The sequence below is a fragment of the Nesterenkonia cremea genome, assembly GCF_014642675.1.
GTDB classification, from domain to species: Bacteria; Actinomycetota; Actinomycetes; order Actinomycetales; family Micrococcaceae; genus Nesterenkonia; species Nesterenkonia cremea.
In genome coordinates, this window is record NZ_BMIS01000004.1 from 57,116 (window position 1) to 114,786 (window position 57,671).

A 57,671-nucleotide genomic window follows, 5' to 3' on the forward strand; every position below is an offset into this window, starting at 1 on the left:
GCCGCGGCCTCTTTCGATCATATCTATCTCCACGGGGAGCTCATGACCGAACTGGCGTCCGAAGTGGAAGGCCCAGGGGTCACACACGTTGCAGAGCTAGCGGAGCTTGAGTCCGTGCTGCGTGACGAGGTGCGGGCCGGTGACGTCGTCGGTTTCAAGGGGTCCCAGAGTACAGGCCTCCACCGCGTACTCTCGAGCCTCAGCGAGACTTGGAAGGGAACGGCATGACGACGACTGCGACAAAGCCTCGTGTGCTGGTGCTCTTCGGCGGGCAGTCCCCGGAGCATGCTGTCAGCTGCGTGACCGCGGCGGGCGTACTCCAAGCATTGGACGCTGAGAAGTACGAGGCAGTGCCGGTGGGAATCACGCGGGACGGCCAATGGACGGATCCAGTGATTGACCCGCGCACCTATACGTTCGCGGATGACACGTTTCCCGAAGTCCTTCCGAGGGATGAAAGTCTGCAGCTGGTCCGGCAGGACGGAGTAGGCGTCCTGATGGCGCTGGACTCTCATGGAAGTGGACACAACCTGGGCGCTGTTGACGTCGTCCTTCCGCTTCTTCATGGGCCGTTCGGAGAGGACGGGACGCTTCAGGGCATGCTCGAACTGCACGGCCTTCCGTATGTGGGGGCCGGTGTATTGGCGTCAGCTGCGGGCATGGATAAGCAGTTCATGAAGATCGCGTTCGAAGCTGCTGGGCTGCGCGTAGGACCTTATAGAACGATCATGGCGAGGCAATGGGAGAAGGACCCTGCGGCCTGTCGAAGAGAGATCCAGAGTCTTACGGTTCCGCTCTTTGTCAAACCCGCACGTGGAGGGTCATCTGTAGGCATCACCCGCGTAGATGACTGGTCACAGTTCGATGAGGCCGTGCGGACCGCACGGGAGTATGACCCGAAAGTCATTGTCGAGGAGGGAATCGACGGTCGCGAGATCGAATGCGCGGTCATCGGTGGGCTTGGCGGAGAGCGGGCGCGCGCCTCATACTGCGGCGAAATCGTCGTTAGCGGCGCGAGCAGTGCGCATCAATTCTACGATTTCGCCGCCAAGTACACCGACGGTGCTGCTGCCGAACTCTCGTGTCCGGCGGATCTTCCGGAACACGCCGCTGCCGCGATCAGGGAACAGGCGGTTCTCGGGTTCGAAGCTCTCGGAGTTGAAGGGCTGTGTCGTTCTGATTTCTTCTACTGTGAATCCGGTGAGATCTTCATCAACGAAGCGAACACCATGCCTGGCTTCACTCCGGTCAGTATGTACCCGCAGATGTGGAATGCCACCGGATTGCCGTATAGCGCGCTTATCGATGAATTGCTTCAGTTGGCCTTGGAACGGCCGACGGGACTGAGGTGAAGAATGAGTATGGTTGCTCTGAAGCAACTGCAGCGTGAGCTGCGGGCTGAGGCTGTGGATCCCTACATGGGGGAGGTCGGTGTCTCGGTATGGGACGTCTCAGAAGGGAGAGAGATCTTCTCGCATGAGGCGGACAAGTCACGGATGATGGCCTCGACTTCTAAGATCTTCACCATCGGCGCGGCGCTCGCCCACTTGGGGCCTGACTATCAGGCAGAGACGAGGCTTTGGTCTGACGGGGAGATCGATGATGAGGGAACTCTGCGCGGAGATCTGTATCTCGAAGGCGGGGGAGATCCGAGCCTGGGAAGCGCCAAGCACAGCGAGGTATTTCACTATGGCGTCGCCTCTACAGGCAACGACGTCGTTGATGCTGTACAGCGGGCGGGCGTCAAAGAAATCAGTGGGGCGGTGATCGGCGATGGGAGTCGGTTCGACGCTGATGCGCGACCAACGGGTCGCCTAGGCGGGCTGACGTACGGGCGGGGCAAGGGCGATGACGTCGCGCAGCATGCCGCCGAATCCATCACTTCAGTCTTACGCGAGGCAGGAATCGCCACGGCTGGGGAAGTCACATCGGGAATGGTCCCGCAGCACGCCGATCTTCTCGGAACGGTGCGTTCGCCTAAGCTGGGCGAGCTCATCCGACCGGCTGGGAAGAGGTCTGACAACTTCATTTCGGAGATGCTGGCCCGTCAATTGGCTGTTGAGGTGCGGGGAGAGAGGCCTGGTACGACGCGTACAGGGGCCGAAGTGGTGGCGCAGTATGCTCGCGATCGTGGCAGCGACATTCACCAGGTCGACGGCTCAGGTTTGGCCTTCCGTAACCAAGTCGCTCCCGTTTCAGCGGTTAACTTCTTGAGGGAGATGGTGAGCCAGCCCTTCGCGGCCGAATTCACGGATTCACTGGCGCTGATGGGTGTCGACGGAACCTTAGATGATCGGGGTCGGAACACGTCAGTGCACGGTGCGGTGAAGGCTAAGACAGGCACCCACCTGGTTCGGGGCAACACTGCCAAGGTGCGTGAGTTCCGGTGCAGCGCGCTGACGGGGATCTGCCCAGGGCCGCAGGGGCGTACCCTGCTGTTTTCGATCATGCAGGAGAATCCGAAGTCGCGGTACACGGCCCTTGCTGCGCAGGAACGCATGGTGCGGTCGATGATGGACTACGCCCAGAGCAGCTGATGGAAGCGAGCGGCGCGTTCCAAGGGTTCGCCCGTCTACTGGTAGGGAGCTGAATTTGGCATGACCCAGTCGGCAGAAGAGCTGGAAACGATGGGCGAGTATCGGCGAGCGTACCTCGTCTATATGTCCGAGGCAGAGGCCCTCGCGAAACCAGCCGCAGCGTACTTTCGAGCAGGCCTTCTAGCCGGTCGGCTGGAGAACACTATAGGGGCGGTACGTGCCTTTGAACTGGCCGTGTCGACACCCGGGGCAGTTCCGAATTACTGGTACTACTACGCCCGCTCTCTTCACCGGATCGAGGATCCCTATAGAGCGCGATATGCCTACCAGCAGTATGCCCAGCGGAGGACGAAGAAAGGCGGCCCGGTCTTTCATCACCATGGAGGCCTGTTGCCTTTCCGCAGGGGCGTCAGGTACGGGGCGGTCCGGCGCCCTGAGTACGCGCATTCCATGCTCCACGCTGCGGAATTGGCCAGGGTGCTCGGGGAGGATCGTATCCGGGTGGCCGAGTTTGGGGTTGCCTCGGGGCAGGGACTTCTGGCAGCGCAGGATCATGCACACGTCATCGAAGAGCTGACCGGTGTAGTCGTGGAACTGTGGGGATTCGACACCGGTGAAGGAATCCCGGAATCCGACGATCACCGCGACCTGCGCCACTATTTCGGGCCCGGAGATTACGCGATGCAGGATAAGGGTGCTCTTGAGGCACGCTTGGAGCGTGGTCAGCTCGTGCTGGGTGATGCTCAGGAGACCGTGTCGGCATGGATCGCAGAAGGCCCCCCGATCGGCGCCCTGCTCTTCGATATGGATCTCTACAGTTCGACACTGGGTGTGCTTAACCGCCTCGCCGCAGCAGAGGACCGGCATTTCCTGCCTCGTGTGTCTCTGGCGTTCGATGATATCGGCCCGAAGACTCCGGCTTTCCAGATCAAGGACTATAGTGACGTCACTGGTGAGGCGGCTGCTATCCGGGACTTCAATCAGGGGCATCGAGAAGTTCAGCTGGCGCCGGACAAGTGGTTCACGGCTTTGCCTGACCACGCTCCGTGGCACGATATGTGTTATCTCATGCACCGGTTTGAGCACCCATCCTATAAAACTCGAGTGCGCGGTTCCGCCAGTGACCACATGCGATTGCGGCTGGACGCCGAGACCGATGAAGACCCTGTTGAAGACCCGGAGACAGGCTCCCTGTGACAGCTGTTGCCCATGACGAAGCCATCATCGTCAGCTTCGCCGCCGGAGAGAAGTACTAATTCGGCGCCTCCGAGAGGGCGGATCCCGAGGACCTCAGCGACCTGGCGTGGGTGGCGTTGGATCTCTGCGACGCTTCGCTCACTGATCTGATGGGTTGGCAGGGAGTGGCCGTCGTCTTCGGGGTGGTCCTTGTGACCGCGCTGCTACTGTTCAGCCGACTGATGTGAAGGAGCAGAGCTCGGTTCCAGAGGTCGAATCGCGGCCACACCGGGAGCGTGGATCAGCGACCGGCTGGTCGCGTCCCCTCGGGTAGCATGTTGGTCGCCCGTCATTCCTGAAATCTGTGGAGGCATCTTGGCTGACCGCGTGGTGGCGTACGCCGCCGGAGATCACCGGATCGTATTCCCTGCTGCAGTGGCACTGCAGTCATTGGAAGACCACAACCCCGGTCAGTATCACCGAATCATCTGCTTCGACGGCTCAGACCTGACCGAAGAGCACCGGCGGATCATGGACCACCACGGTATCGAGTTCCTGGACGCACGCACCGTCCCGGACTTCACCCGGGTCAAGGAGATGCCGCTGATGCAGGAGGGCCGCTGGCCCGCCGAGGTCTTCCTGAATTGGGCGCTGCCCGAGCATCTGGCCACCCTGGGTTGGCGGTACTCGCTGAAGTTCGACTATGACGTCGTCTGCGTTGACGCCGTGGAGGCCGTGGGCAAGGCCATCGAGGCTGGCACTGCTGTGGCCTACCGCCGTCTGGGCCCGCGCTACCAGGCGCCTTCGGAAGAGATCGCTGCCGCCTTCGAGGACAAGACCGGACGCCCGTTTCCCACCAGCAACAAGATCAACGTGGGTGTGGCCTTCTTCGACAACCAGGCCATGCAGGAGGGGAGCTACTTCGACAACTTCCTGAAGGCCTACGGCGCCCTGATGGAGATCTCGCCGCAGATGAACGCCACTGAGCAGATCGCCCTGGCCGCCGTCTCGCATGATTTCGGAAAGAGTTTCCGTCCGTTGCCGGCTTCGATGAACCGCTTTGCCCGGCCCTTCAAGTCGAAGTTTGAGCCCGAGGCTGACATTCGGATCATCCACTACAACGGTAACCTCAAGCCGTGGAAGCCCATCGAGGACCGCCATTACAGGATGGCCAAACGCCACGCAGAGATTTCCCCGCTGCTGCTGCGCGAGATGTGGCTCCAACATGCCCAGCGTGTGCGGGGCTTCGAAGACTATACCGATGAGCGCCCCATCCAGCCCTTGGAACTGCTGAGCCTGGTCAAGACGCTCGAGAGCTCCGCAGAGAGTGAGGAAGATGACTGACCGCAGTCTGCTCGAACAGCTGAAAGCCTCGGCCCGGACCACTTCCAGCCTCATCGCCCTGGGCGTGGAACCGGAGATCGTCCGGACCAAGAACCTGCTGCGCCTCCCGTTCAAGATCCCTTCCGGCGAGGCCGTGGCCTACCTGAGCCCGACTGACGGCGGCATCGAGCTGGACATGCGCGCCAACCACAAAGCCGGACGCCAGGAGCTGCGCCGCGTCCTGTTGGGCTCGGCACGGCTGGTGGCAGCGCCCCGCGAGCACCACCTGCTCGCCCGCTTCGACGCAGACGCCCCGGCCCGCCGCATCATGAAGAGCACATCTTCCTGGATCCAGGCCGTCCAGCAGGAGACCGAGCAGCGTCACGAGCTCTACCAGGGCACGAGGCAGCTCGGGGGAGAGGACACCTTCGGCTTCTGGGCAGATGTCCGCGCCAATTTCGGCGATCAGATCGGCCCGTGGCTGGTCCAGGAGCTCACCGGTCGGCGCATGATCAACTCCCGCTACTCCAAGCGTGACCACGGCCGCATGACCGCCACCGTGGGATCGATCATCCATATGCTCCCCACCTCGGCCACCTCAGAGGCTGATATTTGGGGTGCTGGCCTGATGCGCAGACTCAGCGATGAGGAACGCGCCGGCCTGGAGAAGCTCAGTGAGGTCACTGTCCACGCCGTGCGGGGACCATTGACCCGTCAGCTTCTGCGGGAACAGCTGGGTTGGGATGTGCCTGAGGTCTACGGCGACCCGGCGCTGCTCTGCCCGAGGTTCTACACCCCGGATCCCGCACCCGAGGCTGAGGGCAAGATCGCCTTCGTTCCGCATTTCAAACACGTGGAACACCACTTCTCCACCGCCGCGGAGTTCCAGGAAGCCCTCGACGAAGACGTCCACCTGGTCGACGTCCACGAGGACCTGCGCACCGTGATCAGCCAGATCGCCTCCGCCCGGGTCTGTGTCTCCTCCTCCCTGCACGGGATCATCATCGCCCAGGCCTACGGCGTGCCCTGGGTGTGGCTCTACGCCCCGGACCGCAACATCGGTGGCGCCCGGTTCAAGTTCGACGACTTCTTCTCCACCCTGGCCGACGCCGACTCCGTGGTTTCCCATGAGGCTTCGGTAAAGGACTTCCTGCAGCTGCCCTTCGCCGAACTGGCCCAACAGGCTGTGCTGCCGGAGCTGGGCATCGACCTGGACGCTCTGCAAAACGCCTTCCCGATTCCGGCGGCGGAGAAGCCCGTCGCCCCGGTGAAGCCGCGTTTCCGCTGGAACCGCGTCTCCCTGGAGGAGCGGTTCATGGCCGATGTGCGAGCCTCTTACCGCCTGGCCCACTCCGCGGGCCGCCCTGGACGTGCTGGTCAGTCGCGCTGAGAATGGCGGCACGCTCGTCCTTCGAATAAATTCGGTACAGGATCCTCCTCGTGTGCCTGCGGCCGCGTCGGCAGTGGGCCGTGACATTTTGAGAGCATCAGCTCGCAGACCAGGAAGAGGGTCACTGTGCAATTCAGCTCCGCCTCTGTGGCCTCGATCAGCGGGGCGACGGTGCTCGTGCTGACCGGACGTGGGCGTGTCCTACCACCAAGTGGCTCCGGACGCGGAGCAGTAGCATCCGCTCCGGCCCAGTAGACTCTCCACGATGCTGAAACCACTCGCCCTCGGGGCGGAGGCCGGCCGCCGAGCCATGGGCCTCGCCTCCAAAGTTCCCGGAGCCGACCTCGCCGCAGCCCGCGCCGTGGTCGCCAGCGGCCGCCTCGTCCCCACCACCACGGAGTCCGCGCTGACCCCTGGTCGCGTCAGACTGCGCACCCTGCATGAGCACGCCGCCACCGTGCTCTTCGAGGCCAACCCCACCGGATCGGCCAAACTCCTGGAGCGCCTGGACCTGGAGACCATCGACGACGCCGGCTACCTGGAGCGGCTGGCCCAGCGCTTCCTGAAGGTCAAAGAGTATGAGGCCGCCCTGCAGATGCGGCTGCGCGCCAAGGAGGTGGAGCCGCAGAACCCGGTGCGCTGGGTGGCCCTGGCCCGCTCCTACCAGCGGGCGGCCAAGGGCGGAATGGTCCGCGACTCCGTCGGCGGGCTGGTCGAAGGACCGGTGGCCGAAGGTGAGAAGGCCCAAGAGGCTCTGCAGCGGGCCGCCGAGCTGGCCCCAGGGGACCCCGGCATCGGCTACCAGCTGGGCCGCTTCGACTTCGACCACGGACAGGTGGACGAGGGCCTGGACCGCCTCCAGGAAGTCACTGAGAAGCACCCGGCCTACCGCTGGCTGCTCGACTACGCCCACCGGGCCCGCCGCCCGCACGTGCTGCAGATGGAGCGCGCCCAGAGAGCCTACGAGCAGGCCCTGGCGCTGCGGCCCACCTCATCGGTGGCGTTGCGCGGAATCCTGGCCACCGGAACACGCGCCGCCCAGGACTGGGCCGGCATGTGGGAGAGCGCCGTGGTCTTCGAGGCAAGCAAGAAGCGCGGATACGCCCGGCGCCGGGAGCTCGCCGAACAGCTGACACCCCTGGTCACCGCTCCTGACGTCAGCGCAGAGGAGGCCGAGGTGGTCCTCGCTCTGCTCCAGGACGCCGAGAGCCGCGGCATCCGGCTGCGTTGGGTCACCACCTCGCTGATCAGCTATCGGCTGCAGTTCGCCGGGCAGCTGCGCGCCGGCTTCGCACTGCGCCGCAGCCTGGCCGAACGTTCCCTGAAGTGGTTGGGCAGCTCCTCCGGCGGCCACGCGGGGCACCGGCAGAAGCTGCTGGCCGCACTGAGCTACCTGGGCCGCACCCAGGAGGCTCTGGAGCTGATCGACCCGCTGCCCTGGCAGCCCAGCACCGAACGCGGCCGGCTGCGTCTGGAGAAGCTGCGCGCCGACACCCGCCTGCTCCACGGGGACGTCCAGCCCTACCTGGACTACTCCGCTCGGGTCCGGGAGGCCACCCCGCTGCCGGGCGAGGAGAAGATGGCCGAGCTGATCCGCGGAAAGCGCGTGGCCGTCGTCGGGCCGGCTGAGACCACCGATGAGCTCGGCGAGCTGATCGACTCCTACGACGTAGTGATCCGCACCCGCTTCCAGGCAGGGTTCGTGGCGGAGAACGCCCAACGGATCGGCAGGCGCACCGACATCACCTACTACGCCGGACGCGACCAGGGCCTGCTGGCGGCCGAGGGCGCCGTCGCCGCCGAGTCCGGTGACCTGCAGATGGTGGTGGCCCGTCCGCTGAGCATGGACTCAGTGCGCAGCCTGTTGGGCGGGGAGACCCCTGAGTGGCTGCGGGTGGGCCGCCACGACTTCGCCGTGTGCTTCCACGGTGCCCCCTTGGGCGTGCCGCGGATCATCTATGACGTGTTGCAGTTCGACCCCGCTGAGATCGGGTTGTTCCACGCCGACTTCTATGCCGGGGACCAGGCCTACTCCCAGGGGTACTGGGAGGCCCAGCACGTGGGCTTCGGGCCGCATTCGAAGATGAACGATGTCATCACCGCTCACGACCTCGACTTCGACTTCCAGCTGATGCAGGCCTTCGCCGCCACCGGACGGCTCACCGCCCACGGTGCCTCGGCCGAGGTGATGGCGCTGGAGAAGGACGAATACCTGCGCCGTGTGGAGGCTGCGCCGATCTTCCCGCGCCCGGATATGTCACAATAGCAGCATGTCTCCGCACCAGAACGATCCACAGGAGTTCCATGCTCAAGCAGTATGGAACATCGACGGGTTTGAGCTGCCCTCCTATGTGAATCAGGTCGTTCTGCATCCGGGTATCACGGGTAGTGACGGGGCGCAGGAAGGGGTTTATCTCCATCTGGGCCATGTGATGCCTCCGGCTTTTCCAACGGGACCGGATGGTCGTCCAGTTGAGGAAGTTCCCGTCGTGAACGTAGGATCTTTCTTCCTCACACCTCAGGCATTAGATAACTTGGCGCATGCTGCACAGGAAGCGGCTCAGAGGCTCCGGGCGGAGCAAGGGAGGAGGGAACGGTGACGATTCAAAGCACTGTTTTTTCGTTTTCGCTAGCCGCGGCGGGGGCCTTTGCTACTGAAGTCAGCGTTGACCAACAGGCTCTCTCGAGCGGCCAAGCAACGATTTCTGTTCAAGCAACGACGTTTAGAGACGTTCAGAGCAATCAGGGTGAACCAGTGGTTTACTACCGTGCGTCTGACTCTGCCTCTGACCTTGAGAGGCTAGAGCGGATAAATGACGAGGCGGTTAATTCTGCGCAGCATAAGGCTGCTGTGCAGGCGTTGCCTGCGGCATTTAGCTTCTGAGCAGGCTCGGGCGCGTGCAGAGACCTGAACAGCTCGAGTCTGAGTGGCGAGAAGGATCGTACGTTGACCGCTTCGCTCTTCAGTATTTCGAGTGCGCAGAGCAACCGTTTCGACGCTTGAAGAAGCGTTTACCTGGGCGAGGCGACGAGCTTCAGCGGTATGAAAGTGTGGCCAAGTCACTTGTGCAAGGTGCCATTCGAGACCTGCGGCCACCTTATAGACGTCCTAAGCAGATGTACGTGTTAGTGAGAGCAAGCGTTCTAACAGGAGTTCTCTACTACGCCCTGCGGGAAGCAGGTTCTGTTCTGCAGGTTACTCTTCACCTGATTGGGATCGATAGGAGTGCGCAACAGTGCGGACTCGGCCGCCGTTGCCTGGAGGAGTTCATGAGCAAGGTAAAGCAAGAGGCGCGTCTCAAGGCCGTTTCCCGTGTGGAAATCTCAACGGTAGTTAACCAGAAGAATTCCGCTTCCCAAGCCCTGCTGACCCGTTTCGGTTTCACACATACCGGAAGAGTGTCAGATCATCCTTACCTGGGTACCTGGGCCCTCGTGGGCGAGTCTGCGGCCTGAGCCCATGGCAGTGAGCCTCTACGGGCTGCGGTACAAGATCGCTGCCGCGGCAGTGCTCAAGGCCGCGGCCCGGCGCGGTGCACGCTTGCCCGGCGCCCGGGGCGCGGTGACGGCCGCAGCGCAGAAGCTCCAGCCTGAGGGCGAGGCCACCGGGTCCTACCGCGGGCTGGCCGCCGGTCTGCTGCGTGATGCGCTGCGCGGCGAGACCGGGGGAGAGGCGCTGACCTACGACGCCGTCGCCGGGCTGGTCCCTGCCGCGGTGACGGAGCGTCCGCCCCAGGTGGAGACGCTGCGCGCCGCCGCCGAGCGGACCGGGGCGGCGGCCGATCTCATCGCCCTGGGCGCGGCCTGCCGGAAGTCCTACATCGCAGACTTCGACGCCTCCGCGGAGGCCTATGAGCAGGCCTTCGCCGCGAACCCCAAAGACCTGCGGGCCGTCGAGGGAACGGTGGTCTCCGGGGCGCGCTCACACTTCGACTGGCCGCGCATCTGGGCGGTGGCCGGCACACTGAAGCCCTCCCGCGGCCCCCTAGCCGCCAGCGCCACCAGCGCCACAGGAGCCACCAGAGACGACAGCGCCGCCGGAGCTGCCAGACCCCCCGGAGCTGAGTTCTGGGATGCCGTGGATCCGTTGTTCGGCCCAGCCCCTGACGCCGCGGCGCTGCACCGTGCGCAGGAGGCGCTGAGCCGGCACGAGAAGCACATCGGCTCTCTGCATCAGCTGCTGATCGAGACCATCGCCGAACGCGTCCAGTTCCTCGGCGCCTTCGGCGCCGGCGCCCGGCTGCGCGGCCTGATGGCACAGAACCGGGTGCAGGAGCTGCGCAGGATCCCTCTGGAATCCGCACTGTGGCTCAAGCACCTGCTGGGCGCCTACGCCTGGCTGGAGCAGGACCGGGCCCTGCGGCGCACTGCCGCCCGGCCGCCGGTGGACACCTCAGACCCGGCCGTGGCCCGGCAGGTGGAGAAGCTGCGCGCCGATGTCGCACTCTTCGGAGGCGACCCCGAGCCGCTGCGCGTCCACGCGGCCCGACGGGCCGAGGAGGCCGCCGCCTGGGGCGCGGCCCTGCCCGCTGAGCAGCGCATGGCCGAGCTGGTGGCAGGCAGGCGCGTGGCCGTCGTCGGGCCCGCCGCCGGAGGCCAGGAGCTCGGAGATCAGGACCTCGGGGAGCTGATCGACTCCTATGACGTGGTCGTCCGCACCAACCTGCGCAGACCACTGGACCCCGAGCGCAGCGCCCAGATCGGCACGCGCACCGACATCTCCTACTATGCGGCGCTGGACCTGATCCGCGGCTACGACCAGATCGCCCAGACGGTGGAATCCGGGCAGGTGCAGCTGGCGGTGACCCGGCCGCACTGCCTGCCGGCCTTCGAGCACCCGCCGAGCTGGCTGCGGTTCGCACCCTTCGAGTTCGGGCTCCACTTCCGCGGAGCGCCGCTGGGGATCCAACGGATCCTCTATGACCTGCTGCAGCATGGGCCCGCCGAGATCGGGCTCTTCCACGCCGACTTCTATGCCGGGGAGGAGACCCTGGCCCCCGGCTACCGGGACGACGCCCTGCAGTTCGGCCCGCATTCCCAGGCCAACGATCCGGTGGTCATGCACGATCTCAGCTTCGAGTTCCGGTTCACCCAGCGCCTGGTCCGCGCCGGCCTGGTCACCCCGCACGGAACGGCCGCCGAGGTGCTGGGGCTCAGCGCGCAGCAGTACCTCCAGCGCCTGGAGGATCGCAGCCCGCTGTCCGGAAGCAGGCACGGATGAGCGCCTGGATGAAGCGGCCCGTCGGCGTCGTGCTCTCGGCCGGACTGCTGCTGGGTGTGCTGGGCGCCCCGCCTGCCGCCGCCTACTCCAGTCCGGACCAGGTGCCGGACCCCTTCCAGGACTACAGCGCCCAGGACTACGCCGACGCGCTCTGGAACCTGGAGACCACCACCGATGTGCGCACCCACGAGCGTGAGAGCCGCGGGGACTGCGACGTCCAGCGCTACACCGTGAACCACCCGCTGGGGCTGGAGCCCGAGCAGACCTACGTCCACGTGCTCAGCCCCGATGGGACCTGGTGCGACGGCTCCGACGGTGATGAGCTGCGCGAGGAGTTCGACGCCCGGGATGAGGAGGACGAGAACTTCCACCACGGGGTGCCCTACGAGAACACCGAACAGCGCGTTCCCTACTACGGCACCTGGGAGGACACGACTGGAAACGGCCATCACTCCCGGACCGAGATCCATGCCCGGGACCTGGGCAACAGCACCTTCACCGTCTCCGGCACCTACTGGGACCACTACAGCGGGCAGATGGTCGACGTCGGGGAGACCGAGACCCACGCCGAACACATGATCCCGGTGGGCCACACCTGGCCGGAGATGCAGCACCGCAGCCGTGAGGCCCGCGTGGCCTACTACAACGACCACATGAACCTCACCAGCACCATCGGCTGGATCAACCGGGAGAAGTCCGGGCACACGCCCTCCGAGTGGATGCCCTCCGCCGAGAGCGCCCACTGCGCCTATGCGATGACCTGGACCCACATCTCCAATAAGCATGAGGTCTCGCTGTTCCAGCGCGACGTGGACCACCTGCGCGACCAGCTCTGGGACTGCCTGCAGGACGAGCTCCCCGACGACGCCGAGACCCTCCCCGGGGACCGCAGCCCGGACCTGGACTGGCAGGAGCCGGCCCCGGCCGCCGGGGGAGAGATCACCGACGGCGACGGCGGCGGCCCCCGGTCCGGCCTCAGCGGCCTGGACCTCGCCGACGCGCTCTGGAACCTGGAGAACCAGGTGCCGGTGCGCAGCGTGGAGCGCGAAAGCCGCGGAGACTGCGACCTGCAGACCTATACGGTCAGCCCGCCGCGCAGGGGAGAGGAGACCACCTACGCCCGGGCGATCTCCGAAGACAACGACACCTGCGACGGCGAGGACGGGGACACGCTGCGCGAGGAGCTCGACGAACAGGCTGAGGGTGACGACTCCTTCTTCCACGGGAGCCCGCTGAGCGGTCAGCGCCGCGAACACTTCGGCTACTGGAGCACCCCTGAGGAGGGCGAGCCCAACACCCGGCACCGTGTCCTGGCCCGAGACCTGGACGAGGTCGTCTGGAACTCCACGGAGACCGGCGTGGTCAGCGGAGAATACACCGATCCCTACACCGGCCAGGAGGCTGAGCACAGCGGGGCCGGCACGCAGCTGGATCACATCCTTCCGGTGGAGCACGCCTGGATCGAGATGGAGCACCGGCCGCGCGAGGAGCGCGTGGGCTTCTACAACGACGTCCAGAACCTCCTGGCAGTCCCGGCCGAGACCCAGGAGGACCGGGGCGTGCAGGCCCCACGGGACTGGATGCCGGAGTATGAGGTCTTCCAGTGCCGCTACGCCGCAGCCTGGGTGCATGCTGCGGCCAGCCATGAGATCTCGCTGTTCGCCTCCGACGTCGAGGTGCTGCGCGAGAGTCTCTACACGTGTCTTCAGGAGGCAGCCTCTGGTGACGGCGAGGGTGAGGCCGGCGAGGATGGTGACGACGGCGCGCTGGAACCCAGCCGCCGCAGCGACCTCGACTGGCCCACCCACGCACCCCAGTGACCGCTGATCCCTTAGACTCATGGTCGTGATTCGAGTGATCTGCGTCAGGCATGGAGAGACCGAGTGGAACCGGGCGCACCGGCTCCAAGGACAGTCCGAGGTGGCTCTGGCCCCTTCAGGGATCGAGCAGGCGAGGGCCGCGGGACTCTACATCCGCAGCCAGAACCCTGCCGCCGGCTACGTCTCCCCGCTCAAGCGCACCCACGCCACCTTCGCCGCCTTCGAGCTGGGCTTCGCCCCGATCGAGCGCCCCGGGCTCATCGAGCAGAACCTGGGCGACTGGGAAGGCATGCAGACCGCCGATGCCAAGAGCGAGTACGCCGAGCTCTATAAGTCCTGGAAGAAGGGGGAGGGGACTCCGCCCCAGGGCGAGGATCCGGCCGCAGTGGTGGAGCGGATGCGCAGTACGTTCTTCGAGATCGTCCGCGGCGCCGCCGATCTGGAGCCCACACCCTCGGTGGACACCGACTACGACCTGCGCACTGTGGTCCTGGTCTCCCACGGCACCTCTACCAAGGCGCTGCTGGAGGGCCTGGGGCTGATCGATCGCTCCCATGTCATCTCTCTGACCGCAGCGGCGATCAGCGTGATCGATGTGCCGCTGCACGGCGGCCCGCTCTCCAGTTCGCTGCCCCAGGGCGGCGCGCAGATCGAGGGAGGGCCCGCGGCTGAGGCCGAGGTGATCCGGAGCATGACCGACCAGCAGATCGCTGACTACGCCAAACTGCGGATGTACAACCTCTCACCGGAGGTGCTGGCCGCGGCCCGCGGCTGAGCGCCTGCGCTCGCAGGCGCGGTCTCACTGCCGGTGGATGCGGGGCACCGCGGGGAACTGAGCGGTGCTGGGACCGGGGCCTTCGGCGTCGTCGGCCTACTGTTCCTCCTCCTCGCGGTACCCGATGGCCTCCCAGAGCAGATCCCGGCGGATCTGTGAGGTGGAGGTGCCTTCGGTGCGCGGGAGGTAGAGCACCTCGCAGTAGTCCTTGAGGTACTCGAACTTCTCCGAGCCCTCCCAGTCGCTGCCCATGACCACCGTGTCGATGCTGTACTTCTTCACATCCGCCAGCTTCTGCTCCCAGGTCACCTCGGGGATGACCAGATCCACGTAGCGGATGGACTCCAGCATGGTCTTGCGGGTCTCGTAGACGTGATAGCTGGACTTCTTGCCGGGCTTCTGCGCGTTGAAGCCGTCGGTGCTCAGCCCGACCACCAGATAGTCGCCCAGGGACTTGGCGCGCTTGAGCAGGCGGATATGCCCCCAGTGCAGGAGGTCGAAGGTGCCGTAGGTCAGGACCCGTTTCACAAGAGGCGAGTCTATCCGCCATTCACAACGGATTCATTCTGCTTTCTGAACAACGGCATAACGCGGAATCATCTAGGCTGGGTACGATGAGCACTCACGGCACCCCTGATGATCGTTTGGCCCAGATCGAGGCGTTGGCGCAGGACCCCGACGCCGACTGGGACACTCTGCACTTCATCGCGGAGAACTACCCGAGCCTGCGTCCGGCTGTGGCTGCCAACCCCGGCACCTACCCGGAGCTGCTTGAGGCGCTGGGGGCGATGAACGATCCAGAGATCGACGCCGCCCTGGCCAGCCGTGCCGCCGCATCCGCCGGCACTGCCGCGTCCGGTGCCGACACGAGTGCTGAGCCTTCCGAGGAGCAGACCGGTGAGCTGCCCCCTGTTGCGGAGGAGGAGACCGCCGTCCACGAAGGCATGGCCGCACAGGGTCCCGCCTTCCTGGAGCAGCGGCTGGACGCCCCGGAGCCTGACCAGGCTCTGGACTCTGACGAGGAGCAGACCCAGTACATCCCTGCGGTGACTGAGGAACCGGAGGAGGCCGCCGGGGCCCAGGCCGCCGCTGCGGCAGGTGCCGAGCCGGACAGCGCCGTGCAGCCGGAGTATCCCGCAGCTGCCGCTCCGGCCGCCGCCGCAGGCTATGCGGCTCAGGAGCAGGCCGCCTATGCCCAACAGGTCCAGGCCGCCTCGGTCCAGCCGCCCCGTGAGCGCGAATCCCGTGCCCCCAAAGTGCTGGCCGCCGTGCTGCTGCCGCTGGTAGGTCTGATCGCTGTGGCCGTGCTGATCTTCGCTCTGCTGGGCGACTCCGGCGACCAGATGGCCGAGGAGCCGGCCCCTGAGCAGGAGGAGCCCGCCCCGCAGCAGGAGGAGGCGCCCGACCAGGGTGAGCCGGCCGAGCAGGAGGAGGACGCCGCGGAGGACGAGGTGGATCTCGACGGGGCGCGCACCGAGCTGACGGCCCTGCCCGATGACTCCACCTGCCAGAACCCGGAGGAGGACGCAGCCGAGGTGGCCGCCTTCGTGGAGACGGCCTCAGACGCTGATGCCATGGAGCAGGAGGCCGGCATGCTGGAGGACCTCTTCGAGGACCTGCAGGACTCCTGCGACAACATCCACGCCGCCGCCGTCTATGAGGGCGTGCGCAGCGGGGGAGACGAGGACACCGCCGGCTCCTTCGAGGCTGTGGGCACCGACTGGTCCGACCAGATGATGAGCGCCGACGGCGCCCAGGAGATGGACGGGTTCATCACCCCGGACGAGAACAAGATCTGCCTCTTCGAAGACGGCTTGACCTGCACTGTGCTGGAGCAGGACGCCGGTGCGCCCGAGGGCTGCGAGGACGGCGCCACCTTCACCATGCAGGTGGACGGGGACACCCCGGGGCTGGACTGCGACAGCGAACTCAGCGCCGATGAGGACTACGAGACCCTCGCCCATGATGACACCGCCACGGATGGATTCCTGGCCTGCGTCTCCCTGGAGGACCGGATCTCCTGCTGGAACACCCTGACCGGCGTCGGCTTCGAGATGTCAGAGGGCGACCACTACGCCTACTCGCCCTGATCGGCAGGTGCTGCTCGGGAGGGCCTGATCGGCCGGGCCCGGCTCAGGCGGAGCGGGCGAAGCTGCGTGCCGCAACGTGCTGCGGGGTGCGGTGGTGCCAGCGGCGTCCGCGCTGATCGCTGACCGCTTCCACCAGGAGGTCCCGGCGGATCTGGCTGGTGGAGACTCCGTCGGTGCGGGGGAGGTAGACGACGTCGCACTGTTCCCGCAGGGGCTCGAAGCGCTCCGAGCCCTGCCAGTCGCTTCCCATGACCACGGTGTCGATGTGCAGCTGCTCCACGTCCTGGGCCTTCTGCTCCCAGCTGGCCTCGGGGACCACCAGATCGACATAGCGCACGGCCTCCAGCATGGACTTGCGGACTTCGAAGTCGTGATAGCTGGCGGGCTTGCCGTACTTCTGCTCGTTGAACTCATCGGTGCTGACGGCCACCACCAGGTAGTCGCCGAGTTCACGGGCTCGCTTGAGCAGGTTGATATGCCCCCAGTGCAGGAGGTCGAAGGTCCCATACGTGAGAACGCGCTTCATGCTGACGAACTGATCCCCTCGTTCGTTGAGCGTCGGGCACGGCAACACTCAGGCGCCGAGCTGCGATGTGATCGGTGTATCCTATTGGGTCATGCTATCAACGCGGTGCAAAGCTGATATTCAAGCACCGCTTGAGGCTTCCTGAACCGGCGCAGCGCCGTGGAGCACCGCTGCCGCGCCCAGGCGCAGGTGTTCAGCGCAGCTCGAGCGCCTTCACGATGGCCTCGGTGCAGGCGGGGTCGCCTTCGGGCAGGGCGCCGTCCTCGGTGACGTAGTCCAGGTGCTTGGAGCGGAACTCCGTGTAGTCCGGAGTCTCGAAGGTCAGTGCCGTCTCCATGGCCTCGGCGGCGGTCTCCACCACGGGGCCGGGGACCTCGGCGTCGTAGTCGATGGCCAGGCCGCGGGCACCGATGTACTCATCCATGTCATAGGGCCAGAAGACCAGTGGGATGTCCCGCAGCGTGGCCTCATAGGCCACGGCTGAGTAGTCGGTGATCAGCGCATCGGCGATGGACAGCCAGTCCAGCACGCCGAAGCTGCGGCCGATGACCACATGATCGCCCTCGGGCAGCGAGGACTTGTCCAGCGGGTGGGGGACCAGCACCAGTGTTGCCTCCGGATCCCGCATGGCCGTGGCCAGCTGGGTGTAGGGGATGTGGCGTCCCCGGCGGAAGGTCGGAGCGTAGAGGACCACCTTGCGGCCCTCCAGCTGCGGATAGGCTTTGAGGATCTCTGCCCGGCGGGCCGCCATCCGGCCCTCGTCCAGCAGGTAGTCCACCCGCGGCATGCCCAGCGGGCAGACCGCCTCATGCGGGACGCCGAAGGCCGCGGTGTAGATCTCGGCGGGGACCGAGCCGGCCGCGGTGATGAAGGTGTACTGCTTATGCATCTGCATGATCTCGGCGACCTTGGGGTGGGGTCCCTCGCGGGTGCCGGAGGCCAGATGCCCGAAGTTCTTGATGGCCCCGAGCGCATGCCAGACCTGAGCGATCCGCAGCTGCTCGCGGTGGTTCAGGATGCTGACAGGGATGATGTAGCCGTCCACCACGCAGGCCTGGCAGGTGGCCAGGTGGTACATCTCCCGGACCGCCTTGGCGGCGTAGGCGAAGCTGAGCTTCTTGTGCTTGATCAGCACCACCGAGTGATCGGGGTAGTCACGCTGGATGGATTCCTTGAGCATCGCGAAGTCGATGGTGATCCGCTTGGGCTCCCGGGTGATCAGGACGACTTTTCGCCGCACCGGCAGCAGCTTCATGCCGGAGTAGAGGAGGCGAGCACCCCCGACCATCACCGTCAGGACAGGGGAGAGGGCTTTTCGCTTCAGCTCAGACTCTCCCTTCAGGGCCGTGCACACGTGATCTGCGTGCTGTGTTCGGAACGACTCTAGCCGATCCCGATGACACGTGGGCGAAACAGCGGAGCTCCCACCTGGAGCGCGGCCCGGTGGTTCGCGTGCCATACCGGGGATCCGTACGCTGGAAGGGATGACTCAGGACCTCTTCGCCCAGGACGACGACGCCCCAGAGACCGAGGCGGCCCCGCGGAACAGGTGGCGGCGTCGGGTGATGTTCGTGCTCAGCGGCGCCGCAGTGCTGCTGCTGGGCGGTCTGGCCCTCTCCTTCTTCTACCTGAACTCGCTGGCCGGCTCCTATGAGGAGTCCGTCCAGACCTTCGATGAGACCTTCCCGGATGACGCTGACCGTCCGGACCGCCCTGAGCGGGTGGAGACCGATGACGACGGCGACGAGACCGTGGTGGAGGATGAGTCGCTGAACCTCCTGCTCATCGGCTCCGATGAGGGCGGCGGCTCCGGTCCGGAGGAGGACCTGCCGATGGTCCCCAACGCCGGCCGCGCCGATACGATGATGCTGGTCCATGTCCCGCATGAGCGCGACAGCATCCAGGTCATGTCCATCTTGCGCGACACCTGGGTGGAGGTCCCCGGCCACGGCGAGCATAAGATCAACGCCGCCTTCTCCCTGGGCGGAGTGCCGCTGGCGGTGGAGACGATGGAGTCGCTCTTCGAGGTGCCCATCGACCACGTGGCCGCCATGGACATGATCGGCTTCCAGAACCTGGTGGGCACCCTGGGCGGAGTCGCGGTGGACTCCCCGGTCTCCTTCACCTCCAAGGACGGCTACACCTACGCCGAGGGCACGCAGCATATGCAGCCGGAGGAGGCGCTGTCCTTCGTCCGGGAGCGTGACGCCTTCGACGAGGTCGGCGACAACCAGCGCACGGCCAACCAGCAGGCCTTCATCGGAGGAGTGCTCAACGAGGTGCTTCAGCCCTCCACCTTCTCCAGCCCCGCGCAGGTCCATGACCTGGTGGAGGACTTCGCACCGCATATGACGGTGGATCCGGAGCTGGCCGATCCGGGGAATGTGGCCAGCCTGGGCTGGGAGATGCGCAACATCCGCGGCGGTGACATCGACATGTTCACCCTGCCCCACGGAGGCCTGGGAGAGACGGCCGGCCAGGCCGTGATCTGGCAGGATGAGCAGGCCATCGAAGAAGCCTCCGAGGCGCTGCAGGACGGAAGCTTCGGTGACTACGCCACACAGAACTGACGACGCCGACCAGCACTGAGGTGGGCCGAACCGGCTGCGGGGCTCGGTGAGCGGTGCTCACCGGACCGGCGCCGCGGCGGCCGAGCCGCCGGCGTCGGGAGCCTCAGATGGTGACTTCTCCGTTGGGGGAGCGGAAGGTGACCGACATGATGCCCGGCGTGCCGGAGGGGGCGATCCAGTCCACGTCCACGTCCTCGAAGGGATCGGCGTCGGGGCAGTTGAGCCAATCGGTCACACGCTCCGGCGAGCCGGCGATGGACAGCTTGGTCAGCTCGGCCTGCGGGGGATAGGCCTGCGAGGGGTGGAGGTGCTCGGTGCCCTCGTCCCAGCGCAGCAGATAGGGGACCTGCGGGTCGGCGATCAGGCCTTTGATGCCGATCTGCTGCCAGGTCAGCTCGTTGCCGTCGGGGAACTTGCGGTTGCCCGGCACCGCCTTTCGGCCCAGGCGCTCCTCGAAGTGGGAGAGATCGTCCACCGTGACGCACCAGCCCATCCAGCCGCCGCCTACCTGGGAACGGTTGCGGACCGCCTGCCCGAAGGGAGCCTTATCAGCCGAGGGGTGGTCCAGGACCTCCACGATCTCCAGGTACTGGCGCTTGGCCAGGGGAATGATGGCATTGCGTGTGCCGAAGCGCGGATGGAGTCCACCCTTGACGCGTTCCACGCCGAGAACATCGACGATCCGCCGGACTGTGGAGTCCAGGCCGTCCGGTCCGACTGCGTACGAGACGTGATCCAAGCGCATCATGACCCCATACTGACACCAGCGGTGTGACATAGGTAAATCGAGAGCCGGATCACACTGAATATGAACTCCGCACGTCACAACTTCTACGGTTCGTAGAAGATCTCGCATGGCGCGTATCCTGGTGGGGTGCTCAAGACCGCGCTGCAGCCCAAGTGGATCGCGATGCTCGTCCTCGCGCTCGTCCTCGCCACCGTGTTCGTGGTCATGAGCGCCTGGCAGTTCGGCGAATCCCGCACTGAGGGCAATCCGGTGGAGCACCTCACCGAGGAGCCGGTGCCGATGACCGAGATCTATGAGCCCGAGCGCGGCATGACCATCTATGAGGCCGACCGGATCGTCGACATCTCCGGCGAATTCGTCGAGGACACCCAGATCATCGTCGATGAGCGCCTTCAGGGCGAGGAGATGGGCTACTGGGTGGTCGCAGCGTTCCGCGTGGACGGCGCCCCCGATGATGAGGTGATCCCCGTGGTCCGCGGCTGGGTGGATGACCTCGACGAGGTCGACGCCCTCCCCGACGGCGAACAGCTGGAGATCCAGGGCCGCCTGCTTCCCACGGAGGCGCCGGGCGACGGCCCGCGCGAGACTCCCGGCATCTTCCCGACCCTCTCCGCGGCCGAGCTGATCAACATCTGGGACGAGCCTTCGTACTCGGGCTTCGTGGTCGCCTTCGACACCCTCGACGCCGCCGGTGAGGAGATCGGAGCCGAGGCGGCGGACTCCCCGCTGGAGTCGGTCTGGGTGGGCACCCAGCCCGAGACCTCAGACATCAACTGGCAGAGCCTCTTCTACGCCGTGGAATGGGCGGTCTTCGCCGGCTTCGCCTTCTACCTGTGGTGGCGGATGGTCAAGGACGCCCACATCAAGGAGTTGGAGGAGCAGCGCCTGGACCGCGAATGGGAGGAGCAGTGGCGCCGCGAGCAGCTGGCCAAGCTGCAGGCCTCCCGCCAGGGCGGCGCAGCTGAGGGCGTCTCCTCAGGCGGTTCCGCAGCAGAGCCCGACGCCGGCAGCCACACCACAGATCCGGACACCAGCGGTCCGGGCACCACAGACCCGGACAACAGAGATCCGAAGGACACCTCATCGTGACCGAGCCGAACACCCCCAGAGAGAACGCAGACCGCGCAGCCGAGATCCCGGAGGCCGCCGCAGGCGGCTCCGAGACTCCGCTGGAGGAGATCGACCTGGGCACTCCGCCGCCGCGTCCGGGCCGGGAGTCCCGCCGCTTCTACGGCACCCCCGCCCAGATCCGCAGCGCGCTGAAGTTCTACCGCGTGATGGCCTTCATCACCGGCATCTTCCTGCTGGTCATGGTGGCCAAGATCCTGATCAGCGGCTCCCTGTTCGGCTGGGTGTTCTGGGACGGGGGCCAGGAGCTCTACATCGGCGGCACCACCGCCACCGGTGAGGAGAACATCATCGGGTTCTTCCCCGCAGAGTCCCTGCAGGACGCCCGGTCCACCTCCACTCTGATCGCCCAGGCCCACGGTGTGGCCTACATCGTCTACCTGGTGGCCGGCTTCCGTCTCTGGTACATGATCCGCTGGGGCATGGGCCGGCTGGCGCTGATCATCTCCGGCGGTCTGGTGCCCTTCTTCAGCTTCTTCGTGGAGCGCAAGATCGTCGGCTTCGTGAAGAAGGACCTGGAGTCCGAGCCCGAGGCCGTACCCCGGTACTGAGCTTCGGTGAACTGAGCTCCCGCACCTGAGACTCGTCAGGGTCATGGCACCCGTTAGGATGGTCAGGTGACTTCTCAGCCTGCAGCAGAGCGCCCTGACGTCCCCGCCGCCGAGCGGGCGGACTCGGAGGCCCAGACGGTCCTCGTCGTCGACTACGGCGCCCAGTACGCCCAGCTCATCGCCCGGCGCGTCCGTGAGGCGCGCGTCTACTCGGAGGTCGTGCCGCACACCCTCTCCGCCGAGGAGATCCTGCGCCGCAGCCCCGCCGCCGTGATCCTCTCCGGCGGACCCGCCTCCGTCTACGCAGAGGGCGCGCCCTCGGTGGAGAAGGGGCTCTTCGAAGCAGGCGTCCCGGTCATGGGAATCTGCTACGGCTTCCAGGCCATGGCACACGCCCTGGGCGGCGAGGTGGCTCGCACCGGAGACCGCGAATACGGCAAGACCGAAGTGCGCTCCACCACCGCACCCCACTCTCTGCTGGGCGGCACCGATGAGGTGCAGTCCACCTGGATGTCCCACAGCGATTCGGTCCAGCAGGCACCGGAGGGCTTCGACGTCCTGGCCACCTCCGACGGCGCCCCCGTGGCCGCCTTCGCCGACGAGCAGCGCCGCCTCTACGGCGTGCAGTGGCACCCCGAGGTCAAGCACTCCCCGCAGGGCCAGCGGGTCATCGAGAACTTCCTCTATGAGGGCGCCCGGCTGAAGCCCGAGTGGACCACCGGCAACATCGTTGAGGAGCAGGTCGAGGCCATCCGCGAGCAGGTCGGCGAAGCCCGTGCGATCTGCGGCCTCTCCGGAGGCGTGGACTCCGCCGTGGCCGCAGCCCTGGTGCAGAAGGCCATCGGCGAGCAGCTGACCTGTGTCTTCGTGGACCACGGTCTGCTGCGTGAGGGCGAGGTCGAGCAGGTCAAGCGCGACTTCGTGGCCGCGACCGGCGCCAAGCTCTACGTGGCCGATGACAAGGAGCGCTTCCTCTCCGCGCTGGCCGGCGTCTCGGACCCGGAGGAGAAGCGCAAGATCATCGGCCGCGAGTTCATCCGCGCCTTCGAGGACGCTGAGAAGGCCATCCTGGAGGAGGCCGCCGCCGACGGCGCCAAGGTCGAGTTCCTCGTCCAGGGCACCCTGTACCCCGACGTCGTCGAGTCCGGCGGCGGCGAGGGCGCGGCCAACATCAAGTCCCACCACAACGTGGGCGGGCTGCCCGAGGACATGCAGTTCAAGCTGGTGGAGCCGCTGCGCGCCCTGTTCAAAGACGAGGTCCGCGCGGTGGGCGCCGAGCTGGGCCTGCCGGCTGAGATCGTCCAGCGCCAGCCCTTCCCGGGCCCGGGCCTGGGCATCCGGATCATCGGCGAGGTCACCGCAGACCGACTGGAGATCCTGCGGAAGGCGGACGCCATCGCCCGAGAGGAGCTGACGGCGTCGGGCCTGGACCAGGATGTCTGGCAGATGCCGGTGGTGCTGCTGGCCGATGTGCGCTCCGTGGGCGTGCAGGGCGACGGCCGCACCTACGGCCACCCGATCGTGCTGCGTCCGGTGTCCTCCGAGGACGCCATGACCGCCGACTGGTCGCGCCTGCCGTATGACCTGCTGGCCAAGATCTCCAACCGCATCACCAACGAAGTGCAGGAGGTCAACCGAGTAACCCTCGACGTGACCTCGAAGCCACCCGGGACCATCGAGTGGGAATGATCTAGCATCGTCTCTCAGAATGAACGGTCCTGGAAGGTCGAATGTGAGCGAGAAGCCTGACGCTGCGAGCACGGAGCACGCCGAGCATGCCGACGGCGCCCCCGCGGGGGGAGACGTCACGGCATGGATCGAGTCGCTGGGAACCGGCACCGAGAATGACACGATGCTGCGGTTCACGCCCTCGCAGCACAACGCGATCGACCTGACCGAGGGCAACACCTCCGGCATCATGCAGCTCTTCGCAGGGCGCCGGACCAGGCTCTCCACGCTGCTCAACGAGGCCGGTGCGTTCAGCGCCGGCCGCCAGGCGGCCCAGGGCATCCGGGCCAAGACCCGGGAGATGTCCGAGGAGCGCGGCATCGACGTCGGCTTCCTGGCCGCCGGCATCGCCTCCTGGACCGAGGCCTCGCCCTCGGGAGGATCTGAGCAGTTCACCGCGCCGGTCATGCTGGTCCCGATCAGCCTGCGCCCGCGCGAGGAGAGCAACGACGACTACGAGATCCAGTTCACCGGCCCGGCGCGGCTGAACACTGCGCTGTCCCGGCATATGCTGGCCCACCACGGGCTGCTGCTGGACCCGGTGGAGTTCCACAACGCCGGCTACGCCACCGCACGATTCGACCCGTTGCGCACCGCCGAGCTGCTCTCCCGTGTGGCCTCCCGCACCGCCTCTGCGGCTGAGGAAGGAAGCAGCTCCGCCCTGGAGTCCCTGCAGGTCTGGCGGCAGGTCTACGTCTCCACCTTCGCCGATCTGGCCGACCTGGGGAATCCTGCTGCGCTGAACCTGGACCACCCGGTGCTGAGCTCCCTGGCCTCCGGCGCCACGCTGGACCAGACCGAGGCGGAGCAGGCGCTGGCCGACCTCCCGCCGCTGGATGAGCGTGATCCGCGGGAGGAGCTGCTGGTGGCCGACGCCGACGCCGACCAGCAGACCGCCCTGGACGCCGTCCTCTCCGGGATCTCCACTGTGGTCTCCACGCCTCCGGGCACCGGACAGACCCAGACCGCCATCAATGCCGCAGCCGGCCTGGCCTGGCAGGGAAAGCGCGTGCTGGTGGTCGCCGAGCGCACCGCCGTGCTGGAGGAGCTCAAGCGCCGGCTCAGCGATGTCAGGCTGGGCACGCTGGCCATGAACGTCCCCGCCTCGGCCACCCCCGAGCAGCTGCGCGACCAGATGATCCGCGCCATCCGCCGCGCCGAACGTGCCGAGCCGCCGCGCCAGGGTGCGCTGCACGCCAAGCTGGCCGAGCGCCGCCACCAGCTGGTGGACCATGTGAAGTCGCTGCACAATATGCGCTCCCGCTGGCAGTGCTCCCCGTATCAGGCCATGCAGGCCCTGGCCGCGCTGACCTCGCTGAACCCCTCGCCGTCGACCTCGGTGCGGCTGAAGCGCTCGGTGCTGGACAACACGGTGGACCGCAGCCAGGTGGCTGTGAAGCTCAAGCGCGCCGCCGAGCTCGGCTCCTTCTCTCCGGAGACCCGCAGCAGCCCCTGGTTCGGGGCCCGGCTGTCCAACCGGCAGGAGACTCGGGATGCCATGACGCTGGTCCGGCAGCTCAATGAGGAGCTGCCCCGGCTGAAGGGACAGATGGAGGCCGCCGTCGGGCAGGTCGGCGTCGAACTGGGCACCAGCTTTGCTGATTGGCACGCCCAGGTGCTGCTGTTCCAGCGCGTGCAGGAGTCGCTGGGTAAGTTCAGCCATGACGTCTACGCCAAGTCCGTGGATGATCTGATCGCCGCCACCGCTCCGGGCTGGTGGAGGCGTCAGCACAATGTGGAGATGTCCTCGATGACCCGCTCCCGGCTGCGCCGCGTGGCCAAGGAGTATGTGCGTCCCGGGGTCTCCATCAACGACCTCCACAGCTCGCTGGTGGACGTGCAGTCTGAGCGCGAGGACTGGACCAACTGGACTCCCACGGATGCGAAGAACCCCTCGCTGCCCAAGGCGCCCAAGAACCTGGACCGGCTGGCCGACATCATGGGCGATGTCCAGACCAGTCTGGAGAAGCTGGTCTCCGTGCTTGCTCCTTATGATCCTGAGACTGAGACAGTGGGCCGGAGGGAACCGGACCAGCCGGAGGAGGGCCCGGGCGGCCCACTGACGCTCATGGATATGCCGGCGGAGAAGATGCTGGAGACGGTGGAGACCCTCGCCTCCGATGAGCAGCCGCTGGAGACCCTTCCCGAGCGCACCCTGCTGACCGAGCAGCTGCGTGAGCAGGGCTTCCGCGAGCTGCTGGACGACTTCGCCCAGCGTCAGGTGGGCGAGGCCCAGGTGGCCGATGAGTTGGAGCTGGCCTGGTGGCAGTCGGCCCTGGAGGCGATGATCTCCGGAGACGACTACCTGGCCATGACCACCGGCGAGAATCTGCGCACCATCGAGGCCGAGTTCCGCCAGGCCGACGCCGCCCACATCGAGACCGGCGCCCAGCGGCTGAACCACCGGCTGGCCGTGCGGTGGAAGTCTGCGGTGGAGGCCCACCCGGCCGCCGCCGGACAGCTGAAGACCCTGCTGCGGGACACTGCTCCCACCGTGCCGGACCTGGAGGAGGTGGAGCCGGCGCTGACCCAGCCGCTGGTGCCCATCTGGACCACCTCGCCGTTGGGCCTGGCCGAGCAGTTCCCGCATGACCCGATGGCCTCGGGTTCGGCAGAGTTCGATGCCGTGCTGCTGCTCGACGCTGAGACTCTGGCGGTCCCGGCCGCACTGGCCGCGATCTCCCGCGCTGAGCAGGTGGTGGCCTTCGGCGACCCGGTCTCCGGTGCGCCCAAGCAGTTCCAGGTCTCCGCGGATCCGATCGCCCGCGAGGCTGAGCAGCAGGTGCCCACCTCCATCTTCACCGAGCTGGCCGCCGTGCTGCCCGAGCAGACGCTGCGCCGCGTCCACCGCGGAGTGGATCAGGAGCTGACCAGCATCATCTCCGAGTCGCTCTACGACGGAGAGCTGGTCCGCCTTCCCGACGCCGCCCAGCTCACCGGCCAGGGCCGCAGCCTCAGCGTGGAGCACCTGGGTGCGAACAGCAGCCGGCCCGGCGGGCGCGACTCCGTGGAGTCTCCCACCGTGGAGGTCAACCGGGTGGTGGACATGGTCTTCGAGCATGTCCGCGCCAACCGGGACCGCTCCCTGGCCGTGATCACCGGTTCCGAATGGCATGCCAGGCGGGTGGCCGATGCGATCCGGCTCAACATGGCCAACCACTCCTGGGCCAAGCCCTACTTCGAGCACGGGGCCGCAGGCTCCGGCGTCGGGGCGGGGGAGTCCTTCGTGGTGGCTCCGGTGGAGCGTGCCCAGGGACTGGTCCGCGACGACGTCATCTTCTCCCTGGGCTTCGGCCGCTCCATCAAGGGCGAGGCCGTGCACGAGTTCGGTGAGCTCTCCGAGACCCGCGGACGCGAGTACTTCGCCGCGGCGATGACCCGTGCTCGCGAGCAGCTGAAGATCGTCACCTCGCTGGCTCCCTCGGACCTCAACCCGGGTCTGCTCAACAACGGCGCCGCTGAGTTGTACCGGCTGTTGGACACCGCTATGGGGGCCGAGGGCAACCCGACCGCCTCGGCCTCGCTGACCGATCCGCTGGTCCTGGACCTGGTGGACCGGATCCGGGCCCGCGGCGGCCGCGTGGAGGACGGCTTCCGCGGAACGCTGGACCTGGCCGCCTGCCCGCGCAAGGTCACCCCGATGACCAAGGTGGTGCCGCTGGCCATGGCATCGGACGGCACCGAGGGCTATGCGCAGATGTCGGTGCGCGAGCGCTCTCGCCAGCGCCCGGAGGCCTTCGAACGCCTGGGCTGGAACTACATGGTGCTCTGGACCATCGAGGTCTTCTCCGATCCCATCCGCTGCACCGAAGTAGTGGCCGATAAGGTCGGCCTGGCGGCGGGGCCGGAGTTCGCCGAGGCAGGCCGTATCGCACTGACCACCACCGGCGCGCTGGCCGACCGGCTGCCCAAAGAGGGCGCTGGAGCACGCATCCAGACCGGACGCTCCCAGCCGGTGCGCTTCGGCGGAGCCGCCGACGCCGAGGACGAGGAGGCCCACCGCCGCTCCAAGAAGTGGCCCTCACCCCGGGAGCGGGGCAAGTGGGTGCAGTGAACGGCTCTGCGGAGAGTCCGGCCGGGCCGGGAGAGTCTGACCCGTCGTCGCAGGCGGGCCGGGCGGATCAGGGCCGGTCGCGGAAGCGGCGTCGTGTGGTCGCACCGCCGACCTCCGGGCAGCCCGAAGATGTGGAGTCGCAGGTCTATGACCCGCTGAAGGGCTCAGACCACGGGCTGGCAGGCGGCGCGGAGAAGAAGTCCGGCACCGAGGGGAAGGGCTCCGGGGGAGCCTCAGCCCGCGACCGGTGGTTCCTGGAACAGCGCCCACCCCACTGGGACTGATTCCTCCACAGCAGTCCTGGTGCTGAGTCTGCCGCGCCCGGCGGTCCCCAGAGCCAGCCCAGTGCACCCTGTCCTGGGCTGAGCGCGGTGATGCTGGGTCCATGAGCACTCATCTCCACGCCGACGCCGCCGGCACAGCCCTGAACACCCGTCGCCAGCGCCGCAGCTATGCCGGCGCCCCGCAGGAGGATCCCCAGGCGCAGGAGCTTGCCGCCGGCGCACCGCGCGCGGAGGCACGACTCTCTGAGCGGGCTGGGGCAGGGTCAGGCTCAGCACGGCCACGCTCAGCACAGCCACGCTCAGCAAGGTCCCGAACAGCACCGACCCGAACAGCACCGTCCCGAACGGCGGGACTCCGAGCGGCTGACTCTCACGCCACGGCCGGCCCCCATGTCGCAGCTCCGCGGACCACAGCGCTGAAGCGTTCATCGCGGGGCTCACGCCGTGGTGCTGCGGCGCTGCGCCGCAGGGACCGTCCGCCGCGGGTGAATCGTCGGCTGCGCGGCTCCTCCTTCCGCCGCCGCCTGCAGCGGCTGCGGGTGCCGCTGGCGCTGCTGCTGGGCGTCTGCGCTGTGGGAGCAGGAATCCTCGCCGGAGGGGAAGCCCAGGTGGAGACCGCCACGGCGGTTCAGGTGACCTCGCCGGTGGCCGCCGGCCAGGAGCTCACAGCCTCAGAACTGGAGGAGACACAGATGGATGCGGCGGCGGTGCCCGTTCAGCAGGCCGAGCTGGAGGAGCTGCTGGGTCAGCAGGTGGCCGTACCGCTGCCGGCCGGTGCGCTGGTGCACCAGGAGCATCTGGTGGGACCGGGCCTGCTGCAGGATCAGGAGGAGGGCGTCGTCGCCGTGCCGGTACGTCCGGCCGATACAGCCATCGTGGGGATGCTGACCCCGGGGCAGAGCGTAGATGTGCTGGTCTCCGCAGATTCCGCCGAGTCCGGGACATCCTCACGCACGGTGGCAGCGGCAGCACCGGTGCTCTGGACGCCCACCTCAGAGGACGAGAACTGGCTGCCCGGCGCAGGGGAGGCCGGCAATGTGGTCATCGTGGCCGTGGAGGCCGAGACCGCAGAGACCATCGCCGAGGCCACCCATGAGGGCAGACTCCATCTGAGCATGGTCAGCGGGCAGGGCTGATCTGGGCTGGAGGGCAGAGCGAGGTTCGGCAGATCCTCGAGGGTTCAGAACCCTGGCTGAGTCACGCTCAGGCGGAGGTGGTGCTGCTCGAGCTGCTGGAGGAGGAGTCCGAGGAGGAGCCGGAGGATGACCCGGAGGAGCCGTCGTCGGAGCTTCCGCCGCTGCTGGAAGAGCTCGACGAGCCGGAGGAGGAGCTGGAGCTTCCACGGGCATCATTGCGGTAGAAGCCGGAGCCCTTGAAGGTGACTCCCACATTGCCGAACTTCTTGCGCAGCGTGCCGGTGCACTCGGGGCAGGTGGACAGAGAGTCGTCGCTGAAAGACTGGACGATGTCGAAGGCGTGGCCGCAGTCCTTGCACAGGTACGAATAGGTAGGCATAGCTGCACCAGTATATAGCGGCCCGAACGCGGTGATGCGCCCCGGCCGATGCGCTCAGACCTGCAGGAGCTTCTCCGGTGTGGCGATCTCCGGTACACGCAGGTCATGAGGGAGGACCGCGAAGCTGCCGGGCTCCAGGACCTCCTCGGCATGCACCACGGCGATGAACCGGGCGCTGATGCCGTCGTCGGCATCCGCGGCTGATGCGGTGGCGGCGCCCTCGGGGCCGAAGAGGGAGTCGTAGTAGCCGCCGCCCTGGCCCAGGCGTCCGCCGCGGTGATCCATGGCCACTGCGGGGATCAGCGCCGTGACCTCAGGCCGCTCCGAAAGGATCTCGGTCAGATGCAGCCGGTCGCCCTCAGGCTCCTGCACCGGGGCCCAGCTGCTGCGCCGAGTGGGCGCCTGGGGACTCCACGGCCCCCAGAGCATCTGGCGCTCGCCGGTGATCACAGGGACGAAGACCTCGCCGCCGCGGGCATAGTGCGCGGTCAGGAAGCTCAGCACATCGGGTTCTCCCGGCATGGGCAGGTACCCCAGCACAGGCTGGGAGGTGGGGATCTGCTCCAGCAGCAGTGCCGAGAGCTGCTCGGCCCGCGCCTGGATCTCCGAGCCGCTCAGCCGGCGTCGTGCCTGCCGCTGTTCGGCCCGAACCTCATCTTTGGAACGTTCAGCTGCCACATCCCCACCCTAGCCGCCACCTCCTGCTCGTGGGTGATCGACAGAACCCAAGAATTGGCCAAATTCCGGCGAAGGACGGGCCTGAGATGGCTTTCTCCGATCACCCACGCAGAGACGAGCGGAGGGAAGCACGGAGGGAGGCGGCGTGGGCGGCGCAGCGCGGCCGGAAGGCGTAGACGCAGCCCAGGCGCAGCAGCGTGGCATGCTCATAGGCGGCCAGCGTGTCCTGCGGGACGCCGGCGCGGTAGGCGGTGTCGTTGATCGCGCGCACCACAGCCGCCGACTGCTCCTGGGTCCACACGCCCTGCTGAGCCCGCCAGTGGGCGTGAGCACGCAGATTCGCCAGGTCAAGGGCCGGCGGGGCCAGGCAGGCGGTGTCCACATCCAGGATGCCCGGCCCATGATCCGGAGACCACATCAGCTGCTTGTCATGCAGATCCCGGTGCGCCGGGACCACTTTGCCGGTGGACGCGTCCTCCAGCAGATGCGCCGCCGACTCCACGGCATCCACCAGCAGCTCGAAGTCCTCGATCACCGGCTGCACGTTCCGAGCCCACTGGCGCAGCACGGCGATCTCGGCGTCGGCGTCGTGGACCGGGGTGCCCTCGGGCAGCTCGCCGGGATGCTGGATGGTGGTCTCCCAGGCCTGGAGCACCTGCGCCCAGGCCACCTCCCAGTCCTGGGCGGAGAAGCGGTGGGCCTCATGCAGACTGGTCCCACGCAGCGCCTCGAAGGTCACCGTGGAGTCATCTGAGGCCAGCACCCGCGGCGTGCGGAAGGGCCCGTCGAAGGCCTGAGCCCGGCGGATCCCTTCCAGGATCCCGGCGGCCCGGCCCGGACGCACCACTTTGATGAACTGCGTGCCGGTGCCTTCACGGCGCACCACAGCGCGCTTGGCCGGACGGTGGGAGACCACGACGCCGTCCGCGGCAGTCTCCGCCAGTGCCTTCAGCTTGGGATCCTCACCGGTGGGCAGCAGCTCGAGCCGGCCTTCACCGGAGTCTCCGGCGTCCTCTCCGGCAGGGTGGAACCAGCCGGCGCGCAGCTCAGGGTCATCGCCCCCGGCGGCACGGACCTCCACCGGCAGCGGGGCCGAGTCAGCCGGCCAGACGCGTTCGACCAGCCACGAGCGGCCTTCAGCCTGGGCAGTCTCAGGGGGTAGGTAGTGCACAGTTCTCCACAGCGGTCTCAGCCGATTCGATTCTCCGGGTCACTGTATCGGCCCAGGCGGCGTCGCAGTTGCGGAAGGGGTCCAGCGCGGAGGCCAGATGGGCATAGCTCTCCCAGAGCGCCATGGCCGGCGGGTCGGGCTGGGAGACCTCCTGATAGCCGGCCAGGAAGGCCTCCTGCAGCTCCGGCACTCCGGCGCCGCGGCAGGAGGCCGCCCAGGAGCCGACGTCGCGCATGGCCGGTCCCAGCCCGGCCCGGTCGAGATCGATGATGCGGATCTTATGGCTGCCCGGGGCGGCCAGCAGGATCTGATCGGGGGAGAGGTCGCCGTGCAGCTGCACCGGCTCACCCGGATCCTGGGCCATGGCGGCCGAGGTCAGCTTCTCCGCCAGGGTCTCCACGCGCTCGGCCAGCCAGGGGGCCACCTGCGCGACGGCGTCGACATGGCCGTCCACATCGGCCTCCAGCATGGCCAGCCCCTCAGCGCTGGTGCTGCGGCTGACCTGGGTGTGCAGCTCGGCGATCCGGCGCCCGGCGGAATGGGCCGCCGGGGCATAGGGGGCCTCGAGCAGATCGGTGTGGCCCCACAGCGGAGCGGTCACAGTGGTTCCGCGGCCGCCCAGTGGCTTCACCCGGCTGATCGGCAGCCCGGCCTCGCGCCAGCGTTCAGCGGCGGTGACGATATGGTCCAGCGGCTGGGCGCCCACCCGCACCACATGGCGGGCCGGCTCGCCGGCCTCGCTGAAGTGGTCCACGACGGCGACCACTCGGCGTCGGGGGTTGTAGCGCAGGATCTGCCAGCGAGCGTCCTCACCCAGGGCCGTGCGGGCGGCCTCGAGCTCGCGGCCCAGCCAGCGGTCGGCCCAGACGCTGCCGGAGACCAGATAGGGGGACTCGGCGCGGTGGACGGTGAGCTCCCGGCTCAGCTTCTCGGCGCGGGAGAGCAGCTTGCCGTATTTGTCGGCGTCGGCGGTGAGCATGGTCCAGCCGTGCTCCCCGCTGTGGAGGCCGCGATGACTGACGATCACCGAATGCCCCGGCTTCATCCGCAGATGCGTGGGCTCGGTCTCCGTCCCCAGCAGCTGGGTCAGTCCTGCTGCGCTGAGCAGCGCCTCCGCGCCGTCCAGCCCGGCCACCTCTGCCGCATGAGCATGTGCCTCACGGGGATTGCTCACTGCGACCTGCGTCCCTTCAGTCACACACGATCCTCTGCGTTCAGGTGCTGGTCCCGCATGGACTCGCGCTGAGTCGACGCCCACTGGGCCAGCATGCTGTTCTCATCGGCCAGCAGCTCCTCGGGGGAGCCGTCCTCGACGATCTGGCCCTGGTCCAACCATAGGATGCGGTCCAAACCTTGAACTGTGCTGAGATCGTGGGTGATGGCCACGGTGGTGCGGCCGCGGGTCAGCTCGCGCAGCGAGGACTCCACCAAGGCACGGGAGGCCGGATCCAGCCCCGAAGTGGCCTCATCGAGGATCACCACCGGTGCATTGCGGACCAGGGCCCGGGCGATGGCGATCCGCTGGCGCTGACCGCCGGAGAGCGTGTCACCGCGGTTGCCCAGCACGGAGTCATAGCCCTCGGGGAGGGCCTCGATGAACTCATGGGCGCCGGCGCGGCGGGCGGCGTCCTCCACCTCCTCATCGGTGGCGTCCAGGCGGCCGTATCGGATGTTCTCTCTCACCGTGGTGGCGAAGAGGACGGACTCCTGCAGCAGGATGGAGACGTTGCTGCGCAGATCCTCACGGGTGACGCGGCGAGTGTCATGGCCGTCCATCAGCACAGAACCTGAGTCCACATCGGCCAGACGCAGCAGATAGCCGGCCAGGGTGGACTTGCCCGCACCGGAGGGGCCAAGCAGGCCCACGCGCTGTCCGGCGGGGATGTGTAGGCTCAGATCCTTGAACAGCTCACGTCCGTGGCCGTCCTTGGTGGTGACCCTATAGAAGGCGATGTCTCCGTGGACGCGGCCCATCGGCTGGGCGGGGTCCGGATCGGTGATCTCCACCGGCTCGTCCAGCAGATCGGCGATGCGCTCGCCGGAGGCGGTGGCCCGGGCGATGCGCCCGGTGTACTTGGCCATATCGCGCAGCGGCTTCATGGCGATCTTCAGGTACATCAGGAACAGGACCATGTCTCCGGGAGTCATGACCCCGCCCAGGACCTGCCAGCCGCCGAAGCCCAGCACCACGGCGGTGGAGATGCCCACCAGCAGATCGGTGGAGCGTTCCAGCCGGGCGGCGAGTTTGCGGGCCTTGATGCCGGCCTTCAGCGCCTTCTGGTTGCCCGCGGCGAAGCCCTGGGCCACGGTGTCCTCCAGCCCGTAGGCCTGGACCACGCGGATGGCGGCCAGCGCCTCGGCGGCGTCCCCAACCAGCTGACCCTCGCCCTTGCGGGTGGCCCGGGAGGCGGTGGTGATCTTGGGGGAGGCGAAGCGGCTGATCAGGAAGTACAGCGCCGCCGTCGCCAGCACCACCAGGGAGAGCACCGGGTTGAGCACGATCACCACGATGAACAGCGCGATGAGCGTGAGCAGGTTGCCCACCAGCGGCAGGCCCGCGGTGACCGCGACCTCCTGCAGCCGGCCCATATCGCCCACCAGACGCTGGGAGGTGTCTCCCACGCTGGCCTTGGAGTGATAGCGCAGCGAGAGCGACTGGATGTGGTCGAAGACCCGTGAGCGCAGCCGGGTGGCCACCTTCACACCGGTCTTGGCGAAGGCGATGGTGGAGAAGTAGTTGCACACTGCCCGTCCGCCGACGATCAGCGCCAGCATGACCGCCCAGAAGGCCAGTACGGTGCCGACGTCGTCGGGGACGGTCTCCACCTCGGCGATCTCTGCGCCCAGAGCCTCGGTGACGTTGTCCACGGCGAACTTCACCGGCCAGGGCTCGAGGATGCGGAAGAGCACATCCCCGAGCAGGGCCAGCATGCCGAGGGTGATCAGGAGCTTATGCTCCTTCAGATGAGGCCCGATCATCCTCAGCGTGCGCATCAGCCCCTGACGGTGCTGGGCACGCGGGGACTTCGGGCGTTCACTCATCGCGGGGTCACTCCGAGGGGCTCGTGGGGGATGTCATCGGTCAGTTCGGCCAGCATGGCCGGGGAGAGCACCGGCAGGGGTGTGGTCAACCCGGCGTGGGTGCTGCTGGACAGGCCCACTGCGCGCAGCAGATCGCCGCAGCGGCGGGTCCAGGTGTGGCGCTCCACGACGGCGGCGCGGCCGGCGAAGGCCAGGCGGGTGCGCAGCTGCGGGCGGGAGGCCAGCTGATCCAGTGCATTGGCCAGCGCGTTCTCATCGCCGGCGGGGACCAGCAGTCCGCGCTGGCCGGCGGAGATCTTCTCTCCGCGGGCATCCAGCGCATTGCTCGACTGCCCGGAGAGCAGCTCCGGCAGCTCGCCCACGGCAGAGGCCACGACGGTGACGCCTGCGGCCAGGTACTCATAGACCTTCAGCGGGGAGAAGTAGTGTCCTGCGGCCTGCGGCTCGGGATACGGGGCCACAGCCACGTCGAACCGGGTGAGGATCGCAGGGATCTCCTGCGGGGCGACAGCGCCGTGGAAGCAGACCTGGTCGGCGATGCCGAGCTCATCGGCCATCCGCTCCAGGCGCAGCTGCTCCGGTCCGGTGCCGGCGAACTCCAGGCGCCAGGAGGAGCGGTCGGCGTGCAGGGCTGCGGCGAAGGCATGCAGCAGCACATCGGTGCCGTGCCAGGGCTTGAGCGTGCCCACGAAGCCCACGGTGAAGGGGCGGTCCTGGGAGGACTCCTCCTCCTGGTGCTCCTGGGGGTGGAAGCGCTCGGTGTTCACACCGTTGGGGATGACCATGACGCGCGGATCGCCGATCTGCTCGCCCAGGATGCCGCGGACCCACTGTGCCACCGGCTCGGAGACGCAGGAGACCACGTCGGCGCCGCCCAGGGCGCGCAGGGTGATGTGCTCAGCGCCCTCGGCCTCGTGGAGCTCGCGGTGGGTGCCCTGCTCCTGCAACAGCGGGGCGTTGACCTCCATGACCAGCGGGACGTCGCGGATGAAGCCATGGTCCAGATCGCTGTCGCGCTCGGTGTAGAGGGACTTCAGCGTGGCGCCGGCCTCGGAGAACAGTGAGTAGCGCTCGTAGATGAGCTCATAGTCCTCGGACGCGGCCAGCTGCGCCATCTGCAGGGAGGCCTGGGTGATGGCTTGTTCGCGGGAGGCCACATCCTTTGGGGCCTCGGCGTCCACCGGAACGGTGATCACGCGCAGATCCGCCAGATCCTCCGGCACCGACTCGGTGTCCGGCTGACCGGCCTTATCGCCGCGCTTGGCGCAGTAGACGGTCACCTCGTGGCCGTGGGTGCGGAACGCCCGGATCATCTCTTGGACGTGCACGGAGGCACCCTTGGTGCCGAAGACGCCGATGCCGGGATCGGCCAGCAGGTAGGCGATTCTCATAGCAGTGCTCCTTCTGCGCGGTCCTGTTCTCTCAGGGGATCCTGCGCAACGGTTCGGGTTGCTGTGACCAGAGCGCTCAGCGCGGAGGCCTGGCGGTGGGAGTCGTAGAGCTCCTCCACCAGTGCGCGGGCGTTGTCGGTGCGCCGCCGGTGCTCGGCGGCGGAGGCGGAGTCGGTTCGGATGGCCTCAGAGACGGCGTCCGTCAGGGCCACAGCGTCGCCGGAGGGCACCAGCCACCCGGTCTCACCGGTGCGGATGACCTCCCCGACGGCGGTCACATCGGCTGCCACGCAACGGATGCCGCGTGCCATAGCCTCGAGAAGAACAGTCGGAAGCCCGTCAGCATTCCCATCCCGGCCCACCACGAAGGGTGCGACGAACACGTCATGGGTGCCCAGCAGCTCCCGGACCTCGGCCTGGGTGCGGGCTCCGAGCAGCCGGACCTGGTCCTGCATACCCAGGCGCTGGATCTGTCGTTCCAGGTCAGCGGCCATGGGGCCGTCTCCGGCGATATCGGCCTCCACCACGACGCCGGCCTCGCGCAGCCTTGACACGGCGTCGATGAGCAGGTGGAAGCCCTTCTTCTCCACCAAGCGTCCCACGGAGAGAAGCCGCGGCACGCTCTGCTCCTCAGTCTCTGTCCCGGCCCCGGCCCGGGTGCGCGGGGCGTAGGGAAAGCGCTCCATCTCCAGGCCGTTGCGGACCAGCTTCAGCGTGGCGGTCGCCTCCGGGAAGCGGCGGCGCAGATCCGCCAGGTTGTAGCCCGAGATGGTGATCGAGTGGTGGGCATCGGCGAACTTCTGCTCCAGCTCCAGCTGGTCGATATCCTCGTGGAAGATGTCCTTGGCGTGGGCGGTGAAGGAGTAGGGGATCCCTGCGATCTGCCCAGCGGTCCGGGCCACGGTGGTGGCCACAGAGGCGAAGTGGGCGTGCAGATGGGTGACCCCCTGTTCACGGGCCAGCCGTGCCACGGAGACCGCCTGGACGGCGTCGTCGGAGCTGTGGCGCAGCAGCTCAGGGAGCACCGTGCGCACACCCTCCAGCAGCTGCTCATCGGAGCCGGTCTCGCTGAGGTGCTGCCAGAAGCGCCCGGCGGTGTTGGGCCGGGAGACGTGGACCACCGGGGCCTTCACCCGGGCCAGCTCAGGGTGGAAGCGGGTGTCGGTGGAGGGCCGCAGGGAGAAGATGACGATCTTCTCGCCGCGGGCCTCGCGGGCCAGGATCTCGGAGACGATGAAGGTCTCCGAGAAGCGCGGGTACATCTTCAGGACATAGCCGACCACGGGCTCCTGGGGGTGGGGCTGTGCTGTGGACATGGCGTCAGCGGACATATGCGGGCTCCTCATCGAGTGCGTGCGAGTCATAGGCCTCAGCTGAAGCGAGCACTGCGCGGCGACTGATCAGCTCGGCGGCGAAGTCGCCCACCCGGGTCAGGCCGTCCAGGTCCACGCCGTCGCGCAGCGTGCGCTGGTGGACGGCGTGGGAGAACCAGAAGGACAGGGCGGCCGGGGTCAGCTGTTCGGCCGGCAGCGTGCTGACCGCACCGGCGGCGGCCAGGGCGGCGGCGCGGCGCGGCTGCTCCGCCCGGCGGGTGCTGCGCGGGACCACCAGGGCAGGCGTCGTGGTGGCCATGACCTCTGCCAGCGAGTTGTAGCCGGCCATGCAGACCACGGCGGCGGCCTCGCGGATCAGTTTGGGGACGTTGGGGGCGTAGCGGCGCACCTGGACCTGCTGGCTGCCGTTGAGGTGGGCCGATTCGCCCACGGCGGCGGAGATCCGCTCATAGTCGGCGGCCGGCATCTGGGGTCCGGTGAGGATCACATGGCGGTGCCCGACGGGGGCCTGGGCGCGGGCGGCCGCCAGGGCGATCTGGCCGCCGTCGGAGCCGCCGCCCACCATGGTCAGCACATAGGGCTGGACGGTGTCCTCGCCCGTGGGATCATCCGGACGGCCGTGGGAGAGGTAGCCGGTGGAGCGGCTGCGGGAGGCCAGCTCCGGGGGAAGCTCGCCGGTGGCGAAGGGGTCGTAGACGGCGTCGTCGCCATAGACCCACACCGCGTCATAGTGCTCGGCCACGCCGGCACCGCCGCCCACCCGTTCCCATTCGCGCTGAGCGGTCTGGGGAGTGTCGAGCACATCGCGCATGCCCAGGACAGTGGTGGTCCGGCCGCGATCGCGGAGCATCTGCAGGGCGGGCTTGAGCTCGCCGCCCACGCCGAAGGGATGCCGGTCCACGATGAAGAGATCCGGGCTGATGGCTTCCAGCGCGGCGGAGACGGTGGAGCTGCGCAGAGCGGTCAGCTGTTCCACGGACATGGTCAGCTTCCGGGAGGCGTAGCCGTTCTCGGTGCGGGTGAAGCCGGGCAGGACCAGCCAGTCCCAGCCCGGGGGCAGGGAATCGTTGGTGGCATCCGGGTGCCCGGCGATGAGCAGCCCACGGACCTGCTGGCCGGTCAGGCGCGGCAGGTCGGCGGCCAGCGCGAAGGCGATGGCCCGGTTGCGGCGGGCGTGGCCCAGGCCGACCGAATCGTGGGAGTACAGGGCAACCGTGATGCTCATGGGTATAAGAGTGGTGGGTCATCATGAGAGCCGGATGAGAGATCGCATCAGAATCTTTCAGAGGCCGCCGGCTGGATAGAGTAGGGATTCGCCCGATCAGATCCACGTGAGGAGAACGAATGAAGGTCTTGGTGACCGGCGGTGCCGGCTATATCGGCAGCGTGGTGGCTCAGCAGCTGCTCGCCCAGGGACATGAGGTGGTCGTGCTGGACGACCTCTCAGCAGGTCACCCCGACGCCGTCCTCGCCGGTGCCACATGGCACCACGGAGATCTCTCCGCGGCCGCCGACATCCTGGACTCCAGCTTCGATGCGGTCATCCACCTGGCGGCGAAGTCGCTGGTGGGGGAGTCGGTGCGGCACCCCGAGCGGTACTGGCACGGCAACATCGTGGCCACGCTGGGACTGCTGGACACTATGCGCGCCACCGGCGTGAAGCGGCTGGTCTTCTCCTCCACCGCCGCGGTCTACGGCAACCCGCTGCCGGACCTGCCCGGGGGACTGATCACCGAGGACCACCCCACGGCGCCGATCAATCCCTACGGAGCCTCCAAGCTGGCCATCGACCATATGCTCACCGCTGAGGCGAACGCCCACGGGCTGGGCGCAGTGAGCCTGCGCTACTTCAACGTGGGCGGGGCCTCCGAGGGGCTGCGCGAGCGCCACGACCCGGAGACCCATCTGATCCCCAACCTGCTCAAGGCCGCCCAAGGCGAGGGGGAGGGCGCCAAGCTCTTCGGCATCGACTACCCGACGGCGGACGGCACCGCAGTGCGCGACTACATCCACATCCTGGACCTGGCTCAGGCGCATCTGCTCGCCATGGAATGGGTTGAGTCGGGCACCCACGAGGTCTTCAACCTGGGCACCGGTGTGGGATCCAGCGTGCTCGAGGTGATCGACGCCGTCGGGCGTGTGACCGGCAAAGAGGTGCCGGTGACCGAGGAGCCGCGCCGCGCCGGGGATCCGGCCACGCTGGTGGCCTCGGGTCAGAAGGCCCGCGAGGTGCTGGGCTGGGCGCCGCAGCACAGCCTGGAGGACATCATCGCCGACGCCTGGAAAGCGCTGGAGGGCTGACCAGTTGTGTGGGCACTTTGGGGCGCTCTGAGTGATCCTCGGATGCTCAGAGCGCCCCAAAGTGCCCACACAACGCGGGTTTGGCGGCGGCGGAGACGGCGGTGACGACGGCGACGAAACCGGGCCCGGTTGCCGAGGCTCAGCTGCTGAAGAGCGCCTCGATCTGCTCAGAGAAGTCCTCGATGACCTTATGCCGCTGCAGCTTCATCGACGGGGTCAGGTGGCCGGACTCCTCGGAGAGCTCGGTGGAGAGGATCTCAAACTTCCGGATGGACTCTGCGCGGGAGACCCGTTCATTGGCCTGACCCACCGCCTGCTGGATCTCCTCGCGCACTGTGGGATCAGCCGCAGCCTCCTCCAGGCTGCGCCCGTCCAGAGCCTCGGCATCCAGGGTCACCAGAGCGCCCACGAAGGGCCGGCCATCCCCGACGACGACGCACTGGGCCACCAGCCGATGGGCGCGCACCGCCTCCTCCAGGGGAGTGGGCAGCACATTCTTGCCTCCTGCGGTGACGATCAGCTCCTTCTTCCGGCCGGTGATGGTCAGGAAGCCGTCGGCGTCGAGCTCACCGAGGTCACCGGTGCGGAAGAAGCCGTCGGCGTCGAAGGCCCCCAGCGTGGTCTTCTCCGCGTTGTGGTAGCCGGCGAAGACCACCGGTCCCTTCAGCAGGACCTCGCCGTCCTCGGCGATCCGGACGGTGCTGCCCGGCACCGGCAGGCCCACGGATCCGATCCGCGTGGCCTCCGGGATGTTCAGCGTGATGGGCGCGGTGGACTCGGTGAGTCCGTAGCCCTCCTGGACCGGCAGTCCGATGCCGGTGAAGAAGTGGGCGATCTCCGGGTCCAGCGGGGAGGCCCCGGAGACGAAGTGGGTGACGTTGCCGCCCATGCGCGCATGCAGCTTGGAGTAGACCAGCTTGGCGAAGAGCGCCCGCTTGGCCTTCAGCCCGGTGCTGGGGCCACTGCCGGTTCCCGAGGCCTGAGCCTGCTGCGCCCGGGAGTAGGCGATGGCGGTGGACTTGGCGGCATCGAAGATCTTCCCCTTGCCTTCGGAATGCGCCTTGGCGGAGGCACCGTGGAACACCTTCTCAAAGACGCGGGGCACGGCCAGCAGCCACGTGGGGCGGTAGGATCCGAGGTCTTCGATGAGGTTCTCCGTGCTGCCGCTGTGGGCCACCTGGATGCCGTTGTGCAGGCAGGCCAGCTGCACAGCCCTGGCCAGAACATGGGCCAGGGGGAGGAACAGCAGCGTCCGGGACTCGCCCTCACCCAGGATGTCGTCGGCGAAGGCGACGAGGTTGGCCGCACCCTCGGCGAGGTTGCGGTGGGTGATGCGCACGCCCTTCGGCTTCCCGGTGGTCCCGGAGGTGTAGACCAGGGTTGCGACATCGTCGAGGCCGGCACTCGAGCGGGCCTTCTCCAGCAGCTCATCAGAGACCTCGCCGCCATGGGAAGCGATGGCTGCCAGCGCGGCGGTGGAGTCGAAAGGCAGGACCTCCACCTCCACGGAGGCGGTCTTCGCCGCACTCTCCACGGTGGGGCGCAGCTGCTCATCGCCGATCAGCACCAGGCCGGCCTCCGAATGGGCCAGCAGGTGAGAGATCTGGTGGGTGGAGCTGGTCTCGTAGATCGGCACGGAGACGGCTCCGGCGAACCAGATGGCCTGGTCGATCACGGCCCAGGAGTAGCTGGTGGCCGACATGACGGCCACACGGTCACCGGGGTTCACACCCAGGCCGATCAGGCCCTTGGCGGTGCGGCGGACCTGCTCCACAAAGCTGGTGATGGAGACGTCCACCCAGCCGCCGGCGCCGTTGGGCACCGCGTAGACGGCCTTGTCCGGAGATGCGGCCAGCAGCGCCAGCACGCCGTCGGTGACGTTGATCGCGTCATCCAGGTGCGCGATCTGCTCGGTGGAGCTCTCCGTGATGGGGGAGTCCGCAGTGGTCGGGTCGGCGGCCTGCTGGGTGTGAGAATCGGTGGAAGTCACAGCGGCAGTCTACCTACGCAGTGGTTCTGCTCCACAGCAGGGGCTGTCGATTCAGATCCAGTTCTCCAGCCACATGCGCAGCCGCCACTGATCGGTGGGGATGAGCTCACCGGTCCACAGCGGCAGGAAGAACACCGAGACCGCCACCGCGAGCAGCACATAGCAGAGCACGATCACCGTATTGCGCCGCTGCAGCTCCCGGCGTCGTTCCTCCGACTGGTCCGGTCTGTGCCCGGCGCGCAGGATCAGCGCGGCGAGCACCACCAGGGTCAGGATGACGAAGGGGTGGAAGCTGATCGTGTAGAAGAAGAACATCGTGCGGTCCGGGAACAGCAGCCAGACGGCGAATCCGCCCGCATAGCCGGCCAGGATCGCGCCATAGCGCCAATCCCTGCGGCCCAGCCAGAGCAGGAGCACCACCACGACGCCGATCAGTGCGGTCCACCAGATCAGCGGGTTGGCCAGGTCCAGGATGGCCGAGGAACAGGTCTGGGCCCGGCAGACGGCGTCCTCGTCCCAGGGGAAGGACTCGCCGTGCTCATAGGACTGGTAGTGCATGGAGACCGGGCGGCCCATGAACAGCCAGGTCCAGGGGGAGGAGGCGTAGTCGTGGCCGGAGGTCAGGTCCTGATGGAAGTTCGTGGCCTCGCGGTGATACGCCCACAGGGAGCGCAGCGGGCCGGGGACCAGTGTGGCCAGGCCCTCAGCCTCATGCTGGGTGTGCCACTGGCGGTGTGAGGCGGAGGAGCTCAGCAGCCAGCCGGCCCAGGAGCTCACGTAGGTGAACAGGGCCAGCGGCAGCACGGTGATGAGTGCCCAGGGCGTATCCCGGGTCAGACCGCTGAAGGCCCAGCGCCGGATGCCTGCGGCGCGGCGGGCCTGCAGATCCCAGAGCACCACCATGATGCCGAATGCGGCGACGAAGGCCAGCGCGGAGAGCTTCACCGCAGTGGCCGCGCCCAGCAGGATCCCTGCGGCGAAGAGCCAGGGGCGCCAGAGCAGCCAGGGGCCCTTGGGCTGCTCGGGGTGAGACGGCTGCGCGGGTTCTGCAGGCTGGTCCGGCTGCGCCGGCTGGGTCTGGTGGGTCTCGACCCAGGCGGCCAATCGGCGTCGGGTGCTGCAACGGTCCATCAGCAGGGCGCCGAAGGCCGCCAGCACGAAGAGCATCAGGAAGATGTCCAGCATGGCTACCCGGCTCATCACCAGGTGATGGCCCTCCACAGCGGTGAGCACGCCGGCCACCGCCCCCAGGAACACCGAGCGGAACATCCGCTGGGTGATCAGCGTGATCAGCAGGACGCTCAGCGTCCCGGCCACCGCCGCGGAGACGCGCCAGCCGAAGCCGGACTCCATCCCGAAGAGGTGGAGCCCGATGGCGATCAGCCATTTGCCCAGCGGCGGATGGACCACATAGGAGCCCTCATCAGTGGGGGCCGCGCTGCCCGAGAGCCACATGTCATCGGCGCCCTCGGGCCAGACCAGCTCATGGCCGGCGATCAGCAGGGCATAGGCGTCCTTGGCGTAATAGGTCTCATCGAAGATCAGCAGGTGCGGATTGCTCAGGCCCCGCAGGCGCAGGGCTCCGGCCACCACGGTGATGAGCAGCGGCACCAGCCAGCCCCAGAGCCCCGGACGGTGGGGCCGCGCACCCAGCTTCTCTTCCATCGTCGCTATGCTACTTGCACCATGGGACATGACACCGACTCCCTCTGGGAGGCCCCTATCGTGCTGGCCGCGACTCCGATCGGGAACCTGGGCGATGCCACTGACCGACTGCAGCGTCTGCTGCTCAGCGCCGAGATCGTCGCCGCCGAGGACACCCGAAGGGCTCGGCATCTCTGCCAGGCGCTGGGTATCAGCGCTCCGGGGCGATTCCTGAGCCTGCACGAGCACAACGAGGCCTCCCGCGCCCAGGAGATCCTGGCCGCGGCCCACGAGGGGACCACTGTCCTGGTGGTCTCCGATGCGGGCATGCCGGCGGTCTCCGATCCGGGCTTCCGTTTGGTCAGCGCGGCCATCGAGGCCGGCGTCGGGGTCACTGTGGCGCCCGGCGCCTCAGCGGTCACGACTGCGTTGGCGCTCTCCGGGCTGCCCACTGACCGCTTCACCTTCGCCGGCTTCCTGCCGCGGAAGGCGAGCGATCGGCGTCGTCTGTTGGAACGGCTGGCGGGAGAGGACTGGACCACAGTGCTCTTCGAATCTCCGCATCGCGTGGCCGCCACGCTGGAGGAGATGGCCCGCGAGCTGGGGCCCACGCGGCCGGCGGCGCTGTGCCGCGAGCTGACCAAGCGGCACGAGGAGGTGCTGCGGGGCAGCCTGGCCGAGCTCGCAGAGACCTTCGCTCAGCGTCAGGAGCAGGGTACGGTCAAGGGCGAGATGGTCCTGGTGCTGGGCGGTGCGGACCTGGCCGAGGGCGGCGTCGAGCTCTCGGTGGAGGAGCTGGCCCAGCAGGTGGTGGACCGCGCGGCGGCTGGCGAGAAGCTCAAGGTGGTGGCCAAGGACGTGGCGGAGGGCCGGGAGGTCAGTTCCCGGGAGCTCTACGACGCCGCTCTGGCCCTGCGAAAGTGAGGCGGCACCGGTGGATGGTGCAACGATCGTCTCGCTGGAAACATAAAAGAAACATATTCGTTGCTCACGGCAAGCTCACGGAAACGCGGCCGGGCTAGATTATTGCTCTACGAGCGAGTAATGTCTCGCTACATTGTGAGGGGAATCACACTCGCATCGACCATTCGTGAGGAATGAGACCTATGAGCACAACTGACTCGCCGCTCATCGCGGCGGCCGCTGAGGAAGATCCCTCAGCGGTCCAAGGAATCGCCGACACCATCGACGGCTGGTTCGAGAGCATCAATGCAGTCCTGGGCGCCGTCATCTTCGCGGAGGTGCCCATCGGCGGAACCGACGCCTACGTGGTGGTGCTGTGGTCGATCTTTGCGGCCATCGCGTTCTCGGTGTACTTCGGATTCGTCCAGCTGCGCACCGCACCGGTGAGCCTGGAGACCGTCCGCGGCAAGTGGACCACGGATAAGGACCCCGGAGAGGTCACCCACTTCCAAGCTCTGACCTCCGCCACAGCGGCCACTGTGGGCCTGGGCAACATCGCCGGTGTGGCCGCGGCCATCTCCATGGGTGGCCCCGGCGCCACCTTCTGGATGATCCTGGCCGGCTTCCTGGGCATGTGCACCAAGTTCGTGGAGTGCACCCTGGGTGTGAAGTACCGCTACATCGATGAGGACGGCGTGGTCCACGGCGGACCCTTCCAGTACCTCAAGGTGGCCTACTCCAAGCTGGGCCGGGTCCCGGTGGCCATCATCACCGGCATCTTCGCCCTGGCCATCGTGCTGTTCGGCGTGGTCGGCGGCGGCATGTTCCAAGCCAACCAGGCCTACTCCCAGCTGCGTGCGGCCACCGGCGGCGAGGACGGCTTCTTCGGCAGCGAGGTCGTCGCCCTCATCTTCGGCATCGTCTTCGCCACTCTGGTCGGCGTGGTCATCATCGGCGGCATCAAGTCCATCGGCAACGTCACCGCCAAGCTGGTCCCGGCCATGGCCGCGGTCTACGTGGCGGCCTGCCTGGTGGTCATCGGCGCGAACTTCAACCAGATCCCGTCCGCAGTCGGCGCGATCATCGACGGTGCCTTCTCTCCGGAGGGCATCCAGGGCGGCATCCTCGGCGTGATCATCATCGGTGTCATGCGTGCTGCCTTCTCCAACGAGGCCGGCGTCGGCTCCGCTCCGATCGCCCACTCTGCGGTCAAGACCCGCCGCCCGGTCTCCGAGGGCTTCACCGCCATCCTCGAGCCCTTCATCGACACCGTGGTGGTCTGCACCATGACCGCCCTGGTGATCATCTTCGCCTGGCCGCCGGAGTACGACGACGCTCTGGAAGCAGGTGAGGGCGATGTGGCGCTGACCTCGGCCGCCTTCAACACCTTCATCCCCGGCTTCGACGTCATCCTGACCGTGGCCGTCCTGCTCTTCGCCTTCTCCACGGTGATCACCTGGTCCTACTACGGCATCCAGGCCTGGCGCCATCTCTTCGGCAAGAGCCAGCTCTCGGACACGCTGTTCCGAGTCTTCGTCCTGGTCCTGATCGTGACGGGCTGCCTGGTCACTGTGGGAAACATCTTCGAGATCGCCGACTCGGCGCTGTTCGCCTGCATCTTCATCAACGTCCTCGGCTGCGCGATCCTCGCGCCGCGGGTCAAGGAGGAGATGAAGCAGTACCTGGCCGACCGCAAGGCCGGCCGGCTCCTGGAGGACCCGGAACCCCTGCCGCACCAGATCAAGGAGCAGCAGAAGATCGACGCCCAGCGCTGAGCCGCCGGCCCTCCGGATAACACCAGGAGAACCAGGTGCCCCGTGGGGCGGGCCGGCACGCCGGTCCCTCCCGCGGGGCACCTTTCTGCCCGGGCGCGTTCTCACCCCCGAGTTGTTTGGGCGAAGACTTGCCGTCTCAGAAGGATTTCAGGCGTGAGACGGCAAGTCTTCGCCCAAACAACGGGGGCTGTGGAGAACTCCCGCCGCTGCTTTCCGTTTCTCGGCAGAATCAGGGCATGCGTCGCCCCGAGGTCCTGCCCAAGAGATGGAATGGCTGTACCCTCACCCCTGCTCTCCTGCGGGCCGAGGGGATCCACCCGCAGCGACTGCGCCGGGCTGACACCGACCGCGTCTTCTACGGGTTCTATCGCCAGGACGCAGACCAGCTGACCTTGGGGATGAGGGCTGTGCTGCTCGCCGAGGAGCTGCCGGACTGCGTGGTCTCCGACGTCACGGCTGCCCGCGTGCTGGGCCTGCACCTTCCCTGGGAGGTCGCCCGCGACGACGCCGTCCACCTCACTCAGCCTGCGGGCACCGCGCGCCGCATCCGCCGGCACGGTGTGACCAGTCACCGACGAGAGCTTCGAGAGGGGCAGGTCATGCTGATCGGGGGCGTGCCGGTCACGACGCCGGCGCGGACCTGGTTCGACCTCGCGGCTCGGTGTTCGCTGACCAGCGTCGTCGCCTTCGGGGACCAGTTGGTGCGTCAGCCGCGGCAGAGGTTCGAGGGGCGGGACGAACCCTTCGCTTCGCTGAGGGAGTTGGTCGGCGTCGTCGAAGAAGCCGGACGGGTGCCGGGCAAGGCCCGGGCGAAGGAAGCGCTGGGACTGATCCGCGTGGGGGCGGACTCGTTCAAAGAGACGGAGCTGCGGCTGGCTCTGGTGGATGCTGGCCTGCCCGAGCCGGAGCTGCAGGTGCCGGCGGATCCGGCGGATCCGTTCAGTCACCCGGCGGATATGGGCTATCCCGGGCTGAAGATCGCCATCCAGTATGACGGTGGGACGCACTTCGACCCTGACCAGCAGCGACGAAACCAGCGGCGGGACAACGACTTCCATGCCCAGGGGTGGCTACTGCTCTGCTACAACAGCTCAGATGCGCAGAACGGTTTCCGTCGTGCGGTCTCGCAGGTTCGATCAGCAGTCCGCCTCCGTGCCACTTGAGTTGTTTGGGCGAAGAGTTGCTGTCTCAGGGTCGAAATCCCGCTGAGACAGCAACTCTTCGCCCAAACAACGCGGGGAGCAGCCCCGGTAGAGTGGGGGACCGTGAGTGAAGCGCGTGACGATCAGCAGAGCCCGACGCCGGCTGACCCGGCTGCCGACGGGGCGGTGACTCCCGCCGGGCACCTACGAGGTGAGGCTGCCCCGGACCGGCCCACCCCCGGACAGACGCCGCCGGCCTACCTGCCCAAGGAGCAGCAGGCACCTGAGGGCGGCCCCGTGCGCAGCGCGACGGAGGAGAAGTCCAAGAAGAGGCGTCGCCTGGACTACCCGCCGGCTCCGGAGCCGCTGCGGGTGCCGGTGATCGACAACCACGCCCACCTGGACTTCCGAGACGGCCAGGTCGCCGTCAGCCTGACCCAGCACCTGGACACCGCCGCAGCTCTCGGCGTGGCCGGGGCCGTCTGCGTGGGCTATGACGTCGCCTCCAGCGAGTTCTCCGTGCAGGCCGCGAACTCAGACCCGCGCGCCAAGGCCGCCGTGGCTCTGCACCCCAACGATGCCCCCGAGCTGGCCGAGCGCGGAGAATACGACGCCGCCTTCGCCCGGATCGCCGAACTCGCCGCCGACGAGCAGGTCGTGGCCGTGGGCGAGACCGGCCTGGACTACTTCCGCACCGGCGAGGAGGGCGTGGCCGCCCAGCAGCGCAGCTTCCGCGACCACATCGCCCTGGCCGTCGAGCGCGGCCTGGCCATGCAGATCCACGACCGCGACGCCCACGAGGACGTCGTCTCCATCCTCAAGGACGCGCCGGAGCTGCCGCGCAGCGTGGTCTTCCACTGCTTCTCCGGCGACGCCGAGCTGGCCCGCATCTGCAACGAGAACGGCTGGTACATGTCCTTCGCCGGGACCGTCACCTTCAAGAACTCCTCGGATCTGCGCTCGGCGCTCGCCGTGGCCGACCCGCACCTGATCCTGGTGGAGACGGACACCCCCTTCCTCACCCCGCACCCCTACCGCGGCCAGCCCAACGCGCCGTACCTGATCCCGCAGACCATGCGCCTGATGGCCCAGACCCGCGGACTCGAGGACGACGCCGGCCTGGACAGCCTCTGTCAGCAGGTCATGCTCAACACCACCCAGGCCTACGGGAGCTGGACGTGAGCGGCGCGCAGGACTCAGCCGAGCAGGACCCCGCCGCGCGCCCGCCCCTGCTCTCAGCAGCCCATATCCGTGACCTCGCGGCGGGTCTGAACGTCCACCCCACCAAGCAGTGGGGGCAGAACTTTGTGATCGATCCGAACACCATCCGGCGGATCGTCGGGCTGGCAGAGCTGGACGGTTCCGAGCATGTGCTGGAGGTCGGGCCCGGGCTCGGTTCGCTGACCCTGGGGCTGCTGGACGAGGCCGCCCGGGTCACCGCCGTGGAGATCGACCCCAAGCTGGCCGCCCAGCTGCCGGAGACCATCGGCACCATGCGCCCGGAGAAGGCGGCGAACCTGACGGTGGTGCGCCAGGACGCGCTGAAGGTCGGACCGGGGGAGCTGACGGGCCGGGTCATCGGCGCAGAGTCCTCCTACGGGGACGCCGCGGCCCGGCAGGGCGGGCCGGCGCCGGAGCTCGGCGAGCCGGAGGTGCTGGTCGCCAATCTGCCCTACAACGTCGCGGTCCCGGTGGTGCTCCACCTCCTGCAGGTGCTGCCCTCGCTGCGCAAGGGTCTGGTGATGGTCCAGGAGGAGGTCGCCGACCGTCTCTGCGCCGGGCCCGGGTCCAAGATCTACGGGGTGCCCAGCGTGAAGGCCGCCTGGGACACCGAGATGCGCAAGGCCGGCGTGGTCGGGAAGAAGGTCTTCTGGCCCGAGCCGCGGATCTCCTCCGGGCTGGTCCGCTTCGACCGCCGCGAGCCGATCAGCTCCGAGGTCACCCGCGAGGAGACCTTCGCCGTCATCGACGCCGCCTTCGCCCAGCGCCGCAAGACTCTGCGCGCGGCGCTCTCGGGACTCGTCGGCTCCGGAGCTGCCGCTGAGGAGGCACTTCGTGCTGCCGGCGTCGAGCCCTCGGCCCGTGGCGAGACGCTGGACGCGGCGGCCTATGCACAGATAGCCCTGGCGCTGCGGCGGTAGAGTTTCCTCCATGCGAGACAGCGAATTCTTCGGCCACGTGACCGCCGTTGCTCCGGGCAAGGTGAATATGAGCCTGCGCGTGGGACCTCGCCGCGAGGACGGATATCACGATGTGGCCACGCTGTACTTCGCCGTCTCCCTGCACGAGGAGGTCACCGCCGCCCCGCGCCGGGACAGCGCCATCACCGTGAGCCTCTCGGAGCGTTCGGCCTTCACCGAGGTTCAGCAGCAGGTCCAGGGGGAGACCGTCACTGCGGCCATCCCGCTGGATGAGCGCAATCTGGCCCACCAGGCCGCTCAGAAGCTCCGCGAGCGCCTCGGGATCACCTCCGGTGTTGACCTGACCATCACCAAGAACGTTCCGGTGGCCGGCGGCATGGGTGGGGGATCGGCCGATGCCGCAGCCGCCCTGGTGGCCTGCTCCGCCCTCTGGGGCGCTGGCCTCTCCAAGGAGCAGCTGGCTGAGGTGGGTGCTGAGCTGGGTGCCGATGTGCCCTTCGCCATCCTGGGCGGCGCCGCCGTCGGGCAGGGAGTGGGCGACGAGCTCTCCCCGCTGCTGACCCGCGGTGAGCTGCACCTGGTCATCGTCCCGGCCAACACGGGCCTGTCCACCCCGGAGATCTACCAGGAGCTGGACGCCATGCGTGAGGAGGCCGGGGTCTCTGCGGAGGAGCCGGAGCTCGACGCCGACCTGGTCCGCGCCGTCTGCACCGCCGACGCTGAGATGGCCGCCACGCTGATGACCAACGAGCTGCAGGCCCCGGCGGTGCGGAAGATCCCTTCCCTGGACCGGATGATGGATGCGGGTCTGCTGGAGGGCGCTATGCAGGGCATGGTCTCCGGCTCGGGGCCCACGGTGGTCTTCCTGACCCGCGACGCCGCCGCAGCCGGTCAGCTGGCCACCAGCCTGGAGGAGCGCACCGACGTGTGGGCGATCCCGGTCACCGGCCCCGCTCCGGGCGCACGGCTGCTCACCTCGCGTAGCTGAGGGCAGGGCCCGCGTTCAGCCCGTGGTGGTGCTGATTCCGGTGATCAGCGCCAGCACGGCCCCGGCGAAGGCCATGCCGATCACCGTGCGCCGGACGATCTCGTGCGGGATCCGCTTCTGCAACACGGTGCCCACCAGCAGTCCGGCGACGATCATCACCGCGCAGCTGAGCCACACCCACCAGGGCAGTCCCGGCAGGCCGTCCTCGCTGAAGCCCCATTTGGTGGCCAGCGAGGCACAGGAGACCACGATCCAGATCGGCTGCAGGGTCGCGGCGAAGGTCACCACATCCCACCGGGTCAGCACGCTGTAGACCGTCATGGCCGGGCCCCCGACGCCGGCGGTCACAGCCCCGGCCCCGGTGCCGATCCCGGCCAGCACCCGTGCGGTGCGGCTGTCGGGAACTGCGGTGGCGCGGCTGAGCACCACGGTCAGGGAGAGCCCTACCAGCACCAGGCTGGCCACGACGATGTAGAGCGGCCCCGGAGGGCTGAGTGCGGCCGCCCAGCCGCAGAACGGGATGGTCACCGTGGCCACCGCACCGATCCACAGCGCCCGTCTCCACTGGATGTGCTTCCAGATGAAGCCCAGCATCAGCACCGGGGCCACCAGGGCCAGGAAGTTGGTGAGCATGACCCCGTCGTGGGGTCCCAGGAAGACCACCAGGAAGGGGGCGAGGACCATCGCGAAGCCCAGCCCGGTGATGCGCTGGACGACGGCGGCGAAGGCCACCAGGACGATGATGGTCAGGTTGAGGATCAGCTCGGCGGAGATCTCCACGGCGCGCGGCTCAGCTGTCCACGACGGCGAAGTCGCGGGAGGCTCCCTCGCGCAGGGAGACGATCTCGGTGCCGGTGAGCCGGCCGATCTGGCGGTTCAGGAGCCCCCGACCGCGGTCGGAGAGCAGCTCGTCATGGATCGGGATGCTGTACGGGGGAACACCGGCCTGGGAGTCCTCTGCCGTGCCGGCTTCCGCGGCGGCATCGCCCAAAGCGCGCAGGAACTCCACCTGCTCCTTCATCGCCGCCCAGGGTCCCATCAGGGGCAGCGCCAGGACCTCGACGCCGGCCGGTGCGGTGTCCAATGCGTCGCCCGGGTGGAAGAACACGGGCTCGCCTTCGGCGCGGAGCACATAGCCGATGTTGTGGACCCGGGGGATGTCCTCGTGGATGACCGCATGGTCTCCGCCGACAGTCTCCACTGAGAGCTCTCCGACGGAGAGGACCTCTCCGGGGGAGACGGTGCGGGCGCCTGGGAGCTCGGCGGTCTGATCCACGTCATCGGCGGTGACCACGAGGGCCTGCGGATTCTGCTCCAGCAGGGCCGGGACGTGCTCAGGGTCCACATGATCGGGATGCTGGTGGGTGATCAGCACAGCGTCGAGTTCAGTGGTCCCGTGCCAGAGCCCGGAGAAGTTCCCGGGATCGATCAGGATCCGCTGACCTGCCGCCTCGACCAGTACGCATGCATGTCCGAGATGTGTGATCCGCATGGGGCCATATTCTCATAGCCGCAGTTTCTCCCAGCCGCAGTTTCCCATAGCCGCTGTGCGGCCTCTGTGCGCCGGGCGGCTCAGCCTTCGACGATCTCGCTGGCCTCCAGCCAGGCCTCCTCCGCCTCGGCCAGTTCGGCCTCGATCCCGTTGAGTTCGGTCTGCAGGCCGGAGAGCTTCTCCAGGTCCACCGACTCAGAGGCCGCGGCCATCTGGTCGTGGAGCTCAGCTCGGCGGGCCGAGAGCTTCTCCATCTGCCGCTCCACCCGCTGCATGGTCTTCTGCGCCTGACGCTGCTGGGCCGAGCTGCTGGCGCCCGACTTCGCCGCACTCGCCTTCCCGGCGCCCGAGCTTCCGGCCTCGGATGCCGCGGCCGCAGCAGCCCCGGCAGCGCCGCTGCCGGGGGAGGGGGCGGCGGCCGGTGCGGCCGGCGTCGCGCTGGCCGAGCTCTCGCCGCGGTACCGGCGGCCGTCCACCGGCGGTGCGGGCTCCTTGCCCTCGCGGATGCGCAGGTACTGCTCCACGCCGCCGGGCAGCGCACGGATCTTGCCGTCGCCCAGCAGGGCGATCTGGTGGTCGGTCACGCGCTCCAGCAGGTAGCGGTCGTGGCTGACTACGATCAGCGTGCCGGGCCAGTTGTCCAGCAGGTCCTCCATGGCGGCCAGGGTGTCGGTGTCCAGATCGTTGGTGGGCTCATCGAGCATGAGCACATTGGGCTCACCGGTCATCAGCGTCAGCAGCTGCAGGCGGCGGCGCTCACCGCCGGAGAGGTCGCCCACCGGGGTCCACTGGCGGGAGCGGGCGAAGCCCACCGTCTCCAGCAGCTGGCCGGCCGACATCTCCTTGCCGCCCACGTCGAAGACGGTCTTGTCTTCGGTCATGACTTCGTGGACGCGCATGCCGGCACGCTCACGCAGCTCATCGACCTCCTGGGTCAGGATGGCGGTGCGCACGGTCTTGCCGCGCTTGAGGCGCCCGCCTTCGGGCTCGGTGCGTCCGTCCAGCAGACGCAGCAGCGAGGACTTTCCGGCACCGTTGACACCCACGACGCCGACGCGTTCGCCCGGTCCCAGCCGCAGGGTCACTTCGTCGAAGAGGGTCTTGGACTCGCCCTCACCCTCGGCCACCGAGAGGGTGACGTCCTCGAGGTCCAGCACGTCCTTGCCCAGCCGGGCGGTGGCCATCTTCTTCAGCTGGACCTCATCGCGATGCTCGGGCACATCGTTGATCAGGGCGGTGGCGGCGTCGATGCGGAACTTCGGTTTGGTGGTGCGGGCAGGGGCGCCTCGACGCAGCCAGGCCAGCTCCTTCTTCACCAGCTGCTGGCGCTTCTGCTCCTCCACAGCGGCGGCACGGTCGCGCTCGGCGCGGGCCAGGGTGTAGGCCGCGTAGCCGCCGTCGAAGGCGTCCACCACGGCGTCGTGGACCTCCCAGGTGAGTGTGCAGACCTCATCGAGGAACCAACGGTCGTGGGTGACCACCAGGAAGGCGCCCTCGCCGGACTTCCAGCGGCGCTTGAGGTGATCGGCCAGCCAGGCCACGCCTTCGACGTCGAGGTGGTTGGTGGGCTCATCGAGCATGAGCACGTCGTGATCGCCCATGAGCAGCTTGGCCAGGGCCACGCGGCGGCGCTGACCGCCGGAGAGCTCACCCACCGGCCTCTCCCAGTCCAGGCCGGTCAGCAGGCCGGAGGCGATGTCACGCATCTTCGGGTCAGAGGCCCACTCGTGTTCGGCCATGTCGCCGACCACGGCGCGGCGCACCGAATCCTCATGCAGGAGCACATCGGACTGGTCCAGGAAGCCCACGCTGGTTCCGCCGCGCCAGGTGACCTGGCCGGCGTCGGGATCCTCCTTGCGGGCCAGCAGACGCATCAGCGTGGATTTGCCGTCGCCGTTTCGCCCGACGACCCCGATCCGGTCGCCGGCATCGATGCCCAGGGTGATGTCGTCCAGGACGGTGCGGGTGCCGAACGTGATGGTGAGCCCTTCGGCCCCGAGGAGATGGAGTCCTTGCTGAGTTGCCATAGGGGATCCAGAGTACCGGTGAGACTGACATGGGACTCGCACCGGAGGCAGATGATCGTAGACTGAGCGACTGTGGGCGACATCTTTGCTGGACGGTATGAACTGGTCGACCTCCTCGGCGAGGGCGGGTCGGGCACCGTCTGGCGCGTCTGGGACCATAAGCGCCAGCGCTACTGTGCGGCGAAGGTCCTGCGCCAGGTGGACGCCACCTCGCTGCTGCGCTTCATCCGCGAGCAGAGTCTGAGGCTGGAGCACCAGCATGTGCTCGCCCCCACCGGCTGGGCCGGTGAGGATGACAAGGTCCTGTTCACCATGCCGATGATCCGCGGGGGATCGGTGGCCACGCTGGTGGGCGACTTCGGCCCGCTGCCGCCGCGCCTGGTGGTCCTGCTGCTGGACCAGCTGCTCACCGCGCTGGAGGTACTGCACGCCGAGGGCATCGTCCACCGTGATGTGAAGCCCGCCAACCTTCTGCTGGACGCCTCCGGGCGCGGGTATCCGAATATGTGGCTGGGTGACTTCGGCATCGCCGCCGGAGTCGATGAGCCGCGGCTGACCACCGGCCCCTACGCGCTGGGGACCCCGGGCTACCTGGCTCCGGAGTGCATGACCCATGGCTGGGACCCGGATCCGAAGGCTGACCTCTACGCGGCGGGTATGTGCGCAGTGGAGATGATCACCGGCATGAAGCCTGAGCGGGGGATCGAGGCCGCCGAGGCGCTGGCCGAGGCCGACCTGCCCTATGAGCTGCCGCAGACGCTGATCGATGTGGTCCACCGGCTGGCCGCACCGAGTATGACCGCCCGCTTCGACTCCGCAGCCGCCGCCAAGAGCCGACTGTGGGAGGCCGGGCTGATGCCCCAGGACGTCCTGCCGGAGCAGATCTTGGGTGAGGTGGAGCTCTTCGACCACATTCCGCCGCTTCCCGAAGGCTGGGAGGAGGCTCCTGAGGTCCAGGAGCCGGAGATGCCCAGCGGCACGATGCCCCAGGTGCCGCTTCCGGGCGCGTCCGCTGAGGAGGTCGCGCCGGAGACTCCGGGTGCAGTGTCCGCTGAGGCGCAGGCTGAGGCCGCCGGTGAGGTGCCCGGTCCTGAGGCTCCCGCACCTGCGGCTTCTCAGGTTCAGGGTGAGCCCACGGAGATGATGGGCATCCGCAACGTCCCGACGGCGCCGGTGGATCATCAGGAGCCCACAGGGCCCGCACCCACTGCCCTCTATGACGTCAACCAGACGGACCCGGAGCACCCGCTGCCATACCGCAGCGGGGCGGGGAAGACCTTCGCAATCTCGGCAGGGCTGCTCGCGGCAGGCGTGCTGCTGCTGATCCTCACCATCTGGTTCGCGACCTACTGAGGTCGGTCTGTTCAGGCCTGCCGGCTGATGACGGCAGCGTGCCCGCTGCTGAGGGGCCGCTCCCGCGGTGCTGATCAGTCGGCGTCGTCGTGCTCCGCATCCGGAACGGCACTGGCCGAGGTCACTGCTGTGACCCCGGCCAGTGCGATCAGTCCTCGGCGGTTGCTCACTCACTTCTCTACGGGTTGTTCCTCTGGTGCTGGCGGATGGCGCGGACCATGAAGAGGGAGCCGGTGGCCATCATGAGCAGCGCGAAGGCGCCCATGCTCATCACCAGGCCGGTGGATTCGCCCATGCTGCGGACCCGCTCCAGGGCGGTCATCTGGGCCCGCTCCTCCTCTTCGGCGGCCTCAGCGGCTGCGACCTCGTTCTGCGGGCCGAAGGGCGGCTGAGCGTCGGTGAGCCCGTCGGCATAGGCAGGAGCTGCGGTGTCCGCGTCCTCCCAGTCGTAGGTCTGCAGCGTCAGGAGGTAGTCCAGCTCGGCTTCCTCATCCTCGCTGCTGCCAGCCCCGTCTGCGGTCACCACCAGGTAGTACTCGCCGGCCAGAGTGGAGGAGGCCCAGGAGTCGTAGCGGTTGCTCCAGTTCACCGGATCTGAGGCGGTGCGCAGCTCCGTGGTGTCCCCGAAGCTCAGTGACTCATATTCGCCGTCATGCAGGCCGCGCAGCGGATTCATCACCGCGAGGGAGACGTTGTCCACGGAGTCCACCGCACCGGTGTCCGGGAAATAGGCCTCGGTCTGCAGGTACTCGCCCCACTGCATCGGGATGCTGTAGATCTGCACCTCACCGGGGGAGATGGTGGTGTCATAGGTGCTGCCCGCCTCCAGCGAGGGGACATCGGTGAAGTCATTGCCGGGCTCTGTGGTGATGGAGCCGGATATGTCGCGGCCCATCTCCGTCCAGTCGAGATCCGAATAGCTGGGCTCCTCAGCCATCTCCTCAGCCTCTTCGTTGGACGGCTCCTCATAGATGAGCAGCTCGAAGGGCCGGTCGCCCATATCGTCTTCGTCCCAGTCCTCGCCGACTGCCAGGACGAGTTCATCGGCTTCGCCGCAGAGGTCGCCTTCGTCCTCATCGAGGTCCTCGGCGGCTTCTCCGGCGGCGACCCCGGTGGAGATATGGCTGGTGCGCAGGCGCTCGCCGGTCTCGGTGACCATGCCCGAGTCGGTGGTGCTGGCGCAGTCTTCGCCGTCCCAAGTGCCCAGCGTCATGGAGTAGACGTCCATGTCCTCGCTGCCGTCATGGGGAGTGGTCAGGCTGACGTGCAGAGTGGAGCTCTCCATCTCTCGCGGGATGCGGTAATAGAGGACCTGGTCATGGACGAACTCATCCACGTAGGCGGCGTTGGGGGTGAGCTCAGTGGCATCGCCCAGGTTGGTGCCGCCGCTGACCGGGGTGCCGCCCAGTGTGAAGCCGGCGTGATCGGTGCCGTCGTCGGCGTGGGCCTCCGGTGCGCTGAAGGCGGCCAGCAGGCCGATCAGGCCTACGCCGGCCACAGTCCGGCAGGGGAATCGGATCGTCATCTCGCCACGTTCCTCGTCGGGGATCTGCTGCGGACCCATGCTCTGCTCCTTCTCAGCCTACTGAACTCTGCCCACGTACGAGGCGGACCATTCGGTTTACGCCAGCAATGTTAGGTAGTTGCCGAAGCAAAGTCAATGCGGTGCAAGCAAAATTTCTTTTGCCGGTGCACAATAGAGGAACAGCATCGTGACGAGCAGAGGAGTGAGAGTGCCGACAGAGGACAGCCGTATCGAGGCAGGCCGCCAGCAGCAGAAACAGGCCTATGGTGAGCCCCTCTCCGATATCTTCACCCGCTTCCGTGAGGCCTTCGGGCTCAACCAGTCCGAGCTGGCGACGATCTTGGGCATCTCCGCACCCATGCTGTCCCAGCTCAACAGCGCCCAGCGCGTCAAGATCGGCAACCCTGCCGTGATGCAGCGCCTCCAGGGCCTGGAGGACCTGGTGGGTCAGATCCAGGCCGGCGTCCTGCCCAGCGATCAGATCCCCGCCAAGCTGGAGGAGGTCAAGGCCGCAACCGGACGGCTGACCCGCAGCACCACGGCCTTCGTGCCCGTGGAGGCCGATGACAGCTCCGTGGTGGCCGGGATGCGGAATCTGCTGCGCGCCGTGGCCTCAGGTCAGGAGATCCGCAATGCGGCCGACGCCCTGGAGTCCGAGCACCCCGGGCTGGCCGAGGTCCTGCGCCTCTACGGCACCGGATCCCTGGAGCCGGCACGCGAGCATTACTCCACTCATAAGGACCTCTTCTGACACGTCCGACAACTCGGAGATGGGGCTGTGAGTCAGATAGAGTTCTCTGTGCATCCCTGTCAGTCCGCCATGGTGTAATCGGCAACACTCCGGTTTTTGGTACCGGCATTCTAGGTTCGAGTCCTAGTGGCGGAACGGAGCCACCCGTCTCAAGGAGCAGATCTTCGTGACCACCCCCAGCACCCGTCCGGCAGCAGTCATCGTCCTGGCCGCCGGAGCGGGTACCCGCATGAAGTCCCGCACGCCGAAGATCATGCACAGCATCGGTGGAGTCTCCATGATCGGCCACGCGCTCAACGCGGCCCGCGGCCTGGATCCCGAGCAGCTGGTGGCGGTGGTCCGCCACCAGCGCGAGAAGGTCGCCGAGCACATCACCGGCTTCGCAGAGGACCACGACTTCCAGGTCACCCTGGCCGACCAGGACGATGTCCCCGGCACCGGCCGTGCCGTGGAATGCGGGCTGGAGGCCCTCACTGCCGCCGGCACCCCCGCCGAGTACGGCACAGTGGTGGTCACCTACGGCGATGTCCCGCTGCTGACCACTGAGCTGCTCCACGAGCTGGTCTCCACCCACGAGGACCAGGGCA

Annotated in this window: 49 protein-coding genes and 1 tRNA gene (2 of these 50 running past the window's edge); 32 read left to right on the forward strand and 18 right to left on the reverse strand. The window is 67.7% G+C overall.

Features of this window, described 5'->3' with window-relative positions; genetic code table 11:
- The 13 genes from IEW85_RS05720 to IEW85_RS05780 all read left to right on the forward strand — a co-directional run.
- Positions 1–228, forward strand: partial view of a Mur ligase family protein gene (locus tag IEW85_RS05720; protein WP_188683623.1) — the final stretch only. Its footprint begins 1,257 nt before the window's first position; the window shows 228 of its 1,485 coding nt (coding positions 1,258–1,485); its start codon lies off the left edge, out of view; it ends in the stop codon at positions 226–228.
- Positions 225–1,352 carry a D-alanine--D-alanine ligase family protein gene (locus tag IEW85_RS05725; protein WP_188683625.1) on the forward strand — a complete coding sequence of 376 codons (1,128 nt, stop codon included), beginning with the start codon at positions 225–227 and terminating at the stop codon, positions 1,350–1,352. Before IEW85_RS05720 ends, IEW85_RS05725 begins: the two co-directional genes overlap by 4 nt.
- A 9-nt stretch (positions 1,353–1,361) precedes the next feature.
- On the forward strand, positions 1,362–2,537 hold the full coding sequence (locus IEW85_RS05730) for a D-alanyl-D-alanine carboxypeptidase/D-alanyl-D-alanine-endopeptidase (protein WP_188683627.1): 1,176 nt from the start codon (positions 1,362–1,364) through the stop codon (positions 2,535–2,537).
- 60 nt (positions 2,538–2,597) lie between these two features.
- On the forward strand, positions 2,598–3,734 hold the full coding sequence (locus IEW85_RS05735; RefSeq protein ID WP_188683629.1) for a hypothetical protein: 1,137 nt from the start codon (positions 2,598–2,600) through the stop codon (positions 3,732–3,734).
- A gap of 354 nt (positions 3,735–4,088) precedes the next feature.
- Positions 4,089–5,057, forward strand: a complete 969-nt coding sequence (locus IEW85_RS05740; RefSeq protein WP_188683631.1) for a glycosyltransferase — start codon at positions 4,089–4,091, stop codon at positions 5,055–5,057.
- Complete coding sequence (locus IEW85_RS05745) at positions 5,050–6,426, forward strand: polysaccharide pyruvyl transferase family protein (protein WP_188683633.1); 1,377 nt, start codon at positions 5,050–5,052, stop codon at positions 6,424–6,426. The genes IEW85_RS05740 and IEW85_RS05745 overlap by 8 nt, the downstream gene beginning before the upstream one ends.
- A 265-nt stretch (positions 6,427–6,691) precedes the next feature.
- Positions 6,692–8,692, forward strand: a complete 2,001-nt coding sequence (locus IEW85_RS05750) for a tetratricopeptide repeat protein (RefSeq protein ID WP_188683635.1) — start codon at positions 6,692–6,694, stop codon at positions 8,690–8,692.
- Positions 8,693–8,696: 4 nt separating this feature from the next.
- Complete coding sequence (locus IEW85_RS05755; RefSeq protein ID WP_188683637.1) at positions 8,697–9,026, forward strand: hypothetical protein; 330 nt, start codon at positions 8,697–8,699, stop codon at positions 9,024–9,026.
- Positions 9,023–9,310 carry a hypothetical protein gene (locus IEW85_RS05760; RefSeq protein WP_188683639.1) on the forward strand — a complete coding sequence of 96 codons (288 nt, stop codon included), beginning with the start codon at positions 9,023–9,025 and terminating at the stop codon, positions 9,308–9,310. The genes IEW85_RS05755 and IEW85_RS05760 overlap by 4 nt, the downstream gene beginning before the upstream one ends.
- 233 nt (positions 9,311–9,543) lie before the next feature.
- The gene (locus tag IEW85_RS14690; RefSeq protein ID WP_373286550.1) at positions 9,544–9,882 is read left to right on the forward strand and encodes a GNAT family N-acetyltransferase; all 339 of its coding nucleotides are present in this window, start codon (positions 9,544–9,546) and stop codon (positions 9,880–9,882) included.
- A 4-nt stretch (positions 9,883–9,886) separates the two neighbouring features.
- A complete protein-coding gene (locus tag IEW85_RS05770) occupies positions 9,887–11,647 on the forward strand; it encodes a hypothetical protein (RefSeq protein ID WP_188683643.1) in 1,761 nt (586 codons plus the stop codon).
- Complete coding sequence (locus IEW85_RS05775; protein WP_229658835.1) at positions 11,644–13,467, forward strand: hypothetical protein; 1,824 nt, start codon at positions 11,644–11,646, stop codon at positions 13,465–13,467. Before IEW85_RS05770 ends, IEW85_RS05775 begins: the two co-directional genes overlap by 4 nt.
- Positions 13,468–13,486: 19 nt before the next feature.
- Complete coding sequence (locus IEW85_RS05780; RefSeq protein ID WP_229658836.1) at positions 13,487–14,242, forward strand: histidine phosphatase family protein; 756 nt, start codon at positions 13,487–13,489, stop codon at positions 14,240–14,242.
- 96 nt (positions 14,243–14,338) lie between these two features.
- On the opposite strand, the gene tagD (IEW85_RS05785) is transcribed toward IEW85_RS05780, so the two are convergent.
- On the reverse strand, positions 14,339–14,770 hold the full coding sequence (gene tagD / locus IEW85_RS05785) for a glycerol-3-phosphate cytidylyltransferase (RefSeq protein ID WP_188683649.1): 432 nt from the start codon (positions 14,768–14,770) through the stop codon (positions 14,339–14,341).
- 86 nt (positions 14,771–14,856) lie between these two features.
- Here tagD (IEW85_RS05785) and IEW85_RS05790 point away from each other — a divergent pair, with 86 nt between their 5' ends.
- Positions 14,857–16,332 (forward strand): variant leucine-rich repeat-containing protein, encoded by a 1,476-nt coding sequence (locus IEW85_RS05790; RefSeq protein ID WP_188683651.1) that lies wholly within the window; start codon positions 14,857–14,859, stop codon positions 16,330–16,332.
- A 43-nt stretch (positions 16,333–16,375) separates the two neighbouring features.
- On the opposite strand, the gene tagD (IEW85_RS05795) is transcribed toward IEW85_RS05790, so the two are convergent.
- The gene (gene tagD / locus IEW85_RS05795; protein ID WP_188683653.1) at positions 16,376–16,858 is read right to left on the reverse strand and encodes a glycerol-3-phosphate cytidylyltransferase; all 483 of its coding nucleotides are present in this window, start codon (positions 16,856–16,858) and stop codon (positions 16,376–16,378) included.
- A 193-nt stretch (positions 16,859–17,051) separates the two neighbouring features.
- Positions 17,052–18,146 (reverse strand): CDP-glycerol glycerophosphotransferase family protein, encoded by a 1,095-nt coding sequence (locus tag IEW85_RS05800; protein ID WP_188683655.1) that lies wholly within the window; start codon positions 18,144–18,146, stop codon positions 17,052–17,054.
- 196 nt (positions 18,147–18,342) lie between these two features.
- Between IEW85_RS05800 and IEW85_RS05805 the strand changes: the two genes are divergently transcribed.
- Entirely contained in the window at positions 18,343–19,428 is a 1,086-nt protein-coding gene (locus IEW85_RS05805) for an LCP family protein (RefSeq protein WP_188683657.1), read from the forward strand.
- A 103-nt stretch (positions 19,429–19,531) separates the two neighbouring features.
- Here IEW85_RS05805 and IEW85_RS05810 read toward each other — a convergent pair whose 3' ends face one another.
- A complete protein-coding gene (locus IEW85_RS05810) occupies positions 19,532–20,176 on the reverse strand; it encodes a VOC family protein (protein WP_188683660.1) in 645 nt (214 codons plus the stop codon).
- A 126-nt stretch (positions 20,177–20,302) separates the two neighbouring features.
- On the opposite strand from IEW85_RS05810, the gene IEW85_RS05815 reads away from it, so the two are divergent.
- The 6 genes from IEW85_RS05815 to IEW85_RS05840 all read left to right on the forward strand — a co-directional run bounded on the left by IEW85_RS05815 (position 20,303) and on the right by IEW85_RS05840 (position 29,057).
- Complete coding sequence (locus tag IEW85_RS05815; protein WP_188683662.1) at positions 20,303–21,265, forward strand: SURF1 family protein; 963 nt, start codon at positions 20,303–20,305, stop codon at positions 21,263–21,265.
- A complete protein-coding gene (locus IEW85_RS05820; protein ID WP_229658837.1) occupies positions 21,262–21,855 on the forward strand; it encodes a DUF3817 domain-containing protein in 594 nt (197 codons plus the stop codon). The genes IEW85_RS05815 and IEW85_RS05820 overlap by 4 nt, the downstream gene beginning before the upstream one ends.
- 66 nt (positions 21,856–21,921) lie before the next feature.
- Positions 21,922–23,544 carry a glutamine-hydrolyzing GMP synthase gene (gene guaA, locus IEW85_RS05825; RefSeq protein ID WP_188683664.1) on the forward strand — a complete coding sequence of 541 codons (1,623 nt, stop codon included), beginning with the start codon at positions 21,922–21,924 and terminating at the stop codon, positions 23,542–23,544.
- A 43-nt stretch (positions 23,545–23,587) separates the two neighbouring features.
- Positions 23,588–27,637: a DUF4011 domain-containing protein gene (locus IEW85_RS05830; protein ID WP_188683666.1), complete on the forward strand. Its 4,050-nt coding sequence runs from the start codon at positions 23,588–23,590 to the stop codon at positions 27,635–27,637.
- Positions 27,625–27,921 (forward strand): hypothetical protein, encoded by a 297-nt coding sequence (locus IEW85_RS05835; protein ID WP_188683668.1) that lies wholly within the window; start codon positions 27,625–27,627, stop codon positions 27,919–27,921. The genes IEW85_RS05830 and IEW85_RS05835 overlap by 13 nt, the downstream gene beginning before the upstream one ends.
- Positions 27,922–28,022: 101 nt before the next feature.
- Positions 28,023–29,057 carry an RcpC/CpaB family pilus assembly protein gene (locus IEW85_RS05840; RefSeq protein WP_188683670.1) on the forward strand — a complete coding sequence of 345 codons (1,035 nt, stop codon included), beginning with the start codon at positions 28,023–28,025 and terminating at the stop codon, positions 29,055–29,057.
- Between the two features lie 67 nt (positions 29,058–29,124).
- On the opposite strand, the gene IEW85_RS05845 is transcribed toward IEW85_RS05840, so the two are convergent.
- The 8 genes from IEW85_RS05845 to IEW85_RS05880 form a co-directional block, all read right to left on the reverse strand.
- Positions 29,125–29,436, reverse strand: coding sequence for an FmdB family zinc ribbon protein (locus IEW85_RS05845; RefSeq protein ID WP_188683673.1), 312 nt, complete (start codon positions 29,434–29,436; stop codon positions 29,125–29,127).
- A 54-nt stretch (positions 29,437–29,490) separates the two neighbouring features.
- Complete coding sequence (locus IEW85_RS05850) at positions 29,491–30,114, reverse strand: 5-formyltetrahydrofolate cyclo-ligase (protein WP_188683675.1); 624 nt, start codon at positions 30,112–30,114, stop codon at positions 29,491–29,493.
- 100 nt (positions 30,115–30,214) lie between these two features.
- The gene (locus tag IEW85_RS05855) at positions 30,215–31,285 is read right to left on the reverse strand and encodes a phosphotransferase (RefSeq protein ID WP_188683677.1); all 1,071 of its coding nucleotides are present in this window, start codon (positions 31,283–31,285) and stop codon (positions 30,215–30,217) included.
- On the reverse strand, positions 31,266–32,483 hold the full coding sequence (locus IEW85_RS05860) for a phosphotransferase family protein (RefSeq protein WP_188683679.1): 1,218 nt from the start codon (positions 32,481–32,483) through the stop codon (positions 31,266–31,268). Before IEW85_RS05860 ends, IEW85_RS05855 begins: the two co-directional genes overlap by 20 nt.
- A complete protein-coding gene (locus IEW85_RS05865) occupies positions 32,480–34,327 on the reverse strand; it encodes an ABC transporter ATP-binding protein (RefSeq protein ID WP_188683681.1) in 1,848 nt (615 codons plus the stop codon). Before IEW85_RS05865 ends, IEW85_RS05860 begins: the two co-directional genes overlap by 4 nt.
- A complete protein-coding gene (locus IEW85_RS05870) occupies positions 34,324–35,718 on the reverse strand; it encodes a glycosyltransferase family 4 protein (protein WP_188683683.1) in 1,395 nt (464 codons plus the stop codon). The genes IEW85_RS05865 and IEW85_RS05870 overlap by 4 nt, the downstream gene beginning before the upstream one ends.
- Positions 35,715–37,049, reverse strand: a complete 1,335-nt coding sequence (locus IEW85_RS05875) for a glycosyltransferase (RefSeq protein ID WP_188683685.1) — start codon at positions 37,047–37,049, stop codon at positions 35,715–35,717. Before IEW85_RS05875 ends, IEW85_RS05870 begins: the two co-directional genes overlap by 4 nt.
- The gene (locus IEW85_RS05880; protein ID WP_188683687.1) at positions 37,039–38,277 is read right to left on the reverse strand and encodes a glycosyltransferase family protein; all 1,239 of its coding nucleotides are present in this window, start codon (positions 38,275–38,277) and stop codon (positions 37,039–37,041) included. The genes IEW85_RS05875 and IEW85_RS05880 overlap by 11 nt, the downstream gene beginning before the upstream one ends.
- A gap of 119 nt (positions 38,278–38,396) precedes the next feature.
- Here IEW85_RS05880 and galE point away from each other — a divergent pair, with 119 nt between their 5' ends.
- Complete coding sequence (galE, locus tag IEW85_RS05885) at positions 38,397–39,353, forward strand: UDP-glucose 4-epimerase GalE (protein WP_188683689.1); 957 nt, start codon at positions 38,397–38,399, stop codon at positions 39,351–39,353.
- A gap of 139 nt (positions 39,354–39,492) precedes the next feature.
- On the opposite strand, the gene IEW85_RS05890 is transcribed toward galE, so the two are convergent.
- Complete coding sequence (locus IEW85_RS05890) at positions 39,493–41,343, reverse strand: AMP-dependent synthetase/ligase (protein ID WP_229658838.1); 1,851 nt, start codon at positions 41,341–41,343, stop codon at positions 39,493–39,495.
- A gap of 51 nt (positions 41,344–41,394) precedes the next feature.
- Positions 41,395–43,008 carry a dolichyl-phosphate-mannose--protein mannosyltransferase gene (locus IEW85_RS05895; protein WP_229658839.1) on the reverse strand — a complete coding sequence of 538 codons (1,614 nt, stop codon included), beginning with the start codon at positions 43,006–43,008 and terminating at the stop codon, positions 41,395–41,397.
- 21 nt (positions 43,009–43,029) lie between these two features.
- Here IEW85_RS05895 and rsmI point away from each other — a divergent pair, with 21 nt between their 5' ends.
- The 6 genes from rsmI (at position 43,030) to IEW85_RS05925 (ending at position 49,936) form a co-directional block, all read left to right on the forward strand.
- On the forward strand, positions 43,030–43,911 hold the full coding sequence (gene rsmI, locus IEW85_RS05900) for a 16S rRNA (cytidine(1402)-2'-O)-methyltransferase (protein ID WP_188683693.1): 882 nt from the start codon (positions 43,030–43,032) through the stop codon (positions 43,909–43,911).
- 182 nt (positions 43,912–44,093) lie between these two features.
- Positions 44,094–45,665, forward strand: a complete 1,572-nt coding sequence (locus tag IEW85_RS05905) for an alanine/glycine:cation symporter family protein (protein ID WP_188683695.1) — start codon at positions 44,094–44,096, stop codon at positions 45,663–45,665.
- A gap of 236 nt (positions 45,666–45,901) precedes the next feature.
- The gene (locus IEW85_RS05910; protein WP_188683697.1) at positions 45,902–46,828 is read left to right on the forward strand and encodes a PDDEXK family nuclease; all 927 of its coding nucleotides are present in this window, start codon (positions 45,902–45,904) and stop codon (positions 46,826–46,828) included.
- Between the two features lie 240 nt (positions 46,829–47,068).
- Positions 47,069–47,989, forward strand: coding sequence for a TatD family hydrolase (locus IEW85_RS05915; RefSeq protein ID WP_188683945.1), 921 nt, complete (start codon positions 47,069–47,071; stop codon positions 47,987–47,989).
- Positions 47,986–48,948 carry a 16S rRNA (adenine(1518)-N(6)/adenine(1519)-N(6))-dimethyltransferase RsmA gene (gene rsmA / locus IEW85_RS05920; protein WP_229658840.1) on the forward strand — a complete coding sequence of 321 codons (963 nt, stop codon included), beginning with the start codon at positions 47,986–47,988 and terminating at the stop codon, positions 48,946–48,948. Before IEW85_RS05915 ends, rsmA begins: the two co-directional genes overlap by 4 nt.
- A gap of 10 nt (positions 48,949–48,958) precedes the next feature.
- Positions 48,959–49,936, forward strand: coding sequence for a 4-(cytidine 5'-diphospho)-2-C-methyl-D-erythritol kinase (locus tag IEW85_RS05925; protein ID WP_188683699.1), 978 nt, complete (start codon positions 48,959–48,961; stop codon positions 49,934–49,936).
- A 15-nt stretch (positions 49,937–49,951) separates the two neighbouring features.
- Here the strand turns inward: IEW85_RS05925 and IEW85_RS05930 are convergent, their stop codons facing one another.
- From IEW85_RS05930 to IEW85_RS05940, 3 genes are all read right to left on the reverse strand, one after another.
- Entirely contained in the window at positions 49,952–50,716 is a 765-nt protein-coding gene (locus tag IEW85_RS05930; RefSeq protein WP_188683701.1) for a sulfite exporter TauE/SafE family protein, read from the reverse strand.
- Between the two features lie 10 nt (positions 50,717–50,726).
- A complete protein-coding gene (locus IEW85_RS05935) occupies positions 50,727–51,428 on the reverse strand; it encodes an MBL fold metallo-hydrolase (protein WP_188683703.1) in 702 nt (233 codons plus the stop codon).
- 80 nt (positions 51,429–51,508) lie between these two features.
- Positions 51,509–53,455 (reverse strand): ABC-F family ATP-binding cassette domain-containing protein, encoded by a 1,947-nt coding sequence (locus tag IEW85_RS05940; protein ID WP_188683705.1) that lies wholly within the window; start codon positions 53,453–53,455, stop codon positions 51,509–51,511.
- Positions 53,456–53,527: 72 nt separating this feature from the next.
- Between IEW85_RS05940 and IEW85_RS05945 the strand changes: the two genes are divergently transcribed.
- Entirely contained in the window at positions 53,528–54,808 is a 1,281-nt protein-coding gene (locus IEW85_RS05945; RefSeq protein WP_188683707.1) for a serine/threonine-protein kinase, read from the forward strand.
- A 178-nt stretch (positions 54,809–54,986) separates the two neighbouring features.
- On the opposite strand, the gene IEW85_RS05950 is transcribed toward IEW85_RS05945, so the two are convergent.
- Entirely contained in the window at positions 54,987–56,372 is a 1,386-nt protein-coding gene (locus tag IEW85_RS05950; RefSeq protein ID WP_188683709.1) for a hypothetical protein, read from the reverse strand.
- A 169-nt stretch (positions 56,373–56,541) separates the two neighbouring features.
- Here IEW85_RS05950 and IEW85_RS05955 point away from each other — a divergent pair, with 169 nt between their 5' ends.
- The 3 genes from IEW85_RS05955 to glmU form a co-directional block, all read left to right on the forward strand.
- A complete protein-coding gene (locus IEW85_RS05955; protein WP_188683711.1) occupies positions 56,542–57,084 on the forward strand; it encodes a helix-turn-helix domain-containing protein in 543 nt (180 codons plus the stop codon).
- Positions 57,085–57,147: 63 nt separating this feature from the next.
- Positions 57,148–57,219, forward strand: a tRNA-Gln gene (locus tag IEW85_RS05960).
- Between the two features lie 94 nt (positions 57,220–57,313).
- Positions 57,314–57,671: the start of a bifunctional UDP-N-acetylglucosamine diphosphorylase/glucosamine-1-phosphate N-acetyltransferase GlmU gene (glmU, locus tag IEW85_RS05965; RefSeq protein ID WP_373286551.1), read on the forward strand. Its footprint extends 1,046 nt past the window's final position; the window shows 358 of its 1,404 coding nt (coding positions 1–358); the start codon lies at positions 57,314–57,316; its stop codon lies beyond the right edge, outside the window.

What these genes read in the sequence shown, in the direction of transcription:
- IEW85_RS05725 (WP_188683625.1), top strand. Translation starts at nt 225, where the DNA reads ATGACGACGACTGCGACAAAGCCTCGTGTGCTGGTGCTCTTCGGCGGG.
- IEW85_RS05730 (WP_188683627.1), top strand. Translation starts at nt 1,362, where the DNA reads ATGGTTGCTCTGAAGCAACTGCAGCGTGAGCTGCGGGCTGAGGCTGTG.
- IEW85_RS05735 (WP_188683629.1), top strand. Translation starts at nt 2,598, where the DNA reads ATGACCCAGTCGGCAGAAGAGCTGGAAACGATGGGCGAGTATCGGCGA.
- IEW85_RS05745 (WP_188683633.1), top strand. Translation starts at nt 5,050, where the DNA reads ATGACTGACCGCAGTCTGCTCGAACAGCTGAAAGCCTCGGCCCGGACC.
- IEW85_RS05750 (WP_188683635.1), top strand. Translation starts at nt 6,692, where the DNA reads ATGCTGAAACCACTCGCCCTCGGGGCGGAGGCCGGCCGCCGAGCCATG.
- IEW85_RS05755 (WP_188683637.1), top strand. Translation starts at nt 8,697, where the DNA reads ATGTCTCCGCACCAGAACGATCCACAGGAGTTCCATGCTCAAGCAGTA.
- IEW85_RS14690 (WP_373286550.1), top strand. Translation starts at nt 9,544, where the DNA reads ATGTACGTGTTAGTGAGAGCAAGCGTTCTAACAGGAGTTCTCTACTAC.
- IEW85_RS05770 (WP_188683643.1), top strand. Translation starts at nt 9,887, where the DNA reads ATGGCAGTGAGCCTCTACGGGCTGCGGTACAAGATCGCTGCCGCGGCA.
- IEW85_RS05775 (WP_229658835.1), top strand. Translation starts at nt 11,644, where the DNA reads ATGAGCGCCTGGATGAAGCGGCCCGTCGGCGTCGTGCTCTCGGCCGGA.
- IEW85_RS05780 (WP_229658836.1), top strand. Translation starts at nt 13,487, where the DNA reads ATGGTCGTGATTCGAGTGATCTGCGTCAGGCATGGAGAGACCGAGTGG.
- IEW85_RS05790 (WP_188683651.1), top strand. Translation starts at nt 14,857, where the DNA reads ATGAGCACTCACGGCACCCCTGATGATCGTTTGGCCCAGATCGAGGCG.
- tagD (WP_188683653.1), bottom strand. Translation starts at nt 16,858, where the DNA reads ATGAAGCGCGTTCTCACGTATGGGACCTTCGACCTCCTGCACTGGGGG.
- IEW85_RS05800 (WP_188683655.1), bottom strand. Translation starts at nt 18,146, where the DNA reads ATGGTCGGGGGTGCTCGCCTCCTCTACTCCGGCATGAAGCTGCTGCCG.
- IEW85_RS05805 (WP_188683657.1), top strand. Translation starts at nt 18,343, where the DNA reads ATGACTCAGGACCTCTTCGCCCAGGACGACGACGCCCCAGAGACCGAG.
- IEW85_RS05810 (WP_188683660.1), bottom strand. Translation starts at nt 20,176, where the DNA reads ATGATGCGCTTGGATCACGTCTCGTACGCAGTCGGACCGGACGGCCTG.
- IEW85_RS05840 (WP_188683670.1), top strand. Translation starts at nt 28,023, where the DNA reads ATGAGCACTCATCTCCACGCCGACGCCGCCGGCACAGCCCTGAACACC.
- IEW85_RS05845 (WP_188683673.1), bottom strand. Translation starts at nt 29,436, where the DNA reads ATGCCTACCTATTCGTACCTGTGCAAGGACTGCGGCCACGCCTTCGAC.
- IEW85_RS05865 (WP_188683681.1), bottom strand. Translation starts at nt 34,327, where the DNA reads ATGAGTGAACGCCCGAAGTCCCCGCGTGCCCAGCACCGTCAGGGGCTG.
- IEW85_RS05870 (WP_188683683.1), bottom strand. Translation starts at nt 35,718, where the DNA reads ATGAGAATCGCCTACCTGCTGGCCGATCCCGGCATCGGCGTCTTCGGC.
- IEW85_RS05875 (WP_188683685.1), bottom strand. Translation starts at nt 37,049, where the DNA reads ATGTCCGCTGACGCCATGTCCACAGCACAGCCCCACCCCCAGGAGCCC.
- IEW85_RS05880 (WP_188683687.1), bottom strand. Translation starts at nt 38,277, where the DNA reads ATGAGCATCACGGTTGCCCTGTACTCCCACGATTCGGTCGGCCTGGGC.
- galE (WP_188683689.1), top strand. Translation starts at nt 38,397, where the DNA reads ATGAAGGTCTTGGTGACCGGCGGTGCCGGCTATATCGGCAGCGTGGTG.
- IEW85_RS05895 (WP_229658839.1), bottom strand. Translation starts at nt 43,008, where the DNA reads ATGGAAGAGAAGCTGGGTGCGCGGCCCCACCGTCCGGGGCTCTGGGGC.
- rsmI (WP_188683693.1), top strand. Translation starts at nt 43,030, where the DNA reads ATGGGACATGACACCGACTCCCTCTGGGAGGCCCCTATCGTGCTGGCC.
- IEW85_RS05905 (WP_188683695.1), top strand. Translation starts at nt 44,094, where the DNA reads ATGAGCACAACTGACTCGCCGCTCATCGCGGCGGCCGCTGAGGAAGAT.
- IEW85_RS05910 (WP_188683697.1), top strand. Translation starts at nt 45,902, where the DNA reads ATGCGTCGCCCCGAGGTCCTGCCCAAGAGATGGAATGGCTGTACCCTC.
- IEW85_RS05925 (WP_188683699.1), top strand. Translation starts at nt 48,959, where the DNA reads ATGCGAGACAGCGAATTCTTCGGCCACGTGACCGCCGTTGCTCCGGGC.
- IEW85_RS05935 (WP_188683703.1), bottom strand. Translation starts at nt 51,428, where the DNA reads ATGCGGATCACACATCTCGGACATGCATGCGTACTGGTCGAGGCGGCA.
- IEW85_RS05940 (WP_188683705.1), bottom strand. Translation starts at nt 53,455, where the DNA reads ATGGCAACTCAGCAAGGACTCCATCTCCTCGGGGCCGAAGGGCTCACC.
- IEW85_RS05950 (WP_188683709.1), bottom strand. Translation starts at nt 56,372, where the DNA reads ATGGGTCCGCAGCAGATCCCCGACGAGGAACGTGGCGAGATGACGATC.